The 53,782-nt window shown below is 70.1% G+C and carries 58 protein-coding genes and 1 other RNA gene (1 of these 59 cut by a window edge); 28 read left to right on the forward strand and 31 right to left on the reverse strand.

Annotated elements, in window-relative coordinates; all coding sequences use genetic code 11:
- The coding region (locus tag ACESMY_RS18145; RefSeq protein WP_372786024.1) for a cytochrome c family protein at positions 1-701 on the reverse strand (701 nt) is incomplete at its 3' end.
- A 138-nt stretch (positions 702-839) separates the two neighbouring features.
- Between ACESMY_RS18145 and ACESMY_RS18150 the strand changes: the two genes are divergently transcribed.
- Together ACESMY_RS18150 and ACESMY_RS18155 are read left to right on the forward strand one after the other, a co-directional pair.
- On the forward strand, positions 840-1,577 hold the full coding sequence (locus ACESMY_RS18150) for a 3-deoxy-manno-octulosonate cytidylyltransferase (protein ID WP_372786025.1): 738 nt from the start codon (positions 840-842) through the stop codon (positions 1,575-1,577).
- Positions 1,574-2,419 carry a prephenate dehydratase gene (locus tag ACESMY_RS18155; RefSeq protein ID WP_372786026.1) on the forward strand — a complete coding sequence of 282 codons (846 nt, stop codon included), beginning with the start codon at positions 1,574-1,576 and terminating at the stop codon, positions 2,417-2,419. Before ACESMY_RS18150 ends, ACESMY_RS18155 begins: the two co-directional genes overlap by 4 nt.
- On the opposite strand, the gene ACESMY_RS18160 is transcribed toward ACESMY_RS18155, so the two are convergent.
- A complete protein-coding gene (locus ACESMY_RS18160; protein ID WP_372786027.1) occupies positions 2,420-3,334 on the reverse strand; it encodes a hypothetical protein in 915 nt (304 codons plus the stop codon).
- Between the two features lie 59 nt (positions 3,335-3,393).
- Positions 3,394-4,320, reverse strand: a complete 927-nt coding sequence (nudC, locus tag ACESMY_RS18165; protein WP_372786028.1) for an NAD(+) diphosphatase — start codon at positions 4,318-4,320, stop codon at positions 3,394-3,396.
- Between the two features lie 128 nt (positions 4,321-4,448).
- On the opposite strand from nudC, the gene ACESMY_RS18170 reads away from it, so the two are divergent.
- Positions 4,449-4,826 (forward strand): VOC family protein, encoded by a 378-nt coding sequence (locus ACESMY_RS18170; protein WP_372786029.1) that lies wholly within the window; start codon positions 4,449-4,451, stop codon positions 4,824-4,826.
- 10 nt (positions 4,827-4,836) lie between these two features.
- On the opposite strand, the gene ACESMY_RS18175 is transcribed toward ACESMY_RS18170, so the two are convergent.
- Both ACESMY_RS18175 and ACESMY_RS18180 read right to left on the reverse strand, forming a co-directional pair.
- Entirely contained in the window at positions 4,837-6,975 is a 2,139-nt protein-coding gene (locus tag ACESMY_RS18175) for an ATP-binding protein (protein WP_372786030.1), read from the reverse strand.
- A gap of 88 nt (positions 6,976-7,063) precedes the next feature.
- Positions 7,064-7,888: a tryptophan 2,3-dioxygenase gene (locus ACESMY_RS18180; RefSeq protein WP_372786031.1), complete on the reverse strand. Its 825-nt coding sequence runs from the start codon at positions 7,886-7,888 to the stop codon at positions 7,064-7,066.
- Between the two features lie 135 nt (positions 7,889-8,023).
- Between ACESMY_RS18180 and yghU the strand changes: the two genes are divergently transcribed.
- Positions 8,024-8,914, forward strand: a complete 891-nt coding sequence (yghU, locus tag ACESMY_RS18185; protein WP_372786032.1) for a glutathione-dependent disulfide-bond oxidoreductase — start codon at positions 8,024-8,026, stop codon at positions 8,912-8,914.
- A gap of 38 nt (positions 8,915-8,952) precedes the next feature.
- Here the strand turns inward: yghU and ACESMY_RS18190 are convergent, their stop codons facing one another.
- From ACESMY_RS18190 to ACESMY_RS18205, 4 genes are all read right to left on the reverse strand, one after another.
- Positions 8,953-10,794 carry a TIR domain-containing protein gene (locus tag ACESMY_RS18190; RefSeq protein WP_372786080.1) on the reverse strand — a complete coding sequence of 614 codons (1,842 nt, stop codon included), beginning with the start codon at positions 10,792-10,794 and terminating at the stop codon, positions 8,953-8,955.
- A 16-nt stretch (positions 10,795-10,810) separates the two neighbouring features.
- Positions 10,811-11,092 carry a DUF2277 domain-containing protein gene (locus tag ACESMY_RS18195; RefSeq protein ID WP_372786033.1) on the reverse strand — a complete coding sequence of 94 codons (282 nt, stop codon included), beginning with the start codon at positions 11,090-11,092 and terminating at the stop codon, positions 10,811-10,813.
- 122 nt (positions 11,093-11,214) lie between these two features.
- On the reverse strand, positions 11,215-11,616 hold the full coding sequence (locus ACESMY_RS18200; protein ID WP_372786034.1) for a VOC family protein: 402 nt from the start codon (positions 11,614-11,616) through the stop codon (positions 11,215-11,217).
- The gene (locus tag ACESMY_RS18205) at positions 11,600-12,400 is read right to left on the reverse strand and encodes a hypothetical protein (protein WP_372786035.1); all 801 of its coding nucleotides are present in this window, start codon (positions 12,398-12,400) and stop codon (positions 11,600-11,602) included. Before ACESMY_RS18205 ends, ACESMY_RS18200 begins: the two co-directional genes overlap by 17 nt.
- A gap of 52 nt (positions 12,401-12,452) precedes the next feature.
- Between ACESMY_RS18205 and ACESMY_RS18210 the strand changes: the two genes are divergently transcribed.
- Positions 12,453-12,941, forward strand: a complete 489-nt coding sequence (locus ACESMY_RS18210) for a VOC family protein (protein WP_372786036.1) — start codon at positions 12,453-12,455, stop codon at positions 12,939-12,941.
- A 25-nt stretch (positions 12,942-12,966) separates the two neighbouring features.
- On the opposite strand, the gene ACESMY_RS18215 is transcribed toward ACESMY_RS18210, so the two are convergent.
- Positions 12,967-13,947 (reverse strand): NAD(P)-dependent alcohol dehydrogenase, encoded by a 981-nt coding sequence (locus ACESMY_RS18215; RefSeq protein WP_372786037.1) that lies wholly within the window; start codon positions 13,945-13,947, stop codon positions 12,967-12,969.
- Positions 13,948-14,100: 153 nt separating this feature from the next.
- Between ACESMY_RS18215 and ffs the strand changes: the two genes are divergently transcribed.
- The 9 genes from ffs to ACESMY_RS18260 all read left to right on the forward strand — a co-directional run bounded on the left by ffs (position 14,101) and on the right by ACESMY_RS18260 (position 20,283).
- Positions 14,101-14,199, forward strand: an RNA gene (gene ffs, locus ACESMY_RS18220) — signal recognition particle sRNA small type.
- A 66-nt stretch (positions 14,200-14,265) separates the two neighbouring features.
- Entirely contained in the window at positions 14,266-16,080 is a 1,815-nt protein-coding gene (locus ACESMY_RS18225; RefSeq protein ID WP_372786038.1) for a DNA polymerase III subunit gamma/tau, read from the forward strand.
- Positions 16,070-16,483: a cupin domain-containing protein gene (locus ACESMY_RS18230; protein ID WP_372786039.1), complete on the forward strand. Its 414-nt coding sequence runs from the start codon at positions 16,070-16,072 to the stop codon at positions 16,481-16,483. Before ACESMY_RS18225 ends, ACESMY_RS18230 begins: the two co-directional genes overlap by 11 nt.
- 13 nt (positions 16,484-16,496) lie before the next feature.
- Positions 16,497-16,817 carry a YbaB/EbfC family nucleoid-associated protein gene (locus ACESMY_RS18235; protein ID WP_372786040.1) on the forward strand — a complete coding sequence of 107 codons (321 nt, stop codon included), beginning with the start codon at positions 16,497-16,499 and terminating at the stop codon, positions 16,815-16,817.
- The gene (locus tag ACESMY_RS18240; protein WP_372786041.1) at positions 16,817-17,230 is read left to right on the forward strand and encodes a nuclear transport factor 2 family protein; all 414 of its coding nucleotides are present in this window, start codon (positions 16,817-16,819) and stop codon (positions 17,228-17,230) included. The genes ACESMY_RS18235 and ACESMY_RS18240 overlap by 1 nt, the downstream gene beginning before the upstream one ends.
- 1 nt (position 17,231) lies before the next feature.
- A complete protein-coding gene (gene recR / locus ACESMY_RS18245) occupies positions 17,232-17,834 on the forward strand; it encodes a recombination mediator RecR (RefSeq protein WP_372786042.1) in 603 nt (200 codons plus the stop codon).
- A gap of 32 nt (positions 17,835-17,866) precedes the next feature.
- Positions 17,867-19,084 carry a DNA recombination protein RmuC gene (locus tag ACESMY_RS18250; protein ID WP_372786043.1) on the forward strand — a complete coding sequence of 406 codons (1,218 nt, stop codon included), beginning with the start codon at positions 17,867-17,869 and terminating at the stop codon, positions 19,082-19,084.
- Positions 19,085-19,180: 96 nt separating this feature from the next.
- Complete coding sequence (locus ACESMY_RS18255; protein WP_372786044.1) at positions 19,181-19,714, forward strand: PEP-CTERM sorting domain-containing protein; 534 nt, start codon at positions 19,181-19,183, stop codon at positions 19,712-19,714.
- A gap of 59 nt (positions 19,715-19,773) precedes the next feature.
- The gene (locus tag ACESMY_RS18260) at positions 19,774-20,283 is read left to right on the forward strand and encodes a peptide deformylase (protein WP_372786045.1); all 510 of its coding nucleotides are present in this window, start codon (positions 19,774-19,776) and stop codon (positions 20,281-20,283) included.
- A gap of 8 nt (positions 20,284-20,291) precedes the next feature.
- On the opposite strand, the gene ACESMY_RS18265 is transcribed toward ACESMY_RS18260, so the two are convergent.
- Positions 20,292-20,642: a hypothetical protein gene (locus ACESMY_RS18265; protein ID WP_372786046.1), complete on the reverse strand. Its 351-nt coding sequence runs from the start codon at positions 20,640-20,642 to the stop codon at positions 20,292-20,294.
- Between the two features lie 95 nt (positions 20,643-20,737).
- Here ACESMY_RS18265 and fmt point away from each other — a divergent pair, with 95 nt between their 5' ends.
- Complete coding sequence (fmt, locus tag ACESMY_RS18270) at positions 20,738-21,664, forward strand: methionyl-tRNA formyltransferase (protein WP_372786047.1); 927 nt, start codon at positions 20,738-20,740, stop codon at positions 21,662-21,664.
- A complete protein-coding gene (truA, locus tag ACESMY_RS18275; RefSeq protein ID WP_372786048.1) occupies positions 21,664-22,422 on the forward strand; it encodes a tRNA pseudouridine(38-40) synthase TruA in 759 nt (252 codons plus the stop codon). Before fmt ends, truA begins: the two co-directional genes overlap by 1 nt.
- Here the strand turns inward: truA and dapE are convergent.
- Positions 22,395-23,543 carry a succinyl-diaminopimelate desuccinylase gene (dapE, locus tag ACESMY_RS18280; protein WP_372786049.1) on the reverse strand — a complete coding sequence of 383 codons (1,149 nt, stop codon included), beginning with the start codon at positions 23,541-23,543 and terminating at the stop codon, positions 22,395-22,397. The genes truA and dapE overlap by 28 nt on opposite strands.
- Positions 23,544-23,601: 58 nt before the next feature.
- Between dapE and ACESMY_RS18285 the strand changes: the two genes are divergently transcribed.
- A complete protein-coding gene (locus ACESMY_RS18285) occupies positions 23,602-24,084 on the forward strand; it encodes a cupin domain-containing protein (RefSeq protein WP_372786050.1) in 483 nt (160 codons plus the stop codon).
- A complete protein-coding gene (locus ACESMY_RS18290; RefSeq protein WP_372786051.1) occupies positions 24,084-24,551 on the forward strand; it encodes a cupin domain-containing protein in 468 nt (155 codons plus the stop codon). The genes ACESMY_RS18285 and ACESMY_RS18290 overlap by 1 nt, the downstream gene beginning before the upstream one ends.
- On the opposite strand, the gene dapD is transcribed toward ACESMY_RS18290, so the two are convergent.
- From dapD to argB, 3 genes are read right to left on the reverse strand one after another with little or no spacing between them, the layout of a single operon-like run.
- Complete coding sequence (dapD, locus tag ACESMY_RS18295; RefSeq protein WP_372786052.1) at positions 24,548-25,387, reverse strand: 2,3,4,5-tetrahydropyridine-2,6-dicarboxylate N-succinyltransferase; 840 nt, start codon at positions 25,385-25,387, stop codon at positions 24,548-24,550. The two genes, ACESMY_RS18290 and dapD, sit on opposite strands and share 4 nt — an antisense overlap.
- Positions 25,387-26,049 (reverse strand): pyrimidine 5'-nucleotidase, encoded by a 663-nt coding sequence (locus tag ACESMY_RS18300; RefSeq protein ID WP_372786053.1) that lies wholly within the window; start codon positions 26,047-26,049, stop codon positions 25,387-25,389. Before ACESMY_RS18300 ends, dapD begins: the two co-directional genes overlap by 1 nt.
- A gap of 11 nt (positions 26,050-26,060) precedes the next feature.
- Positions 26,061-26,975, reverse strand: coding sequence for an acetylglutamate kinase (argB, locus tag ACESMY_RS18305; RefSeq protein WP_372786054.1), 915 nt, complete (start codon positions 26,973-26,975; stop codon positions 26,061-26,063).
- A 116-nt stretch (positions 26,976-27,091) separates the two neighbouring features.
- Between argB and ACESMY_RS18310 the strand changes: the two genes are divergently transcribed.
- Both ACESMY_RS18310 and ACESMY_RS18315 read left to right on the forward strand, forming a co-directional pair.
- Positions 27,092-28,369, forward strand: a complete 1,278-nt coding sequence (locus ACESMY_RS18310) for an amidohydrolase family protein (protein ID WP_372786055.1) — start codon at positions 27,092-27,094, stop codon at positions 28,367-28,369.
- 10 nt (positions 28,370-28,379) lie between these two features.
- Entirely contained in the window at positions 28,380-28,697 is a 318-nt protein-coding gene (locus tag ACESMY_RS18315) for a hypothetical protein (protein WP_372786056.1), read from the forward strand.
- Here ACESMY_RS18315 and yihA read toward each other — a convergent pair.
- The 9 genes from yihA to ACESMY_RS18360 all read right to left on the reverse strand — a co-directional run bounded on the left by yihA (position 28,694) and on the right by ACESMY_RS18360 (position 35,660).
- Positions 28,694-29,290 (reverse strand): ribosome biogenesis GTP-binding protein YihA/YsxC, encoded by a 597-nt coding sequence (gene yihA / locus ACESMY_RS18320; RefSeq protein ID WP_372786081.1) that lies wholly within the window; start codon positions 29,288-29,290, stop codon positions 28,694-28,696. The genes ACESMY_RS18315 and yihA overlap by 4 nt on opposite strands.
- A 38-nt stretch (positions 29,291-29,328) precedes the next feature.
- Positions 29,329-31,113: a membrane protein insertase YidC gene (gene yidC / locus ACESMY_RS18325; protein WP_372786057.1), complete on the reverse strand. Its 1,785-nt coding sequence runs from the start codon at positions 31,111-31,113 to the stop codon at positions 29,329-29,331.
- Positions 31,114-31,144: 31 nt separating this feature from the next.
- Positions 31,145-31,573: a ribonuclease P protein component gene (gene rnpA / locus ACESMY_RS18330; protein WP_372786058.1), complete on the reverse strand. Its 429-nt coding sequence runs from the start codon at positions 31,571-31,573 to the stop codon at positions 31,145-31,147.
- A gap of 14 nt (positions 31,574-31,587) precedes the next feature.
- The gene (gene rpmH, locus ACESMY_RS18335; protein WP_111457208.1) at positions 31,588-31,722 is read right to left on the reverse strand and encodes a 50S ribosomal protein L34; all 135 of its coding nucleotides are present in this window, start codon (positions 31,720-31,722) and stop codon (positions 31,588-31,590) included.
- A gap of 73 nt (positions 31,723-31,795) precedes the next feature.
- A complete protein-coding gene (locus ACESMY_RS18340) occupies positions 31,796-31,972 on the reverse strand; it encodes a hypothetical protein (protein WP_372786059.1) in 177 nt (58 codons plus the stop codon).
- Positions 31,973-32,009: 37 nt separating this feature from the next.
- Entirely contained in the window at positions 32,010-32,990 is a 981-nt protein-coding gene (locus ACESMY_RS18345; protein ID WP_372786060.1) for an NADPH:quinone oxidoreductase family protein, read from the reverse strand.
- A gap of 13 nt (positions 32,991-33,003) precedes the next feature.
- Entirely contained in the window at positions 33,004-34,050 is a 1,047-nt protein-coding gene (locus tag ACESMY_RS18350; protein WP_372786061.1) for an alpha/beta hydrolase, read from the reverse strand.
- 1 nt (position 34,051) lies between these two features.
- Positions 34,052-34,675 carry a TetR/AcrR family transcriptional regulator gene (locus ACESMY_RS18355; RefSeq protein WP_372786062.1) on the reverse strand — a complete coding sequence of 208 codons (624 nt, stop codon included), beginning with the start codon at positions 34,673-34,675 and terminating at the stop codon, positions 34,052-34,054.
- A gap of 76 nt (positions 34,676-34,751) precedes the next feature.
- Positions 34,752-35,660 carry an SDR family oxidoreductase gene (locus ACESMY_RS18360; protein ID WP_372786063.1) on the reverse strand — a complete coding sequence of 303 codons (909 nt, stop codon included), beginning with the start codon at positions 35,658-35,660 and terminating at the stop codon, positions 34,752-34,754.
- 141 nt (positions 35,661-35,801) lie between these two features.
- Here ACESMY_RS18360 and ACESMY_RS18365 point away from each other — a divergent pair, with 141 nt between their 5' ends.
- Positions 35,802-36,602 (forward strand): PEPxxWA-CTERM sorting domain-containing protein, encoded by an 801-nt coding sequence (locus ACESMY_RS18365; protein ID WP_372786064.1) that lies wholly within the window; start codon positions 35,802-35,804, stop codon positions 36,600-36,602.
- A 62-nt stretch (positions 36,603-36,664) separates the two neighbouring features.
- On the opposite strand, the gene ACESMY_RS18370 is transcribed toward ACESMY_RS18365, so the two are convergent.
- The 3 genes from ACESMY_RS18370 to ACESMY_RS18380 are packed head-to-tail and all read right to left on the reverse strand — an operon-like array spanning position 36,665 to position 39,908.
- Positions 36,665-37,468, reverse strand: a complete 804-nt coding sequence (locus ACESMY_RS18370; RefSeq protein WP_372786065.1) for a DUF72 domain-containing protein — start codon at positions 37,466-37,468, stop codon at positions 36,665-36,667.
- 5 nt (positions 37,469-37,473) lie between these two features.
- The gene (locus tag ACESMY_RS18375; RefSeq protein ID WP_372786066.1) at positions 37,474-39,126 is read right to left on the reverse strand and encodes a M28 family metallopeptidase; all 1,653 of its coding nucleotides are present in this window, start codon (positions 39,124-39,126) and stop codon (positions 37,474-37,476) included.
- 59 nt (positions 39,127-39,185) lie between these two features.
- Positions 39,186-39,908, reverse strand: coding sequence for a TetR/AcrR family transcriptional regulator (locus ACESMY_RS18380; protein WP_372786067.1), 723 nt, complete (start codon positions 39,906-39,908; stop codon positions 39,186-39,188).
- Between the two features lie 273 nt (positions 39,909-40,181).
- Here ACESMY_RS18380 and ACESMY_RS18385 point away from each other — a divergent pair, with 273 nt between their 5' ends.
- Genes ACESMY_RS18385 through ACESMY_RS18395 form a run of 3 tightly spaced genes read left to right on the forward strand, consistent with a single transcriptional unit; the run spans position 40,182 to position 45,910 of the window.
- On the forward strand, positions 40,182-41,624 hold the full coding sequence (locus ACESMY_RS18385; RefSeq protein WP_372786068.1) for an efflux transporter outer membrane subunit: 1,443 nt from the start codon (positions 40,182-40,184) through the stop codon (positions 41,622-41,624).
- A 12-nt stretch (positions 41,625-41,636) separates the two neighbouring features.
- On the forward strand, positions 41,637-42,785 hold the full coding sequence (locus tag ACESMY_RS18390) for an efflux RND transporter periplasmic adaptor subunit (RefSeq protein WP_372786069.1): 1,149 nt from the start codon (positions 41,637-41,639) through the stop codon (positions 42,783-42,785).
- Entirely contained in the window at positions 42,782-45,910 is a 3,129-nt protein-coding gene (locus ACESMY_RS18395) for an efflux RND transporter permease subunit (protein ID WP_372786070.1), read from the forward strand. Before ACESMY_RS18390 ends, ACESMY_RS18395 begins: the two co-directional genes overlap by 4 nt.
- A 6-nt stretch (positions 45,911-45,916) precedes the next feature.
- Here ACESMY_RS18395 and ACESMY_RS18400 read toward each other — a convergent pair whose 3' ends face one another.
- Entirely contained in the window at positions 45,917-46,216 is a 300-nt protein-coding gene (locus tag ACESMY_RS18400) for an EscU/YscU/HrcU family type III secretion system export apparatus switch protein (protein WP_372786071.1), read from the reverse strand.
- The gene (locus tag ACESMY_RS18405) at positions 46,213-47,727 is read right to left on the reverse strand and encodes a flagellar hook-length control protein FliK (RefSeq protein ID WP_372786072.1); all 1,515 of its coding nucleotides are present in this window, start codon (positions 47,725-47,727) and stop codon (positions 46,213-46,215) included. Before ACESMY_RS18405 ends, ACESMY_RS18400 begins: the two co-directional genes overlap by 4 nt.
- A 137-nt stretch (positions 47,728-47,864) precedes the next feature.
- On the opposite strand from ACESMY_RS18405, the gene ACESMY_RS18410 reads away from it, so the two are divergent.
- Entirely contained in the window at positions 47,865-48,779 is a 915-nt protein-coding gene (locus ACESMY_RS18410; RefSeq protein ID WP_372786073.1) for a hypothetical protein, read from the forward strand.
- Here ACESMY_RS18410 and ACESMY_RS18415 read toward each other — a convergent pair.
- On the reverse strand, positions 48,776-49,753 hold the full coding sequence (locus tag ACESMY_RS18415; RefSeq protein ID WP_372786074.1) for a threonine/serine dehydratase: 978 nt from the start codon (positions 49,751-49,753) through the stop codon (positions 48,776-48,778). The genes ACESMY_RS18410 and ACESMY_RS18415 overlap by 4 nt on opposite strands.
- Positions 49,750-50,169: a VOC family protein gene (locus tag ACESMY_RS18420; protein WP_372786075.1), complete on the reverse strand. Its 420-nt coding sequence runs from the start codon at positions 50,167-50,169 to the stop codon at positions 49,750-49,752. The genes ACESMY_RS18415 and ACESMY_RS18420 overlap by 4 nt, the downstream gene beginning before the upstream one ends.
- A gap of 321 nt (positions 50,170-50,490) precedes the next feature.
- On the opposite strand from ACESMY_RS18420, the gene ACESMY_RS18425 reads away from it, so the two are divergent.
- The 3 genes from ACESMY_RS18425 to ACESMY_RS18435 all read left to right on the forward strand — a co-directional run.
- The gene (locus ACESMY_RS18425; protein ID WP_372786076.1) at positions 50,491-51,777 is read left to right on the forward strand and encodes an adenylosuccinate synthase; all 1,287 of its coding nucleotides are present in this window, start codon (positions 50,491-50,493) and stop codon (positions 51,775-51,777) included.
- 84 nt (positions 51,778-51,861) lie between these two features.
- The gene (locus tag ACESMY_RS18430; RefSeq protein WP_372786077.1) at positions 51,862-52,680 is read left to right on the forward strand and encodes a two-component system response regulator; all 819 of its coding nucleotides are present in this window, start codon (positions 51,862-51,864) and stop codon (positions 52,678-52,680) included.
- A gap of 143 nt (positions 52,681-52,823) precedes the next feature.
- On the forward strand, positions 52,824-53,782 hold the 5' portion of the coding sequence (locus ACESMY_RS18435; protein ID WP_372786078.1) for a hypothetical protein. 208 nt of this gene lie beyond the right edge of the window; 959 of the gene's 1,167 nt are visible here — the first part of the coding sequence; it begins with the start codon at positions 52,824-52,826; the stop codon falls past the right edge of the window.

A 53,782-nucleotide genomic window follows, 5' to 3' on the forward strand; every position in this document is an offset into this window, starting at 1 on the left:
GCGCCGGTGGGGCCGCCGGCGCCGGCCGCGGGCGTCGCGGTCGATCCCGTCGCCGTGGGCTTTCCGGCTGCCGCCGCGCCGGGGGCCGGGGCGGCCCCGGGAGCGGCCGGAGCCCCGCCGGCCGCAGGGGCTGCCGCTGGAGCCGCCGCCGCGGCCGGGTTCGGCGCGGGGATCGGCAGGGTCGAGCCCTGGCCGTGCAGGTAGGCGATGACGTTGATCCGGTCCTGCGGCTGCTTCAGGCCCACAAAGGTCATCTTGGTGCCGTTGATGTAGGCCTGCGGGCCCTTCACGAACTCAAAGATGTGCTGGTAGTCCCAGATCGGCTGTTTGGCGCCGAAGGCCTTCATGGCGTCGGAATAGGCGAAGCCCGGGTGGCTGCCCGGCGCGCGGCCGACCACGCCCCAGAGGTTGGGGCCGGTGCCGTTGGGGCCGCCGTTGTCGGCGTTGTGGCAGGATTTGCACTTCTCGAAGACCACCGCGCCGGCCGCCGGATCGGCGGTCTTCAGCACCGTGCCCCAGTCGGGCGGAACTTCGGGGGCCGCGGCGCCGCCGGCGGCTTCCTCGACGACATCGACCTTGAAGCCGGGCTTGGCGACCTTCTCCTGGCTGAACACGCCGCCGGACAGCTGCACCAGGCCGGCGATCACAAAGGCGGTCGCGAGCACCGCGCCGGCGTACTTATTGAAGGTGAGGTCGCTCATCGTCCCGAAATCGGCCCTCTAAACGTCCGGCGAAAAGGGCCGGCGAAAGCGCGGGAATCCCGCCCCTTGTTGCGTCCGGCTCTCTTACACGCTACCGGCGCTCGCGCAACCGCCCAAGCATCGCCGCAAGCATCTGTCGTGAACCCCATCGTCCTCATCCCCGCGCGCATGGCCGCGACCCGGCTGCCCGGGAAGCCGCTGGCCGACATCGCCGGCCTGCCGATGATCGTCCGCGTACTGAGGCAGGCGCAGGCCGCGGGCGTCGGGCCGGTGGCGGTCGCGGCGGGCGATTCGGAGATCGTGGCGGCGGTGGAGGCGGCCGGCGGCCGGGCCGTCCTGACCGACCCCGACCTGCCGTCGGGCTCCGACCGGATCGTCGCCGCGCTCGCCGAACTGGACCCGCAAGGCCGCCACGACGTGGTGATCAACCTGCAGGGCGACATCCCCTTCGTGCGGCCCGACGCCGTCGGCGCGGTCGCCCGGCTGCTGGCGGCCCAACCGGACTGCGACATCTCCACGGTGATGGTGGCCGAGGCCGATCCGGCCGAGCGGACCAATCCCGATATCCCCAAGGTGGTGGCGGCGATGGAAGCCGATGGCCGATCGGGCCGGGCGCTCTATTTCACCCGTTCGGTGCTCTATGGCGATGCGCCGGTCTGGCTGCACCACGGCATCTACGGCTTTAGGCGCGAGGCGCTGGCGCGGTTCACGGCCGCGCCGCCCTCGCCCCTGGAGATGCGCGAGCGGCTGGAGCAGCTCCGCGCGCTCGAACTCGGGATGTCGATCTGGGCGGCGGTGATCGACGAGGCGCCGATTTCGGTGGACAACCCGGCGGACCTCGAACGCGCCCGGGCGCATGCAAGGAGCTTGGCATGAGCCAGGGACGCATCGCCTTCCAGGGCGAACTGGGCGCCAACAGCCACGAAGCCTGCACGGCCGCCTTCCCCGACTATGAGGCCGTGCCGCACGCGACCTTCGAGGAGGCGTTCGACGCCATCAAGGGCGGCGACTGCCAGCTCGGCATGATCCCGGTGGAGAACTCCATCGCCGGCCGCGTCGCCGACGTGCACCACCTCCTGCCCTCGTCTGGCCTGAAGATCGTCGGCGAGCGGTTCAAACCGATCCACTTCCAGTTGATGGCCAACAAGGGCGTGAAGCTGGAGGACATCAAGACCGTCGCCAGTATGCCGATCGCGCTTGCCCAGTGCCGCAAAGCGGTGCGGCGGCTGAAGCTCAAGACCGAGGCCGTGGGCGATACGGCGGGCGCGGCCAAGGCGCTCAGCGAGCACCCCGACCCGACGCGGGCGGCGATCTCACCGGCCCTGGCCGCGGAGATCTACGGCCTGGAGATCCTCGCCCGCGACATCGAGGACGAGCACACCAACACCACCCGCTTCCTGGTCATGACGGCGGACAAGAGCCCTTCGCCGCCGCCGTTCACCCAGCCCTGCATCACCAGCTTCACCTTCAAGGTCCGCAACCTGCCGGCCGCGCTCTACAAGGCGATGGGCGGGTTCGCGACCAACGGCGTCAACATCTCCAAGCTGGAGAGCTACATGGAGGGCGGCGCCTGGACGGCGACCTTCTTCTACGCCGAGGCCGATGGGCGGCCCGAGGACCGCGGCCTGGCGCTGGCCTTCGAGGAACTGCGGTTCTTCTCGGAGAAGTTCGAGATCCTGGGCGTCTATCCCGCCGACCCATTCCGCACGCGGGGGTGACTACCTCGCCGCCGGCGGAGCCCCTTTCGCGACGGTTTCGATAAGCAGGTCCGCGAGCCGCTCGCGCGCCGCGGCCTGGCGGGGCTTCCACTCGGCCGGCGCGAGGAACTTCGGCGGCGCGCGCGGGACCTCGTAGGACTTGCCGATCACGTCCGGCCGGCTGACCTGTTTGGGCTGTTTGCCCTCCTTCGCCAGCGCCACCAGCCCGTCGGCCATCTCCGCCATCGATCCCGTCGTGGGGCCCTGGCAGAGCACCTCGTCGTCGCGGCGCACCGGGGAGGTCAGGGCCTCGTAGCCGAGGCTGACCGCGGTGATGTTGTCGCGCGCGGCCTTTGGCAGGCGCGCCGCGTAGGCCCAGACCTCCGGCCGCTGTTCGAACAGCTGCTTGCGGCGAAAGGCCGGCGCCGCGGCGTCGGCGCAACGGGCTCCGTCGACCTCGACCAGGGCGTCGGCGTAGAGGCTGAAGGCGACGGCGCTCTGCAGGAGCTGGTCACCGCCCTGGGCCTTCATCGCCTGGCCCATCCGCCAGAGGTCGTTGACGTAGGCCAAGGCCATGATCAGGCCGGCGCCGTCGAAGAGCTTCCGCTGTTCCCAGTTCAGGTCGAGGTTCACGGCCTCGTAGGCGTTGGCCGACGTCAAGGCGCTGAAGAGGTTCTGATAGTCCTTGGCCTGGAGAAGCTCGTCGAGGCGCGCCGCGTTGGGCGGCATGGGCGCGTCCTGCGCCGCGAGATAGGCGCGCGCGCTTTCGCGGCTCTTCGGATCGGTCTGCGCGCGTTTCAGCGCGCCGGCGTAGAGGGCCTTGGGGTCCATTTGCGGCGGGGCCGGCGGCGGCGTCTGCGCGGTCGCGGCCGCAGCGACGGCCAGCGTCAGCAGTCCAGCGGCGGCCGACGCCGCCCAGCGAATGCGCAACACCATTGAATCCCCCCCATGACCCCGCCGCGATCCTAAGAGCGGCGGGCCGGCTGGCAAGGGGGTCAGCCTTCTTCCACCCACGCCTTGATGAGCTGGTGGGCGATGGCCATGCGCTGGGGGGCGAAGGTTCCCTCGATCTGGCCGGCGATGAGCTGGCGGGCCTCGTCGCGGGTGAACCAGCGGACTTCGGAGAGTTCGGTCTGGTCGGGCGCGCCTTCCTCGTCCTCGACCTCGGCGATGAGGCCGATCATCAGGGACGAGGGATAGGGCCAGGGCTGGGTCGAGTGGTAGCGGACCTTCACCGCGTGCAGGCCCGCTTCCTCGTTGAGCTCGCGGGCGCAGGCCTCCTCGATGCTTTCGCCGGGCTCCAGGAAGCCGGCGAGGGCGGAGAACATGCCCTTGGGCCAGGCCTCCTGGCGGCCCAGCATGCAGCGGTCGCCGTGGTAGGGCAGCATGATCACCACGGGATCGGTGCGCGGGAAGTGCTCGGTCTCACAGGATGGGCACCTGCGCTTCCAGCCGCCGTCCTGTGCCTCGCTGCGCTGGCCGCAGACGGCGCAGTGCGGGTGGCGCCGGCGCCATTCGAACATCTGCTTGGCGGTGGCGACGATCGCGGCCTCGGTGGCCGGCAGCTTGAGCGCCACGGCGCGCAGGTCCTCGAACTTGCCGAAGCCCTGCAGCGGGCCGTCGCCTGGGTCGGCGGCGTCCTCCAGGTCGACGGCGAAGACCGCGGTCTCCTTCCAGAGGCCCATGAACAGCAGCCGCTCCGACCCGCCAGCCAGCTCCGCGACCAGCTTGGCGGGCAGGTAGGCGATCTGCAGGCCGCCGTCCTTAGAGGCTTCGACGAACGGACGGCCGTTCCACAGCGCCAGGCCCAGGGACTCCGGCGAGGCCAGCTGTTCGGCGATCCACTCGGGCTTGGCGCGCCGGTCGCTGGCGCGGTCCAGCGGATTGCCGGCGAAGGTGTTGAAGAAGGCGTCTAGGGGCATGGAAGGGTTCTAGCGTGCTGCAGCGCACGCGTCATGCCCGTGCGACGCGTCGGGACTGGACCGCGCTCGCCCTTGACCCCTAAAGCTTGGCCGCAACGGTCTCAGCACGCGGACGAAGGAAGCGCAGGATGTTTTCGCATATCATGGTCGGCACCAACGACCTGGATCGGGCCAAGTCGTTCTATGACGCGCTCCTGGGCACGCTGGGCGTTCCGCCGGCGATGGTCGACCGCCATCGCATCTTCTATCGCACCCCGACCGGAGTCTTTTCGGTGTCGTTGCCGATCGACGGCCAGGCGGCGACGGTGGCCAACGGCGGGACCATCGGCTTCGCCTGCGCCAATTCCGACCAGGCCGACGCCTGGCACGCGGCCGGCCTCGCCAACGGCGGCCAGACCTGCGAGGAGCCGCCCGGCGTGCGCGAGGGTGGCGTGGGCAAGCTCTACCTCGCCTATCTGCGCGACCCGGACGGCAACAAGCTCTGCGCCCTGCACCGCATGGGCTGAGGCGCGGCGGCTAGGCTCCCAGCTCGCCGGCCTCGGGCAAGGCCTCGGCGGCCGGTTCCGCGGGCGTCGTCCAGCGGTCGAGGGCTTCCAGCAGGCGCGGCAGGTTGATCGGCTTGCCCAGGTGGTCGTCCATGCCGGCCTCGCGGCAGCGGGCGATCTGCTCGGGCAGCACATTGGCGGTCATGGCGATGATCGGCGTGCGGGCGAGGTCCCGGTCGGCGAGCGCGCGGATGCGGCGGGTGGCGGTCAGGCCGTCCATCACCGGCATCTGCATGTCCATGAGGATCACATCGTAGCGCCCGCGCCCGACCGCCTCCACGGCCTCGGCGCCGTCGCAGGCGGTGTCGATCTCGATGTCGAAGGGGCTGAGCAGCGTGGTGATCAGCTCGCGATTGACCGCGTTGTCCTCCACCACCAAGGCGCGGATCGGCCGGTCGAGCACGGCGCCCGCCGGCTCGGCCTCGTCGGTGGCCGCGCCTTCTCCGGCGAGCGGCAGGTCGAGCGCGAACCAGAAGATGGAGCCTTGGCCGACGACGCTCGATGCGCCGATCTCGCCCTGCATGGCTTCGACGATCTGCTTTGAGATCGCCAGGCCCAGGCCCGTGCCGCCGAACCGGCGCGAGACCGAGGCGTCGGCCTGGGTGAAGCGCGCGAAGAGCGAGCCGATATGCTCCTCGTCGATGCCGATGCCGGAGTCGCGCACCTCGACCCGCAGGCGGCAGCGCTCGGCGTCCAGCTGATGGGTCACGACCAGCTCCACGCCGCCCTCGCGGGTGAACTTGATCGCGTTGGACAGGAAGTTGAGCAGCACCTGGCGCAGGCGCGGCGCATCCCCGGCCAGGGCTGGAATGGCCTCGTCGATGCGCGTGGTCAGCGACAGGCCCTTGCTCGCCGCCTGCTCGGCGACGATCGCCGCGGCGGAACGCACCGTGGCGACCGGATCGAACGGCGCGGGGTCGAGTTCGAGGCCGCTGGCCTCCAGCTTCGAGAAGTCCAGCACGTCGCCGACCACGCCCAGCAGGGTCTGGCTGGCGTCATGGATCAGGCCGGCGTGGCGCGCGTCCCGTTTGGACATCGATTTCGATTGGCGCAGCACGCCGGCGAAACCGATGATGGCGGTCAGCGGCGTGCGCAGCTCGTGGGTCATGTTGGCCAGGAAGTCGGTCTTGGCCGCCGCGGCCGCCTCGGAGCGGGCGAGCGCGTCGATCAGGTCGGCCTCGAGCAGCTTGCGGCGGGTGATGTCGCGCGAGACGCTGAGGATCCGGCCGCTGCCATCCTTCAGGCGCGAGAAGGTGGTCTCGGCCCAGACGACCGAGCCGTCCTTGGCGAACACGCGGTATTCGGTGGTCTGCGGCCCAGAGTCCTCCGTCACCGACTCTATGAAGGCCTGGACGGGCGCGGTGTCGTCGGGGTGCATGTAGGTGTAGTTCGGGGTTTCCATCAGTTCGCCCGGCGCGAAGTCCAGGATGCGCTCGATGGAGGGCGAGACGTAGAGCCGCTGGTTGTCGCGGGAGACCAGCGCGATGACGTCGGTGATGTTGTCGGCCAGCAGGCGATAGCTCTGTTCGCTGTCGCGCAGGTTCTGCGTCGCCTGCTCATAGCGGCGGCGCGCGGCGATGGTCTGGCGTGCGCTCGAGACGGCAAAACCGACGCTGGCCGCGAGCAGCAGCCAGACCGGCAGGATCTTGCCCAGCGCGGCGTTGGGGGCGAGGAACGGGGTCACCAGCATGGCGCAGGCCGGGATGACGCCGGTGAGCACGTAGCCGGCGCGCGACTGGTAGGCGTAGACTTGGGCGAATCCCATGAGGGCGAGCCAGATGACCACGCCGCAGACGGCGCCGGAGGCCGTGCCGGTTCCCCACAGGAGCACGCCCAGCAGCACCCAGGCCGCGACGCCGCCGACCAGGCAGGCGACGTATTCCAGGCGTTTGCGCAGGCTTATTTCGCGGCCCAGGAACTGGTCGCGGGTGACGAACCAGCTGACGATGTCGAGACCGACGGTGAAGACAAGCCAGGCGATACAGATCGGCCAGGGCAGGAACGCCAGCGCGATCAGCCCGACGCCGATCGTGGCGGCCAGACGCGGTCCGATCGAGACGCGCGTCTCGGCGGCCATCTCGTCGAGGCCCCGGTCGAGCAGGCTGAGCACGGTCGCGATTCCCTCCTTTTGACGGCGGATGATCGCAAACAACGATTAATTCCGGATAATTCCCGCCGAAAATCGTGGGCGGGCGCGCCTAGAGCGTCGTGCGCAGGCTGAGGAGCTCCGGGAACAGCTTTCGGTCGAGCGCCCTGACGAGGTAGGAGACGCCGTCCGAGCCGCCGGTGCCGCGCTTGAAGCCGATGATCCGCTCGACGGTCTTCATGTGGCTGAAGCGCCACTGCTGCAGGCGGTATTCCAGGTCCACCAGCTTTTCGCCGAGCTCATAGAGGTCCCAGTAGCGCTCGGTGTCGCGGTAGACGGCGAGCCAGGCGGCCTCGACCTCGGGACTGGCGGCATAGGGCTCGGTCCAGTCGCGCGCCAGCCGGTCGGCGGGGATGGCGAGGCCGCGGCGGGCCAGGAGCGCCAGCGCCTCGTCATAGAGGCTGGGCGCGCCCAGCGCCGCGGCCAGGGCGTCATGGTGGGCGGGCGCGTTCTCATGCACCCCCAGCATGGCGCGGTCCTTGGCGCCCAGCAGGAACTCCAGCTCGCGGTACTGGAAGGACTGGAAGCCCGAGCTCGACCCCAGGCTGGCGCGGAAATTGGCGTAGTCGGTGGGCGTCATGGTCGCCAGGATCTCCCAGGCCCCGATCATGTGGGCCTGGATGCGAGCGACCCGCGAGAGGGTCTTGAAGGCCGGCCTGAGCTCGTCGGCCTTGAGGCTGTCGCGGCTGCTGCGGATCTCGTGGATCGAGAGCTTCAGCCAGAGCTCAGCCACCTGATGGATCACCACGAACAGCAGTTCGTCATGTTCGTCCGTGCGGGTGTTCTGGGCGCTGAGCAGGGTGGTGAGCTGCAGGTAGTCGCCGTAGTCCATGTCGGGCGGGGCGGCGCCGCGGCCGGGCGCCTTGGTCTCGCTCATGAGGTGGTCTCCGATTTGCGCGCAAACCTACATCCGCGGGCGGGCCACGTCGCCGCTAGCCAAACCGCCGCCGATCCCCCACATCGCTGGGGTGAGCGCGCGGCCGGCGCGCGCCGCCAACGGAAGCCCCGATCCATGTCCGAAGCCGCTGAGTACGTCCCGCCCGCCGTCTGGACCTGGAACAAGGAGAACGGCGGCCGCTTCGCCAGCATCAACCGGCCGATCGCCGGCCCGACCCACGACAAGGACCTGCCGGTCGGCGAGCACCCCCTGCAGCTCTATTCGCTGGCGACGCCCAACGGGGTGAAGATCACGGTGATGCTGGAGGAGCTCCTGGCGCTCGGCCACAAGGGGGCGGAATACGACGCCTGGCTGATCAACATCGGGGCCGGCGACCAGTTCGGCTCCGGCTTCGTGGAAGTGAACCCCAATTCCAAGATCCCGGCGCTGATGGACCGCAGCGGGCCCAAGCCGATCCGGATCTTCGAATCCGGCGCCATCCTGATCCACCTGGCCGAGAAATTCGGCGAATTCCTGCCGACCGAGCCCGCCGCGCGCGCCGAGACGCTTTCGTGGCTGATGTGGCTGATGGGCTCGGCCCCCTACCTGGGCGGCGGGCTCGGCCACTTCTACGCCTATGCGCCGTTCAAGATCGAATACGCCATCGACCGCTACGCCATGGAGGTGAAACGCCAGCTCGACGTGCTCGACCGCCGATTGGCGGAGAGCGAGTACCTGGGGGGCAAGGACTACAGCATCGCCGACATGGCGACCTGGCCCTGGTACGGCGGGCTGGTGAAGGGCGTGCTCTACGGGGCCGGCGAGTTCCTCTCGGTGGGCGAGTACAAGAACGTGCTGCGCTGGACCGACCAGATCGCCGAGCGCCCGGCCGTCAAGCGCGGCCGCATGGTCAACCGCACCTGGGGCGAGCCGGAAAGCCAGCTCCCCGAACGCCACGACGCCAGCGACTTCGAGCTGAAGACCGGCGACAAGCTCGCGAAGGCGGAAGAGACCGCGAAGGCCTAGGCCGGACAGGTCTTCAGCCGGGCGGCCTGAACGGGCCGCTACCCCCCGGCCACGCGGGGCAGGTCGGCCGGCGCGAACCGCGCCGCGCCGCGCGCCATCAGCGCGATGAAACGCGGATAGTCGCGGATCGAATCCAGGCTGTTGTCGGCCTCCATCCAGCGCAAATAGCCGGCGCCCACGCGGTCGATGACCCCTTCGAGGAGTTCGCAGGAGGCGTCGAAATCCCCGAGCTCGGCCATGCCGCAGGCGAGGTTATAGTGCAGGCGGGCGTTGTCGGGGTCGAACAGCATGGCCCGGCGCGTCCATTCTCGCGCGCGTTCGCCTTCGCCCAGGTCCGCAAGCGCCGTCACCAGGAACCCGAGCGCGCCGCCGTGGTCGGGCTCGACGGCCAGCAGCCGCTCGCAACAGGCCAGGGTGCGTCGAGCCGACGCCAGGAGGTTCTCCCGCTCGCCGAGGCCGAGATAGGCCTGGCTGACCATCCCGGCCGCCCGGTACGCGTTGGGATCCAGGGCGATGGCGGCCTCGAAGTGCCGGACGGCAGGCTCCCATCGCCGCAGGCCGACGGAGATGCAACCGGCGCACATGTGGCCGTCGAAGCCGTCCGGGTCGAGCCGCAGGGCCGTCTCGATGAAGGGCTCGGCTTCAGCGAGGTCGATCCCTGGGCCGCGGATGATCACGTCGGCCATCGCGGCGTGGGCGTCGGCGAGCGCCGGGGCCACCTCGATCGCGCGGGTCGCCGCGTTGAGGGCCCGCTCGTGGGTGGCGCCCGGGGCGCCGCGCTGGGCGGCCTCGGCCTCGGCGAATGCGATGTGCGCCCAGGCCTGGCCGAAGCCCGGATCGAGGCTCACCGCCCGCTCGCAGATGCGCACGATCAGCGGCTTCAACCGTTCGCTGCCCGTCCGGCTGAACTGGCGGGCGAGCAGATAGAGTTCATAGGCCTCGGCGCTGGCGGTCTGGCGTTGCTCCAGGCGCTGCTTCTCCGCCGGCGCCAGCTTCACCTTCAGCGCGCCGACGATGGCCCGCGAGATTTCGTCCTGGATGGCGAAGATGTCGTCCAGCGTGCGGTCGAAGCGCTCGGCCCAGATCTGGGTGTCGCGCCGGGCGTCCAGGAGTTGCGCGGTGATGCGCACGCGCGAGCCGGACTTGCGGACGCTGCCTTCCAGGATGTGGCTGATCCCGAGCGCGACCGCGAGCTGGCCCGGCGCGACGGTCTTGCCCTTGTAGGAGAATGCCGTCGCCCGCGAGACCACCGAAAGGGCCGACAGCTGTCCAAGGTCGGTGATGATGTCCTCGCTGACCCCGTCGCTGAAGTATTCCTGCTCGGGATCGCCGCTCATGTTGACCAGTGGCAGGACCAGGATCGAGGGCCGCGAGTCGTCCGCCGGGCGGGCGCTGGGCGTGGCGACGGCCGCGCGCGGCGCGGCGCGGACGCCCACGAAGCGGCGCAGTTCCGCCACCAGCGACAGCCAGGCGGGATCGTCCGGCGCGCCCTGCCAATGACTGAGGTCGGCGGTGTGGCTGAGCTCGAAGATGATCGGCCGCTCGCAGGGCTCGATGATCACCGGCGCCAGCGTCTTGTTGCGGTCGGCGATGGTCGCTTCGGCCCGCACCCAGCGCGACCCGACCGACCGCGGCGACCACAGTACGATGACCGCCTTGGCCGCGCGCAGGGCCGCCTCGATCGCCTCGTCGAAGGCTTCGCCCGACCGCAGGGCCGCGTCCCACCAGACGCTGAAGCCCAGGCCTTCGAGCGCCTCCGCGTACCGCTTGGCGACCGCCTGGTCCTCGCTGCTGTAGGAAATGAAGATATCCGAGATGAGTCTGCCTCCCGCCCGATCGCCGAACAGCGTATCGCGAGCCTCGGGTCCGGTCGAGGCGATGCGGCCGGCTCGCCCGTCAGGCCGGGGCGCGGACGCCGAAGCGCTGGGCGGAGCGCGCCCTGGCCTTCTGAGCCTCGGTGTCGCGGTCGCGCGGCGCCGCCTGGGTTTCGAGCGAGCCCAGCAGCCGGTGGCCGGCGGCGAACACCTCCTCGATGGCGGCCTGGAACGCGGCTTCGTTGGCCTTCGACGGCGCATTGAAGCCCGAGAGCTTGCGCACGAACTGCAGCGACGCCGCCCGGATCTCCTCGTCGGTCGCCGGCGGCTCGAAATTGAACAGGGTCTTGATGTTGCGGCACATGTCTGAGGCCTCCGTGGGCGGACCACGGTGGCGCGGGGAGGCGCTTGGCGTCAAGGCGGCGACCGCGATGGGTTGCGGAGCGGTCCGTGAGTCGTCCTCATCCTTGCCCCGGCGTGGGGGTCTTAGGGTCTTGGGCTGAAGGCGGCGGGCTGGAAGAGTTCCACGACGTTGCCGGAGGGGTCCTGGAGCAGGATCTGTTTGCCGCCCGGTCCTGAGAGGATTTCGTTGCGGAACGGAGCGCCGGCTTCGCGAAGGCGGGCGACTTCGGCCTCGATGTCGTCGACGATGAGGTGAATGCGGTTCCAGCCGCCGGGTCCGGGCTTCGCGCCGTCGGGCATGGGGCGTCCTGCGGAGCTCGCCGGTCCGCTCAGCAGCAGCCGCAGGCGGCCGCGGGCGACGTCGGCGAACGCGGGCGCGAAGTTCGTCAAGACCTCGAAGCCGAGGAACGTCGTGTAGAAGCCGACCGCCGCCTCGACGTCATCGACCATGTAACGGACGCTGACCATCTCACTGAGGTCGGTCATGGGCTTCTCCTTGGCGCCGCGGAGCGGGTGTCCGATCGGCGAGCGCCGCGATCAGGAACTCGACGCGGGTCGCGAGCTCGGCGGCCGTTTGCCGGAACAGCGGGTAGGTGACGTCGTCGGGATCGCCGGCCGCAGGGTTGGCGATGCTCCAGTGAATGGTCTCCGGGTGGCCAGGGAACTCGGGACAGACCTCGCGCACCCGGTCGCACAGGCTGATCACCCGGTCGAAAGTCTGGCCGGCGAACACCTCCAGATGCTTCGACTCGTGACCGGCGAGGTCGAGGCCATGCTCGTCCCGCATCACCTTCACCGCGTTGGGGTGCACGGGCCTGGGATGGCTGCCGGCGCTCACCGCCTCGATGGCGCCGCTCGACCACGCCTTGGCCAGCGCCTCGGCCATCGGGGAGCGCGCGCTATTGCCCGTGCAGAGGAACAGCACTCTCACCGGGGCCAACAAGGTTTTGTCACGCTGAGGCGGAGTCAGACGAAGGCCGGGGTGCAGCGCCCCGCCGGTCGCCGACAACAGGCCGCCGACTCGCTCCAGGTCCAACCCGTAGTAGGTGTCCCTGCGGTCGGCGGAGCTGCGCTTCGCCGATACCAGACGGCCATCCCGCAGCTTGCCCAGATGGTACGAGACCAGGTTCTGGGGCTCGCCGACCAACCCCGTCAGCTCGTGAACCCTGCGGTCGCTCCGACCCAGCTCACTCAGAAGCCGCCAGCGCAGGGGATGCCCGGCCAGCTGCAGGAACTCAGGCGGGGCTAGGTCCGGGGCAAGCGCGCTCATAGGCGTCGTTATACATCAATTGCACTTGATGCATCAATTGAAATCGGTGCATATGGCGCCGGAGGAGGAGCTCATCATGAACAGAATGACGATTTGCGCCCTGGCGCTGCTGCTCGCCGGCGTCGCGCAGGGCGCAGGCGCCCAGGACCGCGCGAAGAACGGCGCCGCGACCGTGAGGGTCCGCTACATGGTGAGCGACGTGCCGGCCGCCACGGCCTTCTATGCGAGCAAGCTCGGCTTCAAGGTCGATTTCTCATCCGGAACCTATTTCGCCGCGCTGTCCCGCAACGGCCTGCAGCTTCTCCTGAGCCCGGTGAGGGGGCCGGGCGGCGCCTCGCAGCCCATGCCGAACGGCGATCGGCCCGCGCCCGGCGGCTGGACCCGCATCGTTCTCAACGTCTCCGATCTGCAGGGCGAGGTGGCCAGGCTTCGCAAGGACGGCGTGCACTTCCGCAATGACATCGTTGTCGGGCTTGGCGGCAGCGAGATCCTGCTCGACGACCCCTCGGGCAATCCTGTCGAGCTGTTTCAGCCGGATTGAATTCGCTCAGTTGGTTGGGGCGGCTTCAAGGTTGGTCGTCCGCCGCCACCTCGATCACCACGATGGCGGCCTTTTGCCCGGTCTCGACATAGCGGTAGGCCTCGGCGATCGCGTCGAGGGGATAGCTTCGGTCGATCACCCCGCGAAACTGGCCGGCCTCCATGCGGGCCTTCAGGAACGCGACGAATGCGTGGCCGCCGCCCCGGGGCGGCAGGGGCACCACGACCCGGTTGTTCTTGGCGATCGCCGACCAGAGCAGCAGCGGCAGGTACTGCCCCCAGGGTCCCATGTCCGTCGCCATGAACGTGCCTTCGGGTTTCAACAGCCTGCGGTATCGCCAGAAGCTGGTTTTCCCGACCGCCTCCAAGACGAAATCGAAGCGCTCGCCGATGCGGCTGAAGTCCTCCGCGGTGTAGTCGACGACGCGGTCCGCGCCGAGGGATCTGGCCAGCTCCAGATGCCGGGTGGCGACGACCGCGGTGACGTGGGCGCCATAGGCTTTCGCCAGTTGCACCGCGGCCGAGCCGATGGCGCCGGAGGCGCCGTAGATCAGAATCCTGTGGCCGGGCCCGACGCGGAATTTCTTCAGGCCGCTGTCGGCGTAGTAGGCCCCCTCACAGACCACGGCGTCGGCGAAGGGCGTATGGGCCGGCATCAAGCCGATCGGACCTGTCTCGGCGATGCAGACGTATTCTGCGTGGGCGCCGTTGGTCCGGAACGGACACATGCCAAACACCCGATCGCCCGGCTTGAACGCCATGACCCCGGCGCCGACCGCTTCAACCACGCCGGCGACGTCCATGCCGAAGATCGTGCGTCGCGGCCGGCGCAGGCCGAAGAGGAGACGCCCGATGACGCGGGGTTGGAGCTCGCCGCAGTCCGACCGGTTGACCGTCGCGGCATGGACCCGGATCAAGACCTCGCCCGCCGCCGGCGCAGGCTTGGGCGCATCGCATACCGTCACGACGTCGGGGGACCCGTAGCGCGTTACGACAGCGGCTCGCATCGTCAGATCGTCCGTCACCGGGCCGAGCCTAGGCCGATGGGCCCCTGGGGCCATGTCTCAATGTATCAAAAGCCTGACCGCTGGGGACAGGCGCCGGCGGCCCGGTGAACCGCCCCCCTTGCCTCCGCCGCCCCCATCCGCCATATCCCCGCGCGGAGATCGGCGGCGGGCGGACGCTTCGCCAACCTGGTCAGGGCCGGAAGGCAGCAGCCACAACGAATTCCGTTCCGGGTCGCCGTTCGGTCTCCACCTTCACTTTCGCATCGGCTTTGAACTTTCGCGTGGCGCGGCGGAGGGCCGTGCTCTTACATGAGCCCCATGGCCGACGAAGACCTCACGCCTGACGAGTCGGACGCTCCGGAGCGGGATCCGAACGCCGTGGACATGTTCGGCGGCAAGCCGACGCTGAGCGACGACCCGTCGGCCGCCTACACCGTCATCGCGCGCAAGTACCGGCCGATGACCTTCGACGACCTCTATGGCCAGGAGGCCATGGTGCGGACGTTGAAGAACGCCTTCGCCTCGGGCCGCATCGCGCACGCCTTCATGCTGACCGGCGTGCGGGGCGTGGGGAAGACCACGACCGCGCGGCTGCTGGCCCGGGCGCTGAACTACGAGAGCGACACGATCCACGAGCCGACGCTCGACCTGGCGGTGGAGGGGATCCATTGCAAGTCGATCATCGAGGGGCGGCACATGGATGTGCTGGAGCTCGACGCGGCCAGCCGCACCAAGGTCGACGAGATGCGGGAACTGCTGGACGGGGTGCGCTATGCGCCGACCTCGGCCCGCTACAAGGTCTACATCATCGACGAAGTGCACATGCTCTCGACCCAGTCGTTCAACGCCCTGTTGAAAACCCTGGAAGAGCCGCCGCCGCACGCCAAGTTCATCTTCGCCACCACCGAGATCCGCAAGGTGCCGGTGACCATCCTGTCGCGAACCCAGCGGTTCGACCTGCGGCGCGTCGAGCCGGAGGTTATCGTCAAGAACCTGGAGATGATCTCCGAGGCCGAGGGCGCCCGCGTCGAGGCCGAGGGGCTGATGCTGATCGCCCGCGCCGCCGAGGGCAGCGTGCGCGACGCCCAGTCGATGCTCGACCAGGCCATCGTCCAGGCCGAGCCGGGGATGACGGTCACCGCGGCGACGATCCGCGACATGCTGGGCCTGGCCGATCGAGCCCAGACTATTTCCCTCTTCGAACAGGTGATGCGCGGCGAGGCGGGGCCGGCGATCGAGACCTTCCGCACGCTCTACGGCTACGGCGCCAATCCCGACCAGGTGATGCTCGACCTGATGGACCACTGCCACGGGGCCTCGGTCGCCAAGGCGATCGGGCCGCAGGCGCTGATCATGCCCAAGGACCAGTCGGCGCGGCTGGCGGCGGTCGGGGCGGCGGTCTCGGCCGGGACGCTGTCCAGGCTCTGGCAGCTCACCCTGAAGGCCTACGAGGAGGTGCGCCGCGCGCCGGACGCCGCCGCCGCAGCCGACATGGCGCTGATCAGGCTGGCCTACGCCGCCGACCTGCCGGGGCCCGAGGAGGCGCTGAAGCGGCTGCAGGCGGGCGACCCTGCGTCGCCGGCTGGACCGGCATCGCACGGCGGGCCCTCGGGCGGCGGCGGGAGCAGTGGCGTGGCGGCCCAGAGCGGCGGCGGGACGACCGTGGCGCGGGGCTTCGCCGCGCCGCAGCCGCAGTCCTCCGCCGAGCCGGTGGCGGTGCTGAACACCTTCGAGGACATGCTGGCGCTGATCGAGAAGAAGCGGGACATCGCGCTCAAGCTCGACGTGGAGCGCTACGTGCGGCCGATCAGCTTCCGGCCCGGCGCCATCGAATATGAGCCTGCCCCCGGCGCGCCCGCCAACCTCGCCCAGCGGCTGGTCGGGCGGCTGAAGGACTGGACCGGCGAGCGCTGGCTGATCGCCGCCCAGGGCGGCGGCGGGGCCGAGAGCCTCTGGGAGCGCCAGAAGCGCGAGGAGCGCGAGGTCCGCAAACAGATCGAGCAGGACCCCTTCGTTCTGGCCGTGATGAAGACCTTCCCGGGCGCCGAGATCGTGGGGGTCCGCACCCTGCCGCAGCCCGAGACCGCGGCGCCGGCGGACGAGGTCACCGGGGGAGACGACGATGAGGACTAGGCTCGGCCTCGCGGCCCTGGCGGCGGGGCTGGCGCTTGCCGGCCAGGTCGCCGCGCAACCGGCGCCGCCGCTGATCCAGGAGCCGGTGGCGATCGCCCCGGGGTTCAACGCGACCCTGCTGGTGGTCAATATCCCGCCGGCCGGCGACGGGCCCCTGACCACGGCGGGCCAGGCGGGCCATCGGCATCCGGCCTCGACCTACGCCTATGTGTCGAAGGGCGCGGTGATCAATCGCCTGGGCGACCAGCCGGAAAAACGCTTCGAGACCGGCCAGTCCTGGTCTGAAACCCCGCTGCAGCCGCACTATATCGTCAACGCCAGCCGCACCGAGCCCGCCCAGCTGGTGGTGGTGCAGATCTCCAAGGCCGGGACGACGAGACTGACGGAGCCGTTGCCGAAGTGAAGGATTGGGCGAAATGAAAGACCTCTCCTCGCTGATGAAGCAGGCCCAGGCCATGCAGGAGAAGCTCGGCCAGGCGCAGGCCGAGCTCGAGCAGATGGTGCTGCTGGGCCAGGCGGGCGACGGCCTGGTGAAGGTGACGCTGAAGGGCACGGGCCAGATCCTGCGCGTCGACATCGACGACAGCCTGATGGCGCCGGGCGAGGGCGAGATGGTCGGCGACCTGGTGGCCGCGGCCCACGCCGACGCCAAGCGCCAGCTCGACGGGCGCTCCGCCGAGCTGATGCAGAAGGCGGCGGGGTCGCTCGCCGGGATGCCCGGCATGCCCAAGTTCTGATGCTGGCCGCCATCCTCGCCGCCGCCGCGATGAACGCCGCCGCCCTGCCCGCCGACCTCGCCAAGGCGGCGCACGACTACGACCTGGCCCAGATGCATGGCGACAAGGCCGAGCTGACGCGGCTGCTGGCCGAGGACTACAGGCTCTTCAACTCCGGCGGTCAGGTGCAGGACAAGGCGGCCTTCATCGCCGATTCCACCGCACCGGGCTTCCACATGGAGCCTTTCACGGTGGAAGAGCCGCTGGAGAAGGTCATGGGCGACACCGCGCTGCTGGGCGGCGTCGCGACCCTGAAGGGGACCGACGGCGGCAAGCCCTTCACCGCGCGGCTGCGGTTCATGGACGTCTGGGCCAAGCGCGGCGGCGCCTGGAAGGTGGTCTTCACCCAGGCCACGCGGGTTCCGGCCGCCTGAGATGGCCGCCTCCGCCGGACCCGAGATCGAGCGGCTGATCAGCCTGCTTTCCAAGCTGCCGGGCCTGGGGCCGCGGTCGGCCCGGCGCGCGGCGCTGACGTTGCTCAAGAAGCGCGACCAGCTGCTCAGCCCCCTGGCCGACGCGCTCGCCGAGGCCGCGGCGCGGGTGAGGGTCTGCTCGGTCTGCGGCTCGCTCGACACCCAGGACCCCTGCGCGATCTGCGCCGACGGCCACCGCGACCCGAGCCTGATCTGTGTGGTCGAGGAGGTCGGCGCGCTCTGGGCCATGGAGCGCGCCAGCGCCTTCCGCGGCCGCTACCATGTGCTGGGCGGGCTGCTGTCGGCCCTGGACGGGGTCGGCCCCGACGCCCTGCGGGTGAACGGCCTTGTCACCCGGGCTTCCGAGGGCGGCGTGCGCGAGGTGATCCTGGCGCTGCCGGCCACCGTCGATGGCCAGACCACCGCCCACTACCTCGCCGACCGCCTGGCCCAGGCCGATGTCTCGGTGACCATGCTGGCCCGCGGGGTCCCGGTGGGCGGTGAGCTCGACTGGCTGGACGACGGCACGATCGCGCAAGCCATGCGCGCCCGGCGGCCGGCCTAGCCCCGACTCAGTGTTCGCGCTAAGAACGCAACATGAACGGGACCTTGATCGCCGCGATCCTCCTCGCCTTTGTCGCCGTGGGCGCCATCGCCTGGGCGCTGAAGGAGCGGATGCGGGCGGCCGCGGCCGAGCTGCGGATCGAGATGCTGCGCGAACAGGCGGATCTGGTGAGCGCGCAACTGACCCAGTCCGCCACCGGTGTCGCCGAGGCCATCCTCAAGAAGAACGAGGAGGCGATCCACAACCGCGAGCAACTCGCCCAGGCCAGGCTCGAGGCGCAGCTGAAGCCGGTGGCCGAGAGCCTGCAGAAATTCCAGGAACATGTGGCGCTGGCCGAGAAGGTGCGGGTCGAGGAGACCGGCGGCCTGAAGGAACAGATCGCCGCCCTCTTGCTGGCCTCGACGGCCACCCAGGACGAGGCGCGCAAGCTCTCGGCCGCGCTGCGGCGTGGGGCGGGCGTGCAGGGCCGCTGGGGCGAGCAGACCCTGCGCAACGTGCTGGAGGCCGCGGGCCTGGCCCATCGCTACGACTTCGACGAGCAGACCACGACCGACACCGAGGAGGGCCGCCGGCGGCCTGACGTCACCGTCCGACTCCCCGGTGGCGGCGTGTTCGTCATTGACGCCAAGTGCTCGCTGAACGCCTTCCTGGAGATGCAGGACGCCACCGACGACGCCGCGCGCGAGGCCTGCGGCCAGCGCCACGTCCAGAGCGTGCGCAGCCACGTCCAGGGGCTGTCGGCCAAGGCCTATTGGGATCAGTTCGACTCGTCGCCCGACTTCGTGGCGATGTTCGTGCCGCTGGATAGCGCCATGGCCGCCGCCCTCGACCGCGCGCCGGACCTGATGACCGAGGCCATGGACAAGCGGGTGGTGATCGTCACGCCGACCACGCTGTTCGCGCTCTGCAAGGCCGTGGTCTACGGCTGGCGGGTGGAGGAGCAGGCGGCCAACGCCCAGAAGATCGCCGAGCTGGGGCGCGAGCTCTATAAGCGTATCGCGGTGATGGGCGGCCATGCCGGCTCGGTCGGCAAGGCGCTGGAGGCCGCGGTGGCCCGCTATAACCAGTTCGTGGGCTCGCTGGAGACCCAGGTCCTGACCCAGGCGCGGCGTTTCGAGGAGCTGAAGGTCGACCACGAGGGCCGCTCGGTGACCCAGCTCGAGCCGCTCGACACCGCGGTCCGGCCGCTGACCAAGCTCACGCCCGAGACCCCGCCGCAGGTGCGCCTGGTGGCCGGCGACGAGGCCTGATCGCCTCCGTCGGCGCGAGCGATTCTCCGATCGCGTTAGCCATGTTGACAGCCGCGCAATCGGGCGCAGAAATGTCTGCGGGTGTGGGAGGATTCCATGAAAAGGACCGCGTTAGCCGCGGGTGTTGCGGCGCTTCTGTGGTGCGGGGCGGCGAACGCCAGCGTGACGCTGGACTTGAGTTTCGCGGACTCCGATTTCAATGTTAGCGGCGGCTTCAACGCGACCTTCGACGACATTCCCGACGGGGTGACGACCTTCTACGACGCCTCGACGCTCGGCTGTCACGTGACCTCGGCGACCTATGTCTGCTCCGGCGCCTTTCTCACCAACGACATCGGGGGCGGGTCCGACGACGGCATCCAGATCAATCTGGACAACCTCATCGACCCCAGCGGCTCGGTGGGGCTGATCTACAGCTTCTCCAAGCTCGCGTTGGTGACGCCGGGATCCTACGCCAACATGAACGATACGGGCGGCCATGGCGCCACGCTGACGGTCACCAGCGACGTGACGACAGCCCCGCCGACGATCCCTGAGCCGGCGACCTGGACGATGATGCTGATCGGCTTCTTCGGCCTTGGCTCCGGACTGCGCCGCCGCCGCGTGGCGATCCTCGCACCTGCGCGCTAGGGGGCCGCAGGCACAGGTCCGACCTTGACGCTCGGGTTCCTCGCCCCTACGTCGGCGGCATGGCCCTGAGAGAGATCCTCGTTGTCCCCGATCCCGTCCTGAAGCAGGTCTCCGCGCCCGTGACGGCGGTCGACGACGGCCTGCGCGCGCTGATGGACGACATGCTGGAGACCATGTACGCCGCGCCCGGCATCGGCCTGGCGGCGATCCAGGTCGGCGTGCCCAAGCGGGTGATCGTCATGGACATCTCGCGCCAGGAAGACCCGCGCGAGCCGCGCTATTTCGTCAATCCGGAGATCCTCTGGGCCTCGGAGGAGACCCTGCCCTACGAGGAGGGCTGCCTCTCGGTGCCGGAGATCTACGACGAGGTCGAACGCCCGGCGCGGGTGAAGCTGCGCTACCTGAACTACCGGGGCGAGACGGTCGAGGAGGACGCCGAGGGCCTCTACGCCGTCTGCATCCAGCACGAGATGGACCACCTGGACGGGGTGCTGTTCATCGATCACCTGTCACGGCTGAAGCGCGAGCAGGCCGTGAAGAAGGTCAAGAAGCAGGCCAAGGCGGCCTAGCGGCGCAGCTACTTCGACTGCGCCTTGTCCTTGGCCTTGTTGAGCGCCGCGTCGGTCTTGTCCCCGGCGTCCTTGGCTCCCGCCTTGATCTTGTCGCCGGCCTTGTCCGCGCCGGCCTTCAGCTTGTCGCCGGCTTCGTCGGCGGCGACCTTGGTCTTGGCGGCGGCTTCGCTGGCGCCCTGCTTGATGTCGGAGCCCAGGTCCTTGACCGCGGAGGTGCCGGCGACCGACTTGGCCGCCGCGCCGACCTCCGACCCCACGGCCTTCAGGTCGGCGGAGGTCTTCTCCTGGGTCGGCTTGGAGCAGGCGGCGACCGCCAGCCATAGACCCAGGGCGATGGCGAGGTGGGAGTTGCGCATGCGGTGCTCCTTGGAAAGCTCGTTAACGAACCGTTAAGCTTAACCCAGGTTCCCGGCCTTTGCGCCAGTCCTCCCCCGCAGGTAGAACCGGCGCGATGCGCCTCACCTTCCTGGGAACTCCCGATTTCGCGCTCGTGGCGCTGCGGCGGATCGTCGAGGCCGGCCACGAGGTCGCCTGTGTCTATTCCCAGCCGCCTGCGCCGCGCGGCCGTGGCCACACGCTGCAGCCTTCGCCGGTCCACGCCTTCGCCCTCGACCAGGGCCTGATCGTGCGGACGCCGGCCTCAATGCGCGATCCGGGCGAGATCTTCGCGTTCCAGGCGCTGGAGCTGGACGCGGCGGTGGTGGTCGCCTTCGGCCAGATCCTGCCGGCCGAGGTGCTTGAGGCGCCGATGTTCGGCGCGTTCAACCTGCACGGCTCGCTGTTGCCGCGCTGGCGCGGCGCCGCGCCGATCCAGCGGGCGGTGATGGCCGGCGACCCGCTGACCGGCGTCGAGGTCATGCGGATGACCGAGGGCCTGGACGAGGGGCCGGTGCTGGCCTCGGAGACCCTGCGGATCGGACCGCTGGACACCGCCGGCACGGTCCACGACCGGATGGCGGCGATCGGCGCGGACCTGCTGGCGCGCACCTTGCCGCAGATCGAGGCCGGGACGGCGGTCGAGACGCCTCAGGCCGAGGACGGCGCCACCTACGCCAAGAAGATCCGGCCGAAGGAGGCGAAGATCGCCTGGACCAGGCCGGGGGCCGAGATCGACTGGAAGATCCGCGGCCTGTCGCCGTTCCCGGGCGCCTGGTTCAGCCTGCCGACCGACAAGGGGCCGGTCCGGGTGAAGGCCCTGCTCTCAGCCTTCGAGGACGCCGACGGGCCTGCGGGCCAGGTGCTCGACGACCGGCTGCTGGTGGCGGCGGGCGCGGGCGCGGTGCGGCTGTTGCGCGTCCAGCGCGAGGGACGGGGGCCGCAGGACGCCGAGGCCTTCCTGCGCGGCCAGCCGGTGGCCGCCGGGACCCTGCTCGGCTGATGCCCCGCTACAAGCTCACCCTGGAGTATGACGGCGGCCCCTATTGCGGCTTCCAGGCCCAGGCGGACCTGCCGACCGTGCAGGGTTCGCTGGAGCGCGCTGTGAAGGCATTCTGCGGCCAGACCCTGCGCGTGGCCGCCGCCGGGCGCACCGACACCGGCGTCCACGCCACGGCCCAGGTCGCACACATCGACCTCGAGAAGGACTGGCCGGCGGAGACGGTGCGCAATGCGCTCAACGCCCACCTGCGGCCCGAGCCGATCGTGGTGCTGGAAGCCGAGGTCGCGCCGGAGGGCTGGCACGCGCGGTTCTCGGCGGTCGAGCGCCGCTACCGCTACCGGATACTCAACCGGGTGAGCCCCCCCGGGCTGGAACAGGGCCACGTCTGGCACGTCAAGGCGCCGCTGGACGCAGACGCCATGCACGCCGCGGCCCAGGCGCTGGTGGGCCACCACGACTTCACCACCTTCCGCGACCTGGCCTGCCAGGCGAAGTCGCCGGTGAAGACCCTGGATGTCGCGACAGTGCGCCGCGAGGCCGACGAGGTGGTGCTGGTCTTCGAGGCGAGGTCCTTCCTGCACCGCCAGGTACGCTCGATGACCGGCTCCATCGCCGAGGTCGGTCTCGGCCGCTGGACGGCCGGCGACCTGAAGGCGGCGCTTGACGCGGTCGACCGCAAGGCCTGCGGGCCCGTGGCCCCGGCCGAGGGGCTCTATCTGACCGGGGTGAGCTATTCGCCCGAAAACACCTGGAAATAGCGTTCGATCAGGCGTTCGTAGACCGCCTGGAGCTGCAGGATCTCGGCGACCGGGGCGCGTTCGTCGACCTGGTGCATGGTCCGGCCGACGAGGCCCAACTCGACCACCGGGCAAAGGGCTCGGATGAAGCGGGCGTCGGAGGTGCCGCCGGTCGTGGAGAGTTCTGGGGTGCGGCCCGCGGCGTCATAGACGGCGGCGGCCACCAGGTCGGTGAACGGCCCGGGCTCGGTCAGGAAGGCCTCGCCGCTGATCTGGGGCTCGACCGTGACGGAGCCCTGGAAATCGCTGGCCTCGGCGGCCGCCTCGGCCTCGATCCAGCGGCCGAGCTCGGCGCCGGTATGGTGCGGATTGAAGCGGATGTTGAGCCGCGCCGTCGCGGTCCCGGGGATCACGTTGGTCGCGGTGTTGGGCACGTCGATCCGGGTGATCTCCAGGTTCGACGGCTGGAACTCCGGATAGCCCTGGTCGAACACCCGGTCCTGCAGCCGCAGCAGGATGCGCAGCAGCACCGGCACCGGATTGGCCGCCCGGTGCGGGTAGGCGACGTGGCCCTGCACGCCCTTGACGGTGATCTCGGCGTTGATCGAGCCCCGGCGGCCGACCTTGATCATGTCGCCGAAGACTTCGCTGGAGGAGGGCTCTCCGACTACGCAGTGGGTGATGACCTCGTCTTCGATGCCCAGCGCCTCGACGACCATCTTGGTGCCGTGGGTGGCGATCCCCTCTTCGTCGCCGGTGATCAGGAAGGAGAGCGAGCCGGTCACCTGGCCGGCGGCGATCGCCTTGGCGGAGGCCGCGGCGAAGGCGGCGATGGCGCTCTTCATGTCGACGGCGCCGCGGCCGATCAGCATGCCGTCCACGACCTCGGCGTCGAAGGGCTCTTGCGTCCAGGCGCCGGCGTCGCCCACCGGCACCACGTCGGTGTGGCCGGCGAAACAGAGGTTCGGGCTCTCGGTCCCGTAGCGGGCGTAGAGGTTCTCGATCTCGCCGAACTTCATGCGGCGGCAGGAGAAGCCCAGGCCCTTCAGCGCCTGCTCGACTATATCCATGGCCCCGGCGTCGGCCGGCGTCACCGAGGGCCGGCGGATGAGCTCCCGCGTCAGGTTGATCGCGTCGATCAATCTCGCCCCCGAAATATCGTCTGCTAAGTTCGCGTCCCTCCTAGACCGGAATGACCGCATGCCCAAGATCGACATCGCAACCGCCCCCACCCGCTTCGGGACCGGCTACCCGCCGCCCTATGACGCGCCATGCCTGGATCGTCGGCGCTGGAAGCTCGGCGACGCGGCCGGCCTGACCCAGTTCGGGGTCAATCTGCAGCGGCTGGCGCCCGGCGTGTGGTCGAGCCAGCGGCACTGGCATACCGCTGAAGACGAGTTCGTCTGGATCCTCTCCGGCGAAGTGGTGCTGGTCACCGACGAGGGCGAGCAGGTGCTGCGGGCCGGCGACTGCGCCGGCTTTCCGGCCGGCGCGCCCAACGGCCACCACCTGCAGAACCGCTCGAACGCCGAGGCCGTGGTGCTGGAGGTGGGCTCCCGCCGCGAGGCGGAGGACGGCTGCGACTATCCCGATATCGACCTGATGCTGAAGACCGGCGACACGGAATACAGCCACAAGGACGGCACGGCCTACGCCGACACCAAGACGGCGCGGAGCCGCTGATGCCCAAGATCGATATCGCCGCGGTTCCGTTGCGCTCGGGCTGCAACTATCCGGCCCCGTTCGACGCGCCGTGCCTGGGCGCCGATTGGCGCAAGCTCGGCGATGCGGCCGGCCTCACGGACTTCGGAGTCAATCTGGTCCGTCTGCCGCCCGGCAAGTGGTCGAGCCAGCGGCACTGGCATACGGAGGAGGACGAGTTCGTCTGGGTGCTGGAAGGCGAGGTCGTGGTCGTCGAGGACGACGGCGGCCACAGGCTGGGGCCCGGCGATTGTGTCGGCTGGCAGGCTGGCGCCGCCAACGGCCACTGCCTGCAGAACCGCAGCGATCGCGACGCGGTCTACCTGGAGATCGGCGCGCGCCGGCCGGAGACGGACGCCTGCGACTATCCCGACATCGACATGGTGGCGCGGCCCGCGGAGCGCGTCTACCGCCACCGCGACGGGACGCCCTACCCGGGCGGGGCCTAGTCCCGCAGCAGATCGTTGATCGAGGTCTTGGAGCGGGTGCGCTCGTCCACGGTCTTCATGATCACCGCGCAGTAGGTCGAGGGCAGGCCCTCGTGCGGGCTGGGGCGGGAGCCGGACATGATCACCGAATAGGGCGGCACTTCGCCGGTGATGGTCTCGCCGGTCTTACGGTCGACGATGGGGGTGGTCGAGGTCAGGTAGACGCCCATGGAGAGCACCGAGCCCTCGCGTACGATGACGCCCTCGGCGACCTCGGAGCGGGCGCCGATGAAGCAGTTGTCCTCGATGATCGTCGGGTTGGCCTGCAGGGGCTCCAGCACCCCGCCGATGCCCGCGCCGCCGGAGATGTGGCAGTGCTTGCCGATCTGGGCGCAGGAGCCGATCGTGGCCCAGGTGTCGACCATGGTGCCTTCGTCCACATAGGCGCCGATGTTGACGAAGGAGGGGGTGAGCACCGCGCCCTTGGCGATGAACGAGCCCTTGCGGATGATCGTGCCGGGCAGGGCGCGGAAGCCCGCGGCTTCGAAGCGGGCGGCGTCCCAGCCGGCGCACTTCAGCGGGATCTTGTCCCAGAAGGGGCCGGGCGCGTCGGCGCTGACCAGGGCGTTGGGGGTCAGGCGGAAGTAGAGCAGGATCGCCTGCTTGGCCCATTGGTGGGTGACCCAGGCGCCGTCGGGCTCGCGGGAGGCGACACGCAGGGTCCCGGCGTCGAGGCGCTCCAGGGTCTCCAGCACCGCCTCGCGGATCGGCCCCTTCGTGGCGTGGGTGACCGCATCACGGTCCTCCCAGGCGGCCTCGATCACCGTCTTCAGGTCGTCGTGCGCGAAGCTGGGCATCAGGCGGCCTCCTTGAGCTGGGCGTGCGCCAGGAAGGGCGCGAGTTTGTCGGTCTTGTAGTCGATGAAGGCCGCGGTCGAGGCTAGGGCGTAAGGCCCGACCAGGATGGTGGTCATGCCGAGCGCCGCGGCCGGCGCCAGGTTGCGCTCGGAGTCCTCGAAGAAGGCGGTGGTGGCCGGGTCGATCCCATGGGCCTCGTTGATCCGCGCGAAGGTCGCGGGCGCGGGCTTGGGCACATAGTTGGCCAAGCCGATGTCGAAGATGTCGTCGAAGAGCTCGGTGAGCCCCATGTGCTCCAGCACTCGCTCGGCGTGGAAGGCGTCGGCGTTGGTGAAGATCAGCCGGCGGCCCGGCAGGCGGGCGATGGCGGCGGCCAGCTCCAGGTCCTGGGCCACGCCCTCCAGCGGCATGTCGTGGAAGATGGTGTGGAAGTCCTTGGGCTCGACCCCGTGGTGCTCCACCAGGCCGCCGAGCGTCAGGCCGTAGTCGGCGAGGTACTTCTTCTGCAGCGTGTAGGCCTCATCGCGCGGGAGGCCGGTGACGCGCATGACATAGGCGGTCATGCGGCGCTCGATCTCGCCCATCAGGCCCGAGTCGGCCGGATAGAGGGTGTTGTCCAGGTCGAAGAGCCAGGTGTCGACGTGTCGGAGGTCGGCGGTCATTCGCAGACCCCCTACTCGCAAACCAACGTACCCGCCCCATGCTCGGTGAAGAGCTCGACCAGCAAGGCGTGCGGGCGGCGTCCGTCCAGGATGACCACGGCCCCGACGCCCGCTTCCACCGCGGCGATGGCGGTCTCGAGCTTGGGGATCATGCCGCCGGTGGCGACGCCGTCCTTGATGGCCTTGCGGGCCTCGGCGACGGTCATCTGGCGGATCAGCTCGCCGTTCTTGTCGAGCACGCCGGCCACGTCCGTCAGCAGCAGCATGCGCTTGGCGTTGAGCGCGCCGGCCAAGGCGCCCGCCACCGTGTCGGCATTGATGTTGTAGGTCTGGCCGTCCTCGGCGACGCCGATCGGGGCGATCACCGGGATATAGTCCTCGTCGGCGTAGATCAGGGCTTCGATCAGCTTCGGATCGACCCGCTTGGGATCGCCCACGAAGCCGAGGTCGACCATCTTCTCGATCTCCGAGTCCGGGTCCTTCTTGGTGCGGGTGACCTTCTCGACGGTGATCAGGCGCGCGTCCTTGCCGGAGAGGCCCACACCGCGCACGTCGGCTTCCTTGCCGGCGAGCGTGATCCAGTTGGCGATCTCCTTGTTGATCGCGCCGGAGAGGACCATCTCGGCCACCTCCATGGTCGCCTCGTCGGTGACCCTGAGGCCATCGATGAAGGTCGACTTGACGCCGGCGCGCTCCAGCATGGCGGAGATCTGCGGGCCGCCGCCGTGGACGATCACCGGATGGACGCCCAGCATCTTCAGGAGCACCGCGTCGGCGGCGAACAGCTTGGCGACCTCTTCCTCGCCCATGGCGTGGCCGCCGTACTTGATGACCACGGTCTCGCGGTCATAGCGCTGGATATAGGGCAGGGCCTCGGCGAGCGTCTTGGCCGTCGCCCATCCTTCGCCTTGGCTATTGTCGGTCACGGGCGCGCCTGAGGTCTTCAACTTCGGAGCGCTCCGATAGCGGAGAGCGCGGCCCCTGTCACCTTTGCCGCAGCCTTGCTAAGCCTTGGGTCAGGGCTTCGGGTCGGGGGATCGGCATGCGGATTTCGAGAGTTGTGACGGCGGCTATGGCCGCCTGGGCGATGGCGGCGGGCGCGCAGGCCGCGACGGTGGCGGTGAGCGCCGACCGGCTGCTGGACGTGGCGAGCGGCAAATATCTGGACAAGCCTCTGCTGGTGATCGTCGACGGCCGGATCGCGGCGGTGGAGCATCAGGGCGACAAGGTCCCGGCCGGCGCCGAGCGGGTCGACCTGCCGGGCGTCACGCTGTTGCCCGGGCTGATCGACATGCACGTGCACCTGACGTCCTCGCCGCTCTACGGCGGCTACAACCGGCTGCAGTTCACCGACAGCTTCTGGCCGATCATCGGGGCGAGCCACGCCAGGGCGACGCTCGAGGCCGGCTTCACCACGGTGCGCAATGTGGGCTCCAAGAACTTCGACGACGTCGGCCTGCGGCAAGCCATCGACGCCGGCTATGTGATCGGGCCGCGGATCGTCACCGCCACCTACGCCATCGGCTCGACCGGCGGCCACTGCGACTCGACCTTCTTCCCGCCGTCGATGAAGCAGAAGGGCGACGCGGTGATCGACAGCCCCGACGAGGGCCGCAAGATGGTCCGCCAGCTCCACAAATACGGCGCCCAGGTGATCAAGATCTGCGCCACCGGCGGGGTCTTCAGCCACGGCGACACGCCCGGCGCCCAGCAGCTGACGCTGGAGGAGATCAAGGCCATCGTCGACGAGGCCCACGCCACCGGCATGCGGGTCGCCGCCCACGCCCATGGCGCGTCGGGCATCAAGGCCGCGATCCTCGGCGGGGTCGACACCATCGAGCACGCCAGCCTAGTGGACGACGAGGGCATCAGGCTCGCGATCCAGCACGGCAGCTACTTCGGCATGGACATCTACAACACCGACTACACCCAGGCGGAGGGCAAGAAGAACGGGGTCCTGGAAGAGAACCTGCAGAAGGACCGCGACATCGGCGACATCCAGCGGGAGAATTTCCGCAAGGCGCTGAAGGCCGGGGTGAAGATGATCTTCTCCACCGACGCGGGCGTCTATCCGCATGGGACCAACGCCAGGCAGTTCGCGACCATGGTGCGCTACGGCGCGACGCCGCTGCAGGCCATCCAGACCGCGACGCTCAACGCCGCGGCTGCGCTCGACCAGGCCAAGGACGTGGGCCAGGCGACGGCGGGCCACTACGGCGATCTCGTCGGGGTGAAGGGCGATCCGCTGGCCGACGTGACGCTGCTGGAACACCCGGTGTTCGTGATGAAGGGCGGCGTGGTGGCGAAACGCACGCCGTGAGCCCCGGACCATGAAAAGGGGTCTGGCCGCAGCGGGCTTCGTCCTCGCGGCCCTGCCGTGCGCCTGGGCCTGTTTCGTCTGCGGCTGGCAACTGGTCAGCTTCACGGGCTTCGCGGTCCGGCTCGACGAGGACTTGCCCGGTGAGGCCTGGCGGCAGATCGGCTTCGCCGCCGCCCAGATGATCGTCATCGCCGCGGCCCTGCTGATCGCGTGGCAGGGCTGGCAGGCGGAGAATTATCGGAAATCGGTGTTGGCGCTCGCGGTCGCCTGGATCGCGGCGGCCCCGGTGTTCTGGTCGCTGGTCGAGAGCCTGCGCCCGGTCGGCTAGACCGCGCAGGCCGCGACGATCTCGGCGCGCAGCTCGGGGATGCCGAGACCCTTCTCGGCGGAGGTGGCCAGCACGCGGGGGAAGGCGGCCGGGCGCTTGGCGATGGCGGCCAGGGTGCGGGCGGTGACGGCCTCCACCTCGGCGGGCTTCAGCTTGTCGGCCTTGGTCAGCACGATCTGGTAGGAGACCGCGGCGATGTCGAAGGTGTCCAGCGCCTCGGTGTCGACGTCCTTCAGGCCATGGCGGGCGTCGATCAACAGATAGGCGCGCTTCAGGTTCGGCCGGCCGCGCAGGTAGTCGCGGCCGAGGTTCTGGAACTTGCGCACGTCGCCGCGCGAGGCCCGCGCGAAACCGTAGCCCGGCAGGTCGACGAGCCGCAGCTTCTCGTCGGCGACGAAGAAGTTCACCTCCCGCGTGCGGCCGGGCGAGTTCGACGCCCGCGCCAGGTGCAGGCGTCCGGTCACGGCGTTGATCAGGGTGCTCTTGCCGACGTTGGAGCGGCCGGCGAAGGCCACCTCCGGCAGGTCGGCGGGGGGCAGGCCCTCGATCGCCACCGCCCCCATCATGAACTTCACCTCGTGGGCGAAGAGCACGCGGGCGGCCTCGAGGGCCTCCGCGTCGAAGGGCTCGCTCACGAGGCGGGAGCCTTGCCGCTCAGCCGCGCGATCATCCGGTCGATCGGGTTGTCGACCTTGAAGCGGCGCATCATCACGTACTGCTGCAGGGTGGTAAGCACGTTCGACCAGGTCCAGTAGATCAGGAGGCCCACGGCGAAGGGGGCCATGATGAACATGAAGACCCAGGGCATCAGCTGGAAGATCTTCTGCTGGGCCGGGTCGATGCCGGTCTGCGGGGTCATCGACGTGGTCAGCCACATGGTGATCCCGTAGCAGAGCGGCAGCAGGCCCAGGTGCAGGGTGGTGTCGAGGATCCCGCCGACCAGCGGGGCATGCGCCGGGTTCCAGGGGATCAGGCCGAACAGGTTCCAGATGGTGGTGGGATCGCGCGCCGACAGGTCGTTGATCCAGCCCATGAAGGGGGCGTGGCGCATCTCGATGGTCACCGAGAGCACCTTGTAGAGCGAGAAGAACACCGGGATCTGCAGCAGGATCGGCAGGCAGCCGGCCAGCGGATTGACCTTTTCCCGCTGGTAGAGGGCCATGATCTCCTGCTGCTGCTTGGCCGGGTCGTCCTTGTACCGCTTGCGGAGCTCCTCCATCAGCGGCTGGACCTTCTTCATCTTGGTCATCGACTCGTACTGCTTGTTGGCGATCGGGAAGAAGGCCACGCGCACGCAGACGGTGAGCAGCAGGATGGCGATGCCGAAGCTGCCGACATGGGCGAAGATGAATTCCAGGAAGGCGAAGATCGGGCGGGTCAGGAACCAGAACATCCCCCAGTCGACGGCGTCGTCGAAGTGGGCGATGCCGAGCTTGGTCTGGTAGCTCTTGAGCAGGGGCACGGTCTTGGCGCCGGCGAAGAGATGCTGGACGGCGGTCACCTGGCGGCCGGGCGCCACGGCGCGCGCGGCGCCGGTGTAGTTGGCCTCATAGACGTCGAGCTTGCCGTTCTTTGCGTCGCGGTAGACGGCGTGGACCTGCTCGCCCGCATTGGGGATCAGGGCGGCCAGCCAGTACATGTCGGTGATGCCCGTCCAGGCGCCGGAGGCGTTGAATTCCTGGGGCGCGGCGCCGTCCTTCGACAGGTCCTTGTACTTGAAGGCCCGCACGCGGCCGTCGAGGTAGCCGATGGTCCCCTCGTGCACGATGCCCCTCTTGCCGATGTCGGCGGGCACGCCCTGGCGCTGCACGGAGCCGTAGGGCGCCAACGTCACCGGCGCGGCGCCGGTGTTGGCCACCGTGTCGGTCAGCGTGAACATGTAGTTCTCGTCGACCTCGATCTTGCGCGTGAAGGTCAGGCCCTGGCCGTTCGCATAGGTCAGGACGACCGGCTGGCCGGGCGCGAGGGTGGAGCCCTGGGCAAGTGTCCAGTCGGTGGCGGGGCCCGGCAGGCCAGGAACGTTCTGGCCCACCCAGCCGAAGTCCACGAACCAGGGGAAAGCCGTGCCTTCCGGCCGCAGCATCTCGACGGGCGGGGAGTCCTTGGCGGTGGTCTGGCGGTACTGAGTGAGGAAGAGGTCGTCGAGGCGGGCGCCGCGCAGCGAGATCGAGCCTTTGAGCGCCGGCGTGGCCACCGCGATCCGCGGGCTGGCGGCGAGCGCCGCGGCGCGGGTCACCGCCACCGGGGCGGCCAGCGACGGCGCGCCCGGCATCACCGAGGCCGCGGCCGGCGGGTGGGCCTTGAGCTCGGCCTGCCGCCGCCTGCTGGCGGGCTCGACCACCCACATCTGGTAGACGACGAACAGGATCGCGGCGCATACGCCGAAGATGAGCAGGTTACGATTGTCTTCGGTCATCAGGACTGGGGGGTCATCGAGGGGGAGCTGCTCAATCTTGGGAGGGCGGGGCGTGTGCAGGGTCGCGCGCGCGGCCATCGCCATCGGCGGCGAGCCTTATCAGCGCGCTTTTCACATCGTCAAGCAAACGCGGCCAGGGGCGGACGGTCACGCCGCCGCGGGCCACGAACACATAGTCGAAACCTGGGGACGCCAGGCCAGGAAGCAAGAGGCGGGCGGCTTCGCGCATCCGCCGCTTGGCGCGATTGCGCTCGACGGCCCCGCCGATCCGCTTGGTGGCGGTGAAGCCGGCGCGGACCAGGGGTTCGGAGTCCCGCGCGCGGGCCTGGATCACCACAGCGCCGCGCGCGCAGTGCATCGCCTGCGCGCAGGCCAGAAAGTCCGGGCGCTTCTTTAAACGTTCGATTTTGAATTCGGGGACGTTGTCTTTGTCTGAGGAGTCGGGCACGGCCGACACCATAGCCTAGCTGTGGCTTAGGCGCTCAGGCGCTTGCGGCCCTTGGCGCGGCGGCGGGCCAGCACCTTCTGTCCGTTCTTGGTGGACATGCGCAGGCGGAAGCCGTGGCGACGGGCGCGGACGAGACGGGAAGGCTGAAAAGTCCGCTTCACGGAAGGCTCCGGGGGTCGAAAATCGAGCGGCGGTGGATAGGGGAAGCGCGGGGCGGTGTCAACCTTATGCGCGCTAGAGTTCGGGACCGGGCCGCATCGCGAACCACGCGGCTACCAACAGCGTCGCGATGAAGAGCGCCAGATAGAAGACCACGATATTGCCGCTGAAGCCGGCCAGGAAGGCGACGAGCGCCATGGCGAGGGCCGCGCGGATGCACAGGCTGGCCCGGCGCTTTCGGGTGTCGCTCATGCCTTCGGATCCTTTCCACAAGGGCGCAGCGCCAGGACTACAGATCCGGCCGGACGATGGTCTTGCCGATCACCTTGCGGTCGGCAAGCGAGTCGAAGGCCAGGCGCCAGTCGTCGAGCGCGTATTCCGCATCCACGCGCGGGCGGACCTTGCCGTCCTCGGCGAGCTTCCAGATGGCCTCGTGGTTCTCGCGGCCCTTGGCGGGGAACTGGCGGCCGTATTCGCCGGCGCGGACGCCGATCACCGAGAAGCCCTTGATCAGCGCGATATTGACCGGCAGCACCGGCAGCCGCCCCGAGGTGAAGCCGATGGAGAGGATGCGGCCGCCGAAGGCGATGCAGCGCAGGCTCTCGTCGAAGACGTCGCCGCCCACGGGGTCGTAGATCACGTCCGCGCCCTTGCCGCCGGTGAGCGCCTTCACCCGCTCGCGGAAGCCCTGGGTCACGTTGACGATGGCCTCGGGGGCGTATTCGGCGGCGATGGTGGCGAGCTTGGCGTCGGAGGCGGACGCCGCGATAACCTTGGCGCCCATGATCTGGGCGAGGTCGACGGCGGCCAGGCCGACGCCGCCGGCCGCGCCGTGCACCAGCACCCACTCGCCGGCCTGCAGCCGGGCGCAGCGCTCGAAGGCCACATAGGCCGTCAGGTAGGCCACGGCGTAGCCCGCGGCCTGGCTGAAGCTCAGGGTCTCGGGCTTGCGGCGCAGGCCCTGAGCCGGGAGCACGGCGTATTCGGCCATGCCGCCCCGCCCGCCGCCCGCCACCGGGTCTCCGACCGCGAAGCCCGTGACGCCGTCGCCCACCGCGTCGATCTCGCCGGCCAGCTCCATGCCGGGGACGAAGGGGACCGTGGGCTTGTGCTGGTGTTCGCCGCGGGTCTGCATCAGGTCGGGGAAGTTCACCGCCGCCGCGCGCACGCGGATGCGCACCTCGCCGGGGCCGGGATCCGGCGTCGGGATCTCCTTGACCACGCAGCCCGCGTAGTCGGCGGCCAGCTGTTCGACGACCAAGGCTCTCATGGCGGCGCGCGCATCAGGCGATGCGCCCTTCGAAGCCTTCGCGCACCAGGCCGGCGATCTCGCGGCAGGCCACGTCGGCGCAGGGGACCGCCCCGGTAAAGGCGGTGAAGGCATGGGCCAGGCTGTCGTAGCAGCGGTAGACGGTGGGCACGTGCGCCGCCTTCAGCCGCCGCGCATAGGCCTCGCCCTCGTCGTGCAGGGGGTCGAAGCCTGCGGTGACGACGATGGCCGGCGCCAGACCCGCGAGGCTCTCCGCCCGCAGCGGCGAGAGGCGCGGGTCGGCGGGGTCGTCGCCGGGGCCCATATAGTGGCCCATGGACCAGTCCATGACCGCCTTGCTGAGCGGGAAGGCGTCGGCGTAGGTGGTCACCGAAGCGCTCTCGCAGGCGACGTCCGTACCGGGATAGATCAGCAGTTGCAGCACCGGCTGCGGCTCGCCGGCCCGCTTCAGGTCCTGGCAGACCACCGCGGCGAGGTTGCCGCCCCAGGAGTCGCCGCCGATCGCCGCCTGGGCCAGCGGCGCGCCGAACCGCTCGGCGTTGTCGCGGCCGTAGCGGTAGGCGGCGAGCATATCCTCCAGGCCGGCCGGGAAGCGGTGCTCGGGCGCGAGGCGATAGTCGACCGACAGCACCGGGCCCCGGCCGGTGGCGGCCAGGATGGTGCAGAAGGTGTGGCAGGTCTCCAGGTCGCCGAGCACCCCGCCGCCGAAGTGGGCGTAGATCATCAGCGGCGCGTCGGGGTCCTGGCTCCGCGGCCGATAGAGGCGCGCCGGGATGACGCCGCCGGGCCCCGGAATGGCGATCGCTTCGGTGGTCACGCCAGGCTCGGGGGTCCCGGTCAGCAGGGCGCCAAGGCGCGCGGAGGCGCGGCGGGCCTCCTCGGGCGACAGCGTCGGCAGCGGCGGCTCCCGGCGGGCCTGGGCGGCTATGAACTGCAGGCGAGGATCCAGCGTGCGGCCGCCCTGGTAGACCACGCCGCCGCCGGACATCAGGCGCAGCACCGGCGCCGGCAGGCTCAGGAGTTTCGAGAGCAGCCAGCGCTGCGTGGCCACGCTCGGCATGTCAGGCGGGCGCCGTCGGCAAGCCCTTCAGGCCGCCCAGGATCATGGTGACGGCGAAGGTGGTGGCCCCGGCCGTGTCGATCGGCCGGCGCTCCAGCATCTTGTCGCCGACATCGCGGGCGATGGCGATGCAGGCGGCGGCCATGTAGTCCGGATCGGCGAACGGCCCCTTGCGCTGGGCGATGTCCTCGGCGAGCGCGTCGCGGATGTCGGCGAACACCGCCGCCATCTCCGGGGTCTCGCCCTGCACGTGCAGGTGCGGCTCGCCGGCCGGGCGGCGGGCGGCCCAGTTGCGGTGCTCGTCGGCGATGAAGTCGAAATAGGCGCTGATCGCCCGGTGGACGAATTCCTCGAAGGTGTAGCCCTTGCCGCGCAGGCTCTTGAGGATCGGGCCGAACCGCCGCGCGCCGTCGTCGGCGAGGGCGGCGAACACCTCCTCCTTGGAGCGGTAGTAGTTGTAGAAGGTGCCCGCCGCGAGGCCCGTGCGGCGGATGATGTCGCGCACCGTGGCGGTCTCATAGCCCAGCTCGCCGAACACCTCGCGGGCGGCGTCGAGGATCGCCTGGCGGTTGGCGACCTTGGTCTGCTCGCGCTTGCCGGGATTGAGGTATGCGACCTGGGACATGAAGCTCTACTAAGACTCAAAAGTGACGCGCGTCACTCTAGGGGCGCCGCTGCGGAAAGCAAAGCTCCCTCACCCACTAGACCGTCCGCTGCGCCCGGTCCTTCTCGTTGGCCGAGCGGATGGAGTCCCGCGCCGCCTCCCACTCCGCATCGCCCCAGGAGGCCAGGCGGTTGAAGCCGCCGCCGCTTTGCAGGTGCGAGCCGCCGTCGATGGCGATGGTCTGGCCGTTCACATAGGCCGAGCCGGTGTCGAGCAGATAGACGGCGAGGTTGGCCAGTTCGCGCATCTCGCCGTTGCGGCCAAGCGGGATGGTCGGGTCGGCGGGCTCGGAGTCGGTTCCGGCGCCCGGATTGAGCCGGGCCCAGGCGCCTTCGGTCGGGAAGGGGCCGGGCGCGATGGCGTTGAAGCGGACGCCGCGGCCGCCCCACTCGACCGCCAGCGACTGGGTCATGACGTTGAGGCCGGCCTTGGACATGGCCGAGGGCACGGTGAAGGGGCCGCCGTTCCACACCCAGGTGGTCAGGATCGAGACGACCGAAGCGTGCTTGCCTTCGGCCAGCCAGCGCTTGCCGCATTCCAGGGTCACGAAGAAGGAGCCGCGGAAGACGATGTTGGAGATGGCGTCGAAGCCGCGGGCCGAGAGGTCCTCGGTGCGGCTGATGAAGTTGCCGGCGGCGTTGTTGACCAGGCCGGTGAGCGCGCCGCCGTCGGCCCAGACCGTCTCGATCATGTCGGCGATGGCTTCAGGCACCCGGATGTCGCAGGCCACGCCCACGCATTTTCCGCCGTGGGCGTCGGTTAGCTCCTTGGCCGTGGCCTCGACCACCCCGCCGCGCCGGCCGCAGATATAGACCTCCGCGCCCAGGATCAGGCAGGCCTCGGCCATCACCTTGCCAAGGCCGGTGCCGCCGCCGGTGATCAGGATCCGCTGACCCTTCATCAGGCCGGGTCGGTACATCAGGTCATTCTGGGTGAGCTCAGCCATCGGGGGTTTCCTTCCGTTGGCCCGATCGGACGCCCGTGACCCTAGGTCGGTCAACGGCCTTCGGCGCCGCAACTCGCCCGGCGGGGGAAAACGGCGCCTCGTTTGCTTGGAGGACCGCACAACTCACAAGGGAAGTTCTCAGTGTCTCAGATCGAAACGAAATTCGTCGCCCGCGGCCTGAAGGGCCTCCTGGTCGCCGCCGTCGCCGGCGCGACGCTCCTGGCCATGGCCGCCCCCGCCAGCGCGGCAAGCATCTATCTGGACAAGGGCGAAATGTTCAATCCGAAGCAGGTCGACATCGACGGCTTCTTCTACAACGCCAACAACGTCAACGCCGGGCCGATCCTGTTCACGGCCAACAACGGCTCGCAGGCCAGCCAGAACACCTTCCAGTTCCTCGGCTTCTGCGTGGACATCTTCCACAGCATCGATGTCGGCATCAACAGCGCGGGCAACGTGAACCTCGCCTACACGACCGGCACGCTGACGGATAACGGCGCGGACTCGTTCTGGCAGCAGCACGACCTGGGCGCCCAGGACGTCACCAACATCAACAAGCTGATCACCTTCGGCACGAACCTGTGGAACTCGGACACGCTCAGCGACCCGAACCACAACATCTCGAGCACGCTGGCCAACCAGCTCGCCGCCGTGCAGATCGCCATCTGGCGGGTCGAGAACCCGTCCTACAACTTCGACAGCACGAGCTCGGTCGACAGCCTGGTGAATACCTACACCAGCGCCAACTTCCTGAACGGCCAGTCGACGGGCGCCATGACGGTGATCTTCGACCAGGACGGCCATTCGCCCGAGCACCAGGCCTTCGCCTTCGTGACACCGGGCGGCGTTCCGGAGCCGAGCACCTGGGCCATCATGATCGTGGGCCTCGGCGGGGTCGGCGCGATGATGCGTCGTCGCCGGACCGCGCTCGCCTTCGCCTAGGCTTCCAAGACAATCCGATCCAAGCGGCGGCGCCCCCCTCAGGGGCGCCGTTTGCGTTGGGGCTAGCCCGCGACCCGCTCGATGAGCGCCATGGCGGCGGCCGGGGCGCGGACCTTCCCCTCGTGGATTACGAAGGCGTAGACGTCGCGCGGGACCTTGGACGCCGGCGTCGCGGGATCGGCGGCCGGCAGGTCGTCGGGCCGTCCGCCCGCCGCGTAGGTCCTGAAGCGCCCGGCCCAGAGGTCGAGCTTCTCGGCCGGATAGGCGGTCGGCGCGTCGTCCGAGCCGGTCTGCAGGCGGGCGTAAACCAGGGGCCCGGTGACGTCGGCGATCATCGGATAGGTGAAGTGGTCGGCCAGGCAGACGACGGCCTCATGCTTGCGGGCGAGCGCGATGAAGGCCGGGTCGGCGAAGCTTGGGTGGCGCACCTCCAGGACGTGGCTCAGCGGCAGGCCGTCCTGGGTCCTGGGCAGCAGCTTTAGGAAGCCCTCGAAATCCGCGGCGTCGAACTTCTTGGTGGGCGCGAACTGCCAGAGGATCGGCCCGAGCCGGTCGCCGAGCTCCGAAAGACCCTGGTTCAGGAACTTGCCGACGCTCTCCGCGCCATCGGCGAGCACCTTGCGGTTGGTGCAGAAGCGCGAGGCTTTCACGGCAAACCTGAAGCCATCGGGCGTCGCGGCCCGCCACTTGGCCCAGCTGTCCGGCTTGAAGCTGGAATAGTAGGTGCCGTTGATCTCGATGGCGGTGAGCTTGGAGGCGGCATAGGCGAGTTCGTCGGCCTGACGCAGGCCCTCCGGATAGAAGACCCCGCGCCAGGGCTCGAAGGTCCAGCCGCCGATGCCCGCCCGGATGGTTCCTGCCGCCATGGTTCCTACTTCCTCTGGGCCGCGGTCTTGTCGCGCATCGCCTTGAACTCCGAACCGGCCTTCCACTCGGGCCACTCGCGGGAATTGGCGAGCTGCCGGCCGAGGTCGAAGCCGATGGTCAGGTCGGCGGCCATGCCCGAGAGGTCCCAATTCGGGTCGAACTCGTCGGCGGGCTGATGATAGCGGTCGCGGGTGTAGGCCTCGCGGGCCGCCTTGCCGGCCGCGACCCCGCCCTTGACCAGGTCCTGGCCGGACCCGAACGACAGCGCCGGCACCCCTTGCTTGGCGAAGGAGAAGTGGTCGGAGCGGAAGAAGCTGCCGGCTTCCGGCCGGGCGTCCGGGGTGAAGCTGCGGCCGTGCGCCTTGGCCACCGCGATCAGGTCGTCCTGCAGGGTGAGGCCGACGTCGCCGGAGGTGGAGATGTCCTTGGCCGGGCCGTTCACCGCCGCGCCGTCCATGTTGATGTTCGCGACCGTCGAGGCCAGCGGATAGACCGGGTTGGTGGCGTAGTATTCCGAGCCCAGGAGGCCCTTTTCCTCGGCGGTGACCGCCATGAACTGCACGGTCCGCTCGGTGCGCGGGGCGTGCGCGAAGGCGCGGCCGAGCTCGATCAGGCCGGAGACGCCCGAGGCGTTGTCCACCGCGCCGTTATAGATTCGGTCGCCCTTGGCGTCGGGCAGGCCGACCCCCAGGTGGTCCCAGTGGGCGGTGTAGATGACCCGCTCGTTCGGATGCTTGGTCCCCGGCAGCAGGCCCACGACGTTGTGGGAGACGACCTTCTTGGCGTCGACGGCGAAGTCGGTGGAGAAGGTCACGCCGGACAAGATCACCGGCTTGAACTCGCGGGTCTGGGCCTGCTTCTTCAGCGCCTCGAAATCGAGGCCGGCCTTCTTGAAGAGTTCGACGGTGGAGTCGCGTTGGATCCAGGCTTCGATCGGCGCGTGGACCTTCGAGGGGTCCTTGCGGATGATGTCGAAGACCGCGTTGGTGTTGGAGTTCTTGACCGTGTTCCAGCCGTAGGAGGCGGGCGCGGTCTCGTGGATCACGATGAAGCCGATGGCCCCCTGGCGCGCGGCCTCCTCGTACTTGTAGGTCCAGCGGCCGTAGTAGGTTTCGGCCTTGCCGCCGAAGTCGCCCTTTCCGGTCTCGAAGTCCGGGTCGTTGACCAGGACGAGCGCGATCTTGCCGTGCAGGTCGACGCCCTTGAAGTCGTCCCAGTTGCGCTCCGGCGCCTTGACGCCATAGCCCACGAAGACCACCGGCGCGTCCTTGACCGAGACGTGGTCGACGCCGGTCTGGGCGGCGCGGATCGCCACTTCCTGGCCCTGCTTCCAGGTGAGCGTCTCGCCGCCGGCCTTCACGCTGACCGCGACCGGACCCTTGATGTCGAACTCGGCCAGCGGCACGGCCTGGGTCCAGGACCGCTGGCCCGACTTCAGCTTGTCGCCGCCGGGCTGCAGGCCGTCGGCCTTGAACTCCTGGGTGATGTAGGCGACCGCCTTGGTCTCGCCGGGCGTGGCGGGTCCGCGGCCCTCGAAGGCGTCCGACGACAGGACCTTGATGTGCTCGGAGAGCTTGGCCGGATCGATGTGCGGATCGGCGGCGAAGGCGGAGGTGGAAAGGGCGCAGACGGCGGCGCTCAGCAGAAGCTTTTTCATCGATCACTCGGAAAGGGGTGCGAAGTTGGCGCGACCCTAATGGTCCGCGCGCGGCAGAGCTAGGCCAGGTTGGCGCGACGCCGATCGATGAACACCTCGATGCCGTCCAGCACCCGCTGCAGGCCGAATTCGAAACTGCGCATGTGGTCGGGCCCGACCTCCCGGGCGGCCTTGTAGGCCTGACCGACCCGCACCGTGGTGGGATAGCGGTCCGGCTCCACCAGGCCCTTGAGCAGCTCTTCGTTGAGCGCCCACCACTGCTCGTCGCTGATGCCGCTGGTCTGCTCGACCTCGCGGGCTTCCAAGGCGGCGCGGACGGCGCCGCGCACATAGTCGCCGATCAGCGTGGTGAGGAGATCCATCTCGAGCTCGTCGAGGCCGAGGCCGTCGATGGCCTGCAGCGTCGCCTCGACCCGGGCCAGGACGCGGGGGCCGAGCGGCGGGCGATGCACGCCGACCTGGATGATCCAGGGGTGGCGCTGGGCGCGCGCCCAACCCTGCCGCGCCAGCTGCTCCAGCTTCGGCCGCCAGCCGACGGCGGGGCCGAGGTCGTCCGCCTCGCCCGCGACCCGGTCGAGCATCAGGTCCACGAGTTCGGCCTTCGACGGCACATAGGTGTAGAGCGACATCGGCGAGAGCCCGAGCGTCTCGGCCACCCGGCGGATGGAGAGGGCCGCGAGGCCCTCGGCGTCGGCGAGCGCGATGGCCGCCTGCACCACCTCGTCGACGGAGTGGCGGGGCTTGGGCCCGCGCCGCCCGGTCCCGGCCAGGCCCCAGAGCAAGGCTATGCTCCGTCCCGGATCGCCGCGGCCTGTGAACTCCGTCGTCATAGGGCCACGTTACACAGCGAATAACACTTTACAACATACGGAGTTTCGCTAAGAGGAGCCCGGCTAGGGGCCCACCAGAGGCGCCGGCAGGGGCGTCTCCATCACTGGGCTTGTGTGTTCATGTCGCTAGACGTCCGGTTCGGGGCCCTGCATCCAGTGTGGCCGCGCGTGGCGACTAGGGACGGGTCCTCAGGTCCTCCCGCCGCTCGGTCACGAAAACCCTCCATGCGTTCCGCCGCTTCCGCCGTCCCGGTCTTCCTTGCGCTTGGGGCCTGTCTCGCGATCGGCGCCTGCGCCCATGTGCGCACGCCGGACCTGCGCCTGCCGACGGCCTATGAGGCCCCGAAGGGCGCGGCGCCCGCGGGCGCCATCGACCTCGACCGCTGGTGGCTGGCGTTCAACGACCCCGAGCTCACCGGCCTGATCGATCAGGCGCTGGCGGCCAATCCCGACGCCCGCAGCGCCGCGGCCCGGCTCAACGAGGCCCGCGCCAACCACACCGAAGCCCTGGTCCATTACCTGCCGCAGGGCGACGTCTCCGGCTCGAGCCGGCGGACCGACACCCACCAGCTGGCGGGCACGGTGTTCAACATCCCGGGCTTCTCCTCCAGCGGCGTCTCCGACGCCCAGGCGGTGAACTTCAACGTCAGCTGGGAGGTGGACATCTTCGGCCGCTTCCTGGCGGCGCGGAAGGCGGTGAACGGCGACCTCGCCGCGGCCCGCTTCGACTACGAGGGGACCCGCGCCAGCCTGGCGGCCAGCGTGGCCGACGCCTATTTCCAGGCGCGCGGCCTAGCCATCCAGCTCGCCGACGCCCGCGAGACGGCGCGGATCGAGCGCGAACTCTACGACAGCGCGACCAAGCGCGCGGCGGTCGGGATCGCCGCCACGTCCGACGCCGACCGGGTGGCCGGCGACCTGGCGCAGGCCGACGCCCAGGCCGCGGGCCTCGAGGCCGAGCTGCAGGCCCAGCGCCGCACCATCCTGATCCTCGCCGGCCGCACCATCGAGCCGACCGCCAATCTCGCGGTCGACGCCACCGTCGGCGCGCCGCCACCCATGCCAGAGTCGCTGCCGAGCGAGCTTCTGAAGCGGCGTCCCGACGTGCGCCAGGCCGAGGCCCGCGTGGCCGGCCAGGCCGGCCGATCCGAGGCCGACGTCCTGGCCTTCCTGCCGACCCTGACCTTCACGCCGGCCCTGGGCTGGCAGAAGCAGTCGCAGCCGGGGTTCTCGGTGACCGCCCAGTCGCTGATCACCGGCGGCGCCTTCACCCAGCCCCTGCTGTCGATTCCCAAGCTGCTGGCTGAGCTGAAGGCCCAGAACGCGCGGACCGAACAGGCGGTGATCGCCTACGAAAAGGCGGTGCAGACCGCGTTCTCGGAGTCCGAGGGCGCGCTGGTGCGGCTCGACGCCGACCGCAAGCGCGTGGCCCTGCTCACCGACGGCGAGGCGCGCGCGGCGCGCGGCTCCCGCGCCGCGAAGATCGGCTACGACCGGGGCCTGACCGACCTGCAGACGGCGCTCAGCGCCGAGCAGTCCTGGCGGGCCACGCGCTCGCAACTCACCGCCGCCCAGGTGCAGGCGTTCCGCCGCACCGTCCAGGCCTACAAGGCGCTCGGCGGCGGCTGGCCCGCCGAGCGTTTCCCGACCCAAAAGCAGGCCCGCTGAGACGTGACCCGCATGCAACGATCAAAAGCCGCTTCGGCGCTCCTCATCCTGCCGCTGTTGGCGAGCCTCGCCCTGGCGGGCTGCCAGAAGCCCAAGGCGAAGGTCACCGAGGCCGAGAACGCCCGCGCCATGCGCGTCGTGCGGCTGCAGCCCCAGGCGATTTCCGGCGCGCTCACCGCGTCCGGCGACTTGGTGCCGCGCGAGGAAGCCGCCGTCCTGCCCGAGGTCAACGGCTATCGCGTCGCCAGGGTGCTGGTGGACGTGGGCGACCACGTGAAGCAGGGCCAGACGCTGGTCCAGCTCGATCCGGCGCTGGTCCAGGCCCAGCTCGCCCAGGCCGAGGCGGTCGCCGCCCAGGCCCAGGTCCAGGCGCTGCAGGCCGCCGACCAGGCTGCGCGGGTGAAGGACCTCGACAACGCCGGGGTGATTTCACAGGAAGCCATCGACCAGCGGCGGTTCCAGGCCCGCGCCGCCCAGGCCACCGCCGCGGCCCAGGCCGCGGCGCTGAAGGACATCAGGACCCGGGTCAGCAAGCTCTCGGTCTCTTCGCCGGTCTCCGGCCTGATCCTCGAACGGACCGTGCGGCCGGGCGACCTTTCGGCCGTGGCCGCGACGCCGTGGTTCCGCATCGCCCGCGACAGCGAGGTCGAGCTCTCCGCCCAGGTCTCGGAAGACGATCTCGCCAACATCCATCCCGGTCAGCACGCCCAGGTGACCCTGCCCGGCGGCGAGATCGTCCAGGGCGTGGTGCGCCTGGTCAGCCCGCAGATCGACAACCAGAGCAAGCTGGGCGCGGTGCGCGTCCATCTGCCGGTTCGTTCGGACATCCGCGCCGGCGGCTTCGCCCGGGCGGTGTTCAGCGACGTCACCGGCACGGTGCTGGCCGCGCCGGAGACCGCCGTTCGCTATGACGCCGACGGCGCGAGCGTGATGGTGGTCGGCGCCGACAACCGCGTGAAGAAGGTCGTTGTGCAGACCGGCCAGCGCGGCGGCGGCCTGGTGGAGCTCACCAAGGGTCCGCCGGCCGGCTCGCGCATCGTGCTCAACGCCGCGGCCTTCCTGCTCGACGGCGACCTGATCAAGCCGCAGGAGGGCGCCGCCCCCGTGGCAGCCGCCCAGCCGCGCGCCGCCGTAGCGACTGTGGGAAGCGCCCGGAAATGACCTCGCCGGCCACGCGCAGCACCGGCTTCCCGATCTCGGCATGGGCGATCCGCAACCCTGTGCCGGTGGTGGTGCTGTTCATCGCCCTCGTGCTCGCGGGGATGATCGCCTACTCGGGCCTGCCGATTAAGCAGTTCCCCAACGTCGAATTCCCGGTGGTGACGGTCACCATCACCCAGAGCGGCGCCGCGCCCGGCGAAATGGAGACGCAGATCGCGCGTCCCATGGAGGACGCGCTGGCGGGCCTGGAGGGCGTGCGCAACATCCAGTCCTCGGTGAGCCTCGGCGTCACCACCACGGCCATCGAATTCGAGATCGGCTCGGACCTGCAGAAGAAGGTGGACGACGTCCGCCAGCGGGTCGACCAGGCCCGCGCCATCCTGCCCCGGGAGATCGATCCGCCCACGGTGCAGCGCGTGGAGATCTCCAGCGCCCCGATCCTGACCTATGCGGCGGCCAAGCCCGGCCTGTCGGACGCCGACCTGTCCTGGCTGGTCGACGACACGATCGCGCGCGCCCTGCAGGCCGAGCCGGGCGTCGCCCAGATCAGCCGGGTCGGCGGCGTGAACCGCGAGATCAACATCCTGGTCGATCCGGCCCGGCTGGCGGCCCGCAAGCTGACCGCGGCCTCCGTCTCCACAGCCCTGCGCGGTTTCGACCTCGACGCCGCCGGCGGCCGGGTGGCGGTGGGCGGGCGCGAGCAGACCCTGCGCGTGCTGGGATCGGTCAAGACCCTGGCGGCGCTCCGCGACTTGAACATCCCGACCGGCGGCGGCCATTTCGTAAAGCTGACCGACGTGGCCGAGGTCGGCGACGGCGCCTCCGAAGTGCGCGGCTTCGCGCGGCTGAACGGCCGGCCGGTGGTCGGCTTCCAGGTGATGAAGACCAAGGACTCCAGCGACGTCGACGTCGACACCGCGGTGATCAAGTCGCTGGCCAAGCTGGAAAAGGCCAATCCGGGGCTGAAGTTCACCAAGATCTTCTCCTCGGTCGACGAGACCCGGGCGAGCTTCGAGGCCACCCAGCACGTGCTGCTGGAAGGCATGATCCTGGCCGCCCTGGTGGTGTTCATGTTCCTGCGCGACTGGCGCTCGACGATGATCACCGCCTTTGCGATGCCCATCTCGCTGATCCCCACCTTCTTCGTGATGCAGCTGTTCGGCTTCTCGCTGAACCTGGTGACCCTGCTGGCCCTGACGCTGGTCATCGGCATCCTGGTCGACGACGCCATCGTCGAGATCGAGAACATCGAAAAGCGGGTGGCGACCGGCATCCGGCCCTATCAGGCGGCCATGGAAGGCGCCGACGCCATCGGCCTGGCGGTGGTGGCCACCACCATGGCCATCGTCGTGGTGTTCACCCCGGTCTCGTTCATGAAGGGCCAGGCCGGGCAGTTCTTCAAGGAATTCGGCCTCACCGTCTCGGTGGCCGTGCTGTTCTCGCTGCTGGTCGCCCGGCTGGTGACGCCGCTGATGGCCGCCTACCTGCTGCGGCCGGCCAAGAACCCGCATCCGCGCAAGCCGTTCACCGGCCTCTACCGCAACGTCCTGGAATGGGCGCTCGACCACCGTATCGTCGCCTCGATCGTGGGCGGGGTGGTGTTCTTCGCCTCGATCGCGCTCGTGCCGCTGCTGCCCACCGGCTTCCAGCCGGCCGGCAACCCGGACTACGTCTATGTGAAGATCGAAGGCCCGCCAGGGGCGTCCGTCCAGGCGATGGAGGACGCCGCCCAGCGGGTGACCGACCTGATGCGCAAGCAACCCGAGGTCACCAGCATCTTCACCCAGGTGGGCTCCAACGCCGCGACCGGCGGCCCGGGCTTCGGCTTCGGGGGCGGCTCCGACCTGCAGGACGGCACCATCACGGTGCTGCTCGATCCCCATCGCAAGACCTCGGACGACGCGTTCAAGCGGCGGCTGCGCGCCGACCTGCGCAACATCCCGGACGCCCGGGTCGGCTTCCTGGATTTCCAGGGCGCCGCCGGCTACCAGCAGATCCTCGCCAGCGACAATCCGACCGCGCTGGCCGCCGCCGCGCTCGAGCTGGAGCGCGAGATGCGCACCCTGCCGTCGCTCGCCGACGTGCACCCCTCGAGCCCGCCGATCGGGCCCGAGGTGGTCATCCGTCCGCGCCCCGACGAGGCGGCGCGGCTGGGGGTCTCGGTGGACACCATCGCCCAGATCGCCCGGGTGGCCACGGTCGGCGACATCGACGCCAACGTCGCCAAGCTGGACGAGGGCGAGCGCCGGATCCCCATCCGCGTGCGCCTGCCGGCCGACGCGCGGGCCGACGTCACCCAGATCAAGGCGCTCAGGGTGCCCACCGGCAACGGCGGGGTGACCACGCTCGACGCGGTCGCCGACGTGGAGTTCCAGGCCGGCCCCGCCAAGATCAACCGGCTGAACCGCAAGCAGCAGATCACCATCCAGGCCGAGCTGAACGGCGTGGAGCTGGGCCAGGCGGCCAAGGCGATCTCCAACCTGCCGATCATGAAGCACCTGCCGCCGGGCGTCGGTCCGGCCGACATCGGCCAGCAGCAGGCCTTCAAGGAGCTGATGAGCTCGTTCCTGCTGGCGATCTTCGCCGGGGTCTCGATGATCTTCGGGGTGCTGGTCCTGTTGTTCCGCTCGTTCTTCAAGCCGGGCGTGATCCTCTCGGCCCTGCCGCTGGCGGTGGGTGGAGCGTTCCTGGGCCTGCTGATCTTCCACCTGTCACTGTCGGTGCCGTCGCTGATCGGCTTCCTGATGCTGCTGGGCCTGGCCGCCAAGAACTCGATCCTGCTGGTCGAGTACGCCATCGAGCGCGAGCGCGACGGCCTGTCCCAGCGCGAGGCCCTGCTGGAGGCCTGCCGCGAGCGGGCCCGGCCGATCGTCATGACCACCATGGCGATGATGGCCGGCATGCTGCCGACCGCGCTGGCGCTGGAGAAGGGCGCGGAGTTCCGCCAGCCGATGGCCGTGGCGGTGATCGGCGGCCTGATGACCTCCACCATCCTGTCGCTGGTGCTGGTGCCGGTGGTCTACGAGTTCGTCGACGACTTCGAGCAGTGGCTCAGGCCCAAGCTCGCCCGGCTGGTCACGCCGCGCGACGACGCCCTGCGGCCGGCGCCCGAGGACCGGCTCTAGGGGCGCTCAGGGCCTGAGCGGCGCCGCGCCGCGGGTCGCCGAGGCGCGCAGGATGAAGGCGAGGATCGTGGCGATCGCCGCGTAGAGTTCGCGCGGGATCTCGGTCTCCACCTCGACGGTCGACAGGGCTTCGGCGAGCGGGGCGTTCTCTTCGAGCGGCACGCCGTGCTCGCGGGCCACGTCGATGATCCGCTGGCCCAGGTCTCCGCGGCCGACGGCGACCACCTTCGGCGCCCCGGGCGCGTCGTACTTCAGCGCCACCGCGAGTGAGATCTTGGCGGCCGGGGCCTTGTCGGCGGCGCTCATGAGGTCTGGTCCACGAACTGGCCGCTGGCCGGCGCGGACGGCCGGGGCGCCCCCAGGCGGAAGACCACGTCGCCCGGCAGGGCCCGGGCCAGCTCTTCGCCCTGGCTGCGCAGCACCTCGACGCTCTCCGGGCGTTCGGCCCAGACCGTGACCGCCGCGCGATCGCCGCTCATCGCCAGGTGGACGTGCACCGGTCCGAGCGGCTCGAGATCCACCGAGAACCGCGCGCGCCAGGACTCCGCCGTCCCGTCGGCGCCCGCCTCGGGAGCGTCGTGCTCGACCTGGAACTGGGCGACCCCGGTTCCCTGGGGCGTGGCGATGGGCAGTTCGAACATCCAGGTCGGCGGCGTCGCCCGATCGGGCACGGACGCGAGCTGGTGAAGGGTCTGGCGGGCGAGCGCCTGCTCCACCTCCACCCCCAGGCGCTTAGCCACGGTGGCCAGGTCGGCGCCGGCGGGGAGGTCTGGGAGCGTAGGGGCCTGGCCGGCCATGGCCGCCCCGCGCACCGGCGGTGGGGTCCGCGGCGCCGGCGGCAAGCCTTCCGGCGGCGGGAGGGGGCTGAGGGCCCGTTGCAGAGTCAGGAGCGCAGCCTTGATCTCCGGCGGCGGTTCCTCGCCTGGAGCGGCCCGCGCCAGGTAGGCTTCCAGGAGGCCGCGGACCATCGTGGCCACCGCGGTATCGACGGGCAGGCCTGGCAAGGCGGGGGCCTGGCCGGCGAGCACAGGGCCGCGCTCGGGCGACGCCGCCTGCGGGGCCGGCGGGGCGCCGTCCGGCGGTGCAGGCGGGCTGAGAGCCCGTTGCAGGGTCAGGAGCGCGGCCTTGAGCTCCGGTGTCGGCGGGGGCGGCGTCGGCGCCTCGTCGGGGGTGGGCTGCGGCAGATGGGTTAGCAGGTCGCGGACCATCGTGGTCGCGTCGGCATCGGCCGGGAGGCTTGGCAAGGCGGGGGCCTGGCCGGCGGGCACGGGGCCTCGCACGGGCGACGCCGCCGGCTGGGCCGGCGGGGCGCTGTCCGGCGCAGGGGCGGGGCTCAGCGCCCGCTGCAGGGTCAGGAGCGCGGCCTTGAGGTCCGGCGGCGGCGGCGCGTCCGGCGCGGCCTGCGCCAGGTGGGCTTCCAGGAAGAGGCCGGATTGGGCCACCGCCTGGCGGATGGTTTCGGCGGTGAATGGGCCCTCGACCGGCGTCTGGAGCTGGAGGACCTGGCCGATGGCCGCCTGGACCGGGGCCGGGAGGCCGGGACGCGTCAGCGCCTGCGCGAGATTGGCGAACAGGGGCGCGAGGCTGGTTTGCTGGCCCGCGGCCTGCGCCTTGGCGGTCGCGACGGCTTGTCTGACCGGATCGGGCGGAGGGGCGGGCGGGGCGGCCGTCGGCGGGGCGGTCTTCTTGAGGGCTTCCGGCGCCGCCGTCGCGGGTTCCTGTACGGCGCCGATCAGCGCCATGAGTTCGGTCTCAGCCGCGCCGAGGATCTGCGCACGCAGCAGCGCGGCCGCCGGGGAGATGGGGGCGACGCTCACCTTGGCGCCATGCGGGAGCGGGTCATCCGCCCAGACTAGGGCGGCCGGGTGAAGCCCGGCTTAAGCCGGCGGCGTCAACGGCTGGTCAAGCTTCGGCAAGGGCGCCTATCCTCGGGCAAAGAGCGGGAGAGGTCGGGATGGGCGATTTTTCAGCGGGCGCCGCGATCGGAGCGGGCTTTCGCCTGATCGGGCGCCATCCGCTCGCGTTCCTGGCCTGGTCGGCGGCCTATCTGGTGCTGGGCGTCCTGCCGCAGATCGGCGTGATGGCCCTGATCCTGCCGGAATGGACCCGGCTGATGCAGGAGGTCACCGCCGCGGGCGCCTCGCATAGTCCGATGAGCACGGCGGAGATGATGCGCGCGCAGGGCGGGATGATGCAGTTGCAGCCGCTCTCCTGGATCGCCGGCCTGCTGAGCCAGTCGGTGCTGCTGAGCGCCATCTACCGCGCGGTGCTCTATCCGGAGGATCGCGCGTTCTTCTACCTGCGGCTCGGCGGGCGCGAGCTCTGGCTGGGCCTGGTGCTGCTGGTGCTGTTCGTCATGGCCTGCATCCTGGCGGTCGCGGTGATGCTGCCGACCTTTGTGATGATCGGCATCATCGGGGCCCTGGCGCGCGGATCGCCGGCGATGGCGCTGCTGATGATCCCGGTGATGGTCACGGCCTTCGGCGTGATGATCTGGGTCATGCTGCGCCTGTCGCTCGCCACGCCGATGAGCTTCGACCAGCGGGCCTTCAGGCTCTACGAATCCTGGGACCGGACCCGCGGGCATGCGGGCAAGATGTTCGGGGTGGCCTTCGTGCTGATCGTCGTGGTGTGGGTTGTGGAGATGGCGCTCGGGGGCGTCGTGTTTGGGCTGAGCGGCGGATTGGGCGGCCTGGAGCGGCTCCGGGGCTGGTTCCAGCACCCGCAGATCGACCTGTCGCAGCTCATGCCGCTGATCGTCGGCGGGGCCCTGGTGGTCGCGGTGTTCTCCACGGCCTTCTTCGCCCTGTTCGGCGCCGCCTGGGCGGAGATCTACCGCGAACTCACCGCGGACCTCGCTCCGGACTAGATCTCCCCGCGGATCACCCGGGCGAACAGCTCCGGATCGACGTTGCCGCCGGACAGCACGATACCGACCGTCTTGCCCTTGGCCTCGACCTTGCCGGTCAGCAGGGCGGCCAGGCCGACGATGCCGCCGGGCTCGACCACCAGCTTGAGGGTCGAGAAGGCGTAGCGCATGGCCTCGGCGACCTCGGGATCGGTGATCCCCACCGCGCCGGCCAGGTTCTTCTTCAACATCGGGAAGTTGATCACGCCCGGCGCCGGGCTCTCAAGCGCGTCGCAGAGCGAGCGGCCGGTCGGGTGGATGGTCACCCGCTCGCCGGCGGCCAGCGACAGCGCCAGGTCGTCGAAGGCGGCCGGCTCGACGCCCCAGAACGCCGTCTTGGGCGAAAGGGTCCTGATGGCCTCCGAGACGCCGGCCATCAGGCCGCCGCCGCTGGCCGGCGTCAGCACGATGTCGAACGCGGCGCCCACGGCCTTGGCCTGGCTGACCATTTCCAGGCCGACGGTGCCTTGACCGGCGATGATGTGCGGGTCGTCGAAGGCCGGCACCACGACGGCGCCGCGGCTCGACGCGATCTCCGCAGCGATGGCCTCGCGGCTTTCCTTCAGGCGGTCGTAGAGCTTGATCTCCGCGCCGTAGCCGCGGGTGTTGGCGACCTTCATGGCCGGCGCGTCGGCGGGCATGACGATCAGCGCTGGCATGCCCAGCAGCTTGGCGGCCAGGGCGACGCCCTGGGCGTGGTTGCCGGAGGAGAAGGCCACGACGCCGCGTGTGCGTTCGTCGGGGGTGAGTTGGACCAGGCGGTTGTAGGCGCCGCGGAACTTGAAGGCCCCAATCCGTTGCAGGGTCTCGAGTTTCATCAGCACGCGGCCGCCAAGCCGATCGTTGAGCGCGGGGCTCTCGACCAGCGGCGTCTCGACGGCATGGCCCTTGATGCGCGCCGCGGCGGCTTCGATGTCGGCGAAGGTGACACTCATTTCGCAAACACCATGGCGTCGTCGGCGAAGGCCTTGAACTCCAGCGCGTTGCCGGACGGGTCGAGGAAGAACATCGTCGACTGCTCGCCGGCCTCGCCCTTGAAGCGGGTGTGGGGCTCGATGACGAAGGCCGTGCCGGCGGCCTGCAGGCGGCGGGCGAGCGCGTCCCAGTCGGCGGGCTGCAGGATCGCCCCGAAATGGCGGACCGGCACGTCGTGGCCATCGACGGCGTTGGTGGCCTTGTGACCGATCTCGTCGGGGGCCAGGTGGGCGACGATCTGGTGGCCGTGGAAATCGAAGTCGATCCATTCGTCGCTGGACCGGCCCTCCGGGCAGCCCAGCAGGCCGCCGTAGAAGGCGCGGGCCTCGGCGAGATCGCGCACCGGAAAGGCCAGGTGAAAGCGGGGTATGTCCATGCCCGCCTGATAGCAAACTCCTCTCACCACGCGAAGCGAGTGGGAGAGGGAAGGGAGAGGGCGGCTCGACACATGTCATTCGCCACCCGTTCATCGAGGGCCCTCGGGTCACCGCTGTGGACGTGAGAGGTCCAGCCGCCCTCTCCCTGCCCTCTCCCCCTCTCGCTGCGCTCGGGGGAGAGGAGGGGTTGAGACGCAGGCCGCACTGGTCTACACACCCGCCGCGTCCACGAGCCGGGCGCCACAATCGATCCCAGCCATCCGCCGAGCCCCTGTCGAAGGGCGGTTGGTCTTCTCCTGGCAGGGGGAGGGATCATACCCATGGCCAATGTCACCGTGATCGGCGCCCAGTGGGGCGACGAGGGCAAGGGCAAGCTCGTCGACTGGCTGTCGAACCGCGCCGACGTGGTGGTGCGCTTCCAGGGCGGCCACAACGCCGGCCACACCCTGGTGGTCGGCAACCAGGTCTACAAGCTCTCCCTGCTGCCCTCCGGCGTCGTGCAGGGCAAGCTGTCGGTGATCGGCAACGGTGTGGTGGTCGATCCCTGGCATCTGCTGGAAGAGATCGCCAAGCTCGGCGGCCAGGGGATCGCGATCACGCCCGACCTGCTGGTCCTGGCCGACAACGCCTGCCTGATCCTGCCGCTGCACCGCGACCTCGACCAGGCGCGCGAGGCCGCGGCGGTCAACAAGATCGGCACCACCGGCCGCGGCATCGGCCCGGCCTATGAGGACAAGGTTGGCCGCCGGGCGATCCGGGTGGCCGACCTCGCCGACCGCGAGGCGCTGGAGGCCAAGATCGACCGCCTGCTCTCCCACCACTCGCCGCTGCGCCGGGGCCTGGGCCTGCCGGAGGCCGACGGCGCGGCCCTGCTGGCCGAGCTGGAGCGCATGGCGCCACTGATCCTGCCCTTCGCCAAGCCGGCGTGGCTGGTGCTTGGCGACCTGGTCAAGGCCGGAAAACGGGTGCTGTTCGAGGGCGCGCAGGGCGCCCTGCTCGACGTCGACCACGGCACCTATCCCTACGTGACCTCCTCCAACACCGTGGCCGGCCAGGCCGCCGCCGGTTCGGGCCTCGGACCCAAGGGGCCGGGTTATGTGCTGGGCATCGTCAAGGCCTACACCACGCGGGTCGGCGAGGGGCCGTTCCCAACGGAGCTGTTCGACGAGGTCGGCCAGCACCTGGGTTCGGTGGGCAAGGAGTTCGGCACGGTCACCGGCCGCAGCCGCCGCTGCGGCTGGTTCGATGCGGCGCTGGTGCGGCAGTCGGTGGCACTGAACGGCATCAGCGGCATCGCGCTCACCAAGCTCGACGTGCTGGACGGCCTGCCGACCCTGAAGATCTGCACCGGCTACCGCCTGGGCGACCAGCACCTCAGCTATCTGCCGGCCGGCCTGAAGGCGCAGAGCTCGCTGACTCCGGTCTATGAGGAAATGGACGGCTGGAGCGAGACGACCCAGGGCGCCCGCTCCTGGCGGGACCTGCCGGCCAGCGCGGTGAAATACGTCCGCCGGATCGAGGAATTGATCGGCGCCCCGGTGGCGCTTCTGTCCACCAGCCCGCAACGCGACGACACCATCCTGATGCGCGATCCGTTCCAGGATTAAGGCGTCCCTGAAAAACGTAGTTACCGTCAAGGCGTTCTTTACCAGCTACGGGTTAGCAACGAGGGGCCAGCCGGAGCGCGCGCCTTGTTCAACACCGACGCCAAGATCATCCAACGCATGGCGCCCATGCTGCAACGCGTACTCGTCGTCGATTCTCAGCCCTCCAGCGCGCGGTTGATCGGCGAGCTGATGCGCGACGTCGCCCGCTCGCAGATCTGGGTGGCCGAGACCCGCGCGAAGGCGATGCGACTGGCGGGCAACGTCGATCCGCAGATCATCTTCGCCGACCTGGGGCCGCAGCCGGTGGACGGCGTCGCCTTCACCCGCGAGCTGCGCCGCAGCAGCCTGTCGTCCCGTTACACCCCGGTGATCATGGTCACGGGCCAGGCGACCGCGGCCGGCATCCTGGCGGCCCGCGACGGCGGGGTTCATGAATTCCTGCGCCGGCCGTTCACGATGAAGGACCTGCTGCGCCGGCTGGAAGCGGTGACGCTACGCCAGCGCGACTGGGTCGAGGCCGTGGGCTACGTCGGCCCCGACCGGCGGCGGTTCAACTCCGGCGACTATACCGGCTCCCTGAAGCGCCGCTCCGACACCCGCGCGACGCCGGACTCCGAACGCATGGCCCAGGCGCTGAAGATCCTGCGCTCGGCGATCGCGGCGATCGACACCGATCCCAGCCAGGCGATGCGCTCCATGCAGGCCCAGGTCACCGACCTGCGCAAATGCGGCATGAGCGTCGCCGACCTGAAGCTGACCACCTCGGCCATCGACTTCGGCCGCTACCTCGACGAGATCGAGCGCAAGGGCGCGCCCTACGACCAGGAGCAGCTCAGCGCCAAGGCCGCGCCGCTGCTGGCCTATATGCCCAAGGACGCCGAGGCCACCGCCTTCGCGGCCTGACGCCGGCCGGGAACCGGACCTTCGGTCGCAGTCCTTGCAAGCAATAGACCTTCCCTCTTTTCGTCCGTGACTTAATATCGGCCCCGCTGGTGAAGTGACGGGCGCCGGCGAGTGAAATTGAGACGCGCCCAGGACGGCTGTCGATGCCGCAAGTCAACCTCACCGACGTGACCGCGCAGGAGCTCAGGCGACTGCTCGACTCAAGCCGCCGGCGTGGCGACGCGGCGCTATCCTATAAGATCCTCCAGGAGATGGCCGCGCGCCGGGACGCCCCGGCGAAGCGGCGCCAGGCCGGGCCGCGCCTGGTCGCCGTCGAGCTCGGCGAGCCGCTGGAGGACGACGACCTTCCGCCGATGCCGAACTGGCGTCCGCCGCCGCGCGAGGTCGAGGCGCTGGCGTCGCCGGAGCCCGAAGCGGCTTCGGCTTCGGCGCCGGCCCCGCGCCCGTCCCGGCGCAAGAGGCCACCGGCCCCGGCCATGGCGTCCGTCGCGGCCGTCCCCGTTGCGGCCGTCGTGGTCGAACCTCCGCCGCCGACCCTAGAGACAAGCCGGCCTCTCCGCCTGCAGGACGCCGATCCGCCGCCGCAGGACGAGGCGGTCGAGCCGCAGGAGCCGGAGCTGCGATTGCGCGCCGCGGCGCCTGAGAAGGTTCGTCCGCCCCGCCAACCTCGCTTCGGGGGCGTTGCGACCTTCGCGGTCGGCCTCGCCCTGGGGATCGCGCTCGGCTGGTGGGGCGGCCGGATAGCGCGCGACGTGCTGTCGCCGTCCGCCGCGCCGGCCCCCATCCAGACCGCGGCGCTGACGCCTCAGCCCACCCCGGCGCCCGCGCCCCTAGCTCCGGTCCTCGTCGAGCCCACGCCCGAGGCCGCGGTCCCGCCGGCCGCCGCGGCAACGCCGCCGCCGCAGGATGTTACGCCGCCCTCCAGCGACCAGGAGCCCGCCCGCGAACCGGAGAGCCCGGCGGGTGAACCGTCGCGGCCCGCGACCAGGAGCGCCGAGGCCGTGAGGACCGCTGAGACGGCTCCGAGCCGGTCACCGCCGGCCGCGGCCAGCGGCTGCGCGGCCGAGCCGACGCCGGCGGATCGCGCGATCTGCGGCGACCC

The organism is Phenylobacterium sp., assembly GCF_041691455.1.
GTDB lineage: Bacteria > Pseudomonadota > Alphaproteobacteria > Caulobacterales > Caulobacteraceae > Phenylobacterium.

Excerpts from the sequence above, each read along its gene's own strand:
- ACESMY_RS18425 (WP_372786076.1), top strand. The coding sequence starts at position 50,491 with ATGGCCAATGTCACCGTGATCGGCGCCCAGTGGGGCGACGAGGGCAAG.
- ACESMY_RS18390 (WP_372786069.1), top strand. The coding sequence starts at position 41,637 with ATGCAACGATCAAAAGCCGCTTCGGCGCTCCTCATCCTGCCGCTGTTG.
- truA (WP_372786048.1), top strand. The coding sequence starts at position 21,664 with ATGCCCCGCTACAAGCTCACCCTGGAGTATGACGGCGGCCCCTATTGC.
- ACESMY_RS18415 (WP_372786074.1), bottom strand. The coding sequence starts at position 49,753 with ATGAGTGTCACCTTCGCCGACATCGAAGCCGCCGCGGCGCGCATCAAG.
- ACESMY_RS18420 (WP_372786075.1), bottom strand. The coding sequence starts at position 50,169 with ATGGACATACCCCGCTTTCACCTGGCCTTTCCGGTGCGCGATCTCGCC.
- ACESMY_RS18200 (WP_372786034.1), bottom strand. The coding sequence starts at position 11,616 with ATGACCGACCTCAGTGAGATGGTCAGCGTCCGTTACATGGTCGATGAC.
- recR (WP_372786042.1), top strand. The coding sequence starts at position 17,232 with ATGGCCGCCTCCGCCGGACCCGAGATCGAGCGGCTGATCAGCCTGCTT.
- ACESMY_RS18155 (WP_372786026.1), top strand. The coding sequence starts at position 1,574 with ATGAGCCAGGGACGCATCGCCTTCCAGGGCGAACTGGGCGCCAACAGC.
- ACESMY_RS18340 (WP_372786059.1), bottom strand. The coding sequence starts at position 31,972 with ATGAGCGACACCCGAAAGCGCCGGGCCAGCCTGTGCATCCGCGCGGCC.
- ACESMY_RS18215 (WP_372786037.1), bottom strand. The coding sequence starts at position 13,947 with ATGCGAGCCGCTGTCGTAACGCGCTACGGGTCCCCCGACGTCGTGACG.
- ACESMY_RS18170 (WP_372786029.1), top strand. The coding sequence starts at position 4,449 with ATGTTTTCGCATATCATGGTCGGCACCAACGACCTGGATCGGGCCAAG.
- ACESMY_RS18350 (WP_372786061.1), bottom strand. The coding sequence starts at position 34,050 with ATGCCGAGCGTGGCCACGCAGCGCTGGCTGCTCTCGAAACTCCTGAGC.
- ACESMY_RS18230 (WP_372786039.1), top strand. The coding sequence starts at position 16,070 with ATGAGGACTAGGCTCGGCCTCGCGGCCCTGGCGGCGGGGCTGGCGCTT.
- ACESMY_RS18360 (WP_372786063.1), bottom strand. The coding sequence starts at position 35,660 with ATGGCTGAGCTCACCCAGAATGACCTGATGTACCGACCCGGCCTGATG.
- ACESMY_RS18300 (WP_372786053.1), bottom strand. The coding sequence starts at position 26,049 with ATGACCGCCGACCTCCGACACGTCGACACCTGGCTCTTCGACCTGGAC.
- ACESMY_RS18345 (WP_372786060.1), bottom strand. The coding sequence starts at position 32,990 with ATGAGAGCCTTGGTCGTCGAACAGCTGGCCGCCGACTACGCGGGCTGC.
- ACESMY_RS18315 (WP_372786056.1), top strand. The coding sequence starts at position 28,380 with ATGAAAAGGGGTCTGGCCGCAGCGGGCTTCGTCCTCGCGGCCCTGCCG.
- ACESMY_RS18370 (WP_372786065.1), bottom strand. The coding sequence starts at position 37,468 with ATGGCGGCAGGAACCATCCGGGCGGGCATCGGCGGCTGGACCTTCGAG.
- ACESMY_RS18180 (WP_372786031.1), bottom strand. The coding sequence starts at position 7,888 with ATGAGCGAGACCAAGGCGCCCGGCCGCGGCGCCGCCCCGCCCGACATG.
- ACESMY_RS18410 (WP_372786073.1), top strand. The coding sequence starts at position 47,865 with ATGGGCGATTTTTCAGCGGGCGCCGCGATCGGAGCGGGCTTTCGCCTG.
- ACESMY_RS18385 (WP_372786068.1), top strand. The coding sequence starts at position 40,182 with ATGCGTTCCGCCGCTTCCGCCGTCCCGGTCTTCCTTGCGCTTGGGGCC.
- ACESMY_RS18225 (WP_372786038.1), top strand. The coding sequence starts at position 14,266 with ATGGCCGACGAAGACCTCACGCCTGACGAGTCGGACGCTCCGGAGCGG.
- ACESMY_RS18260 (WP_372786045.1), top strand. The coding sequence starts at position 19,774 with ATGGCCCTGAGAGAGATCCTCGTTGTCCCCGATCCCGTCCTGAAGCAG.
- fmt (WP_372786047.1), top strand. The coding sequence starts at position 20,738 with ATGCGCCTCACCTTCCTGGGAACTCCCGATTTCGCGCTCGTGGCGCTG.
- ACESMY_RS18205 (WP_372786035.1), bottom strand. The coding sequence starts at position 12,400 with ATGAGCGCGCTTGCCCCGGACCTAGCCCCGCCTGAGTTCCTGCAGCTG.
- ACESMY_RS18255 (WP_372786044.1), top strand. The coding sequence starts at position 19,181 with ATGAAAAGGACCGCGTTAGCCGCGGGTGTTGCGGCGCTTCTGTGGTGC.
- ACESMY_RS18290 (WP_372786051.1), top strand. The coding sequence starts at position 24,084 with ATGCCCAAGATCGATATCGCCGCGGTTCCGTTGCGCTCGGGCTGCAAC.
- ACESMY_RS18375 (WP_372786066.1), bottom strand. The coding sequence starts at position 39,126 with ATGAAAAAGCTTCTGCTGAGCGCCGCCGTCTGCGCCCTTTCCACCTCC.
- ACESMY_RS18210 (WP_372786036.1), top strand. The coding sequence starts at position 12,453 with ATGGCGCCGGAGGAGGAGCTCATCATGAACAGAATGACGATTTGCGCC.
- ACESMY_RS18160 (WP_372786027.1), bottom strand. The coding sequence starts at position 3,334 with ATGGTGTTGCGCATTCGCTGGGCGGCGTCGGCCGCCGCTGGACTGCTG.
- ACESMY_RS18285 (WP_372786050.1), top strand. The coding sequence starts at position 23,602 with ATGCCCAAGATCGACATCGCAACCGCCCCCACCCGCTTCGGGACCGGC.
- rnpA (WP_372786058.1), bottom strand. The coding sequence starts at position 31,573 with ATGGTGTCGGCCGTGCCCGACTCCTCAGACAAAGACAACGTCCCCGAA.
- ACESMY_RS18395 (WP_372786070.1), top strand. The coding sequence starts at position 42,782 with ATGACCTCGCCGGCCACGCGCAGCACCGGCTTCCCGATCTCGGCATGG.
- ACESMY_RS18235 (WP_372786040.1), top strand. The coding sequence starts at position 16,497 with ATGAAAGACCTCTCCTCGCTGATGAAGCAGGCCCAGGCCATGCAGGAG.
- ACESMY_RS18355 (WP_372786062.1), bottom strand. The coding sequence starts at position 34,675 with ATGTCCCAGGTCGCATACCTCAATCCCGGCAAGCGCGAGCAGACCAAG.
- ACESMY_RS18310 (WP_372786055.1), top strand. The coding sequence starts at position 27,092 with ATGCGGATTTCGAGAGTTGTGACGGCGGCTATGGCCGCCTGGGCGATG.
- yghU (WP_372786032.1), top strand. The coding sequence starts at position 8,024 with ATGTCCGAAGCCGCTGAGTACGTCCCGCCCGCCGTCTGGACCTGGAAC.
- nudC (WP_372786028.1), bottom strand. The coding sequence starts at position 4,320 with ATGCCCCTAGACGCCTTCTTCAACACCTTCGCCGGCAATCCGCTGGAC.
- ACESMY_RS18400 (WP_372786071.1), bottom strand. The coding sequence starts at position 46,216 with ATGAGCGCCGCCGACAAGGCCCCGGCCGCCAAGATCTCACTCGCGGTG.
- dapD (WP_372786052.1), bottom strand. The coding sequence starts at position 25,387 with ATGCCCAGCTTCGCGCACGACGACCTGAAGACGGTGATCGAGGCCGCC.
- ACESMY_RS18195 (WP_372786033.1), bottom strand. The coding sequence starts at position 11,092 with ATGTGCCGCAACATCAAGACCCTGTTCAATTTCGAGCCGCCGGCGACC.
- ACESMY_RS18250 (WP_372786043.1), top strand. The coding sequence starts at position 17,867 with ATGAACGGGACCTTGATCGCCGCGATCCTCCTCGCCTTTGTCGCCGTG.
- yidC (WP_372786057.1), bottom strand. The coding sequence starts at position 31,113 with ATGACCGAAGACAATCGTAACCTGCTCATCTTCGGCGTATGCGCCGCG.
- ACESMY_RS18240 (WP_372786041.1), top strand. The coding sequence starts at position 16,817 with ATGCTGGCCGCCATCCTCGCCGCCGCCGCGATGAACGCCGCCGCCCTG.
- ACESMY_RS18265 (WP_372786046.1), bottom strand. The coding sequence starts at position 20,642 with ATGCGCAACTCCCACCTCGCCATCGCCCTGGGTCTATGGCTGGCGGTC.